51 protein-coding genes, 1 tRNA gene, 1 pseudogene and 2 riboswitches (1 of these 55 running past the window's edge) are annotated in these 57,671 nt (G+C 39.3%); of the genes and pseudogenes, 20 read left to right on the plus strand and 33 right to left on the minus strand.

What is annotated here, in order from left to right:
* Together ACFX4H_RS10895 and ACFX4H_RS10900 are read left to right on the plus strand one after the other, a co-directional pair.
* Positions 1–652, plus strand: partial view of a bile acid:sodium symporter family protein gene (locus tag ACFX4H_RS10895; RefSeq protein WP_377435303.1) — the 3' portion only. The gene continues 314 nt to the left of window position 1, outside the view; 652 of the gene's 966 nt are visible here — the last part of the coding sequence; the start codon falls outside the window, past its left edge; it ends in the stop codon at positions 650–652.
* 107 nt (positions 653–759) lie between these two features.
* Entirely contained in the window at positions 760–1,305 is a 546-nt protein-coding gene (locus ACFX4H_RS10900) for an NADPH-dependent FMN reductase (RefSeq protein ID WP_034315116.1), read from the plus strand.
* Positions 1,306–1,382: 77 nt separating this feature from the next.
* On the opposite strand, the gene ACFX4H_RS10905 is transcribed toward ACFX4H_RS10900, so the two are convergent.
* The 6 genes and pseudogenes from ACFX4H_RS10905 to ACFX4H_RS10930 all read right to left on the minus strand — a co-directional run bounded on the left by ACFX4H_RS10905 (position 1,383) and on the right by ACFX4H_RS10930 (position 6,823).
* Positions 1,383–2,168, minus strand: coding sequence for a glucose 1-dehydrogenase (locus tag ACFX4H_RS10905; RefSeq protein WP_048689825.1), 786 nt, complete (start codon positions 2,166–2,168; stop codon positions 1,383–1,385).
* Between the two features lie 15 nt (positions 2,169–2,183).
* Positions 2,184–3,038: a RhaT/GlcU family sugar-proton symporter gene (locus ACFX4H_RS10910; protein WP_034315121.1), complete on the minus strand. Its 855-nt coding sequence runs from the start codon at positions 3,036–3,038 to the stop codon at positions 2,184–2,186.
* 184 nt (positions 3,039–3,222) lie between these two features.
* Positions 3,223–3,798 carry a hypothetical protein gene (locus tag ACFX4H_RS10915; protein WP_323602147.1) on the minus strand — a complete coding sequence of 192 codons (576 nt, stop codon included), beginning with the start codon at positions 3,796–3,798 and terminating at the stop codon, positions 3,223–3,225.
* 112 nt (positions 3,799–3,910) lie between these two features.
* A complete protein-coding gene (locus tag ACFX4H_RS10920; protein ID WP_249599454.1) occupies positions 3,911–4,162 on the minus strand; it encodes a penicillin-binding transpeptidase domain-containing protein in 252 nt (83 codons plus the stop codon).
* 454 nt (positions 4,163–4,616) lie between these two features.
* Entirely contained in the window at positions 4,617–5,054 is a 438-nt protein-coding gene (locus tag ACFX4H_RS10925) for a hypothetical protein (protein WP_249596904.1), read from the minus strand.
* Positions 5,055–5,603: 549 nt separating this feature from the next.
* Positions 5,604–6,823 (minus strand): annotated as a pseudogene (locus tag ACFX4H_RS10930) (IS110 family RNA-guided transposase).
* 406 nt (positions 6,824–7,229) lie between these two features.
* Here ACFX4H_RS10930 and ACFX4H_RS10935 point away from each other — a divergent pair.
* Entirely contained in the window at positions 7,230–7,625 is a 396-nt protein-coding gene (locus ACFX4H_RS10935) for a VOC family protein (protein ID WP_249597106.1), read from the plus strand.
* A gap of 237 nt (positions 7,626–7,862) precedes the next feature.
* Here ACFX4H_RS10935 and ACFX4H_RS10940 read toward each other — a convergent pair whose 3' ends face one another.
* The 4 genes from ACFX4H_RS10940 to ACFX4H_RS10955 all read right to left on the minus strand — a co-directional run bounded on the left by ACFX4H_RS10940 (position 7,863) and on the right by ACFX4H_RS10955 (position 13,446).
* Entirely contained in the window at positions 7,863–9,689 is a 1,827-nt protein-coding gene (locus ACFX4H_RS10940) for an APC family permease (protein ID WP_249596903.1), read from the minus strand.
* 136 nt (positions 9,690–9,825) lie between these two features.
* A riboswitch (cyclic di-AMP (ydaO/yuaA leader) is annotated at positions 9,826–9,972 on the minus strand.
* Positions 9,973–10,322: 350 nt separating this feature from the next.
* Complete coding sequence (locus tag ACFX4H_RS10945) at positions 10,323–10,778, minus strand: GtrA family protein (protein ID WP_052137519.1); 456 nt, start codon at positions 10,776–10,778, stop codon at positions 10,323–10,325.
* On the minus strand, positions 10,738–11,760 hold the full coding sequence (locus ACFX4H_RS10950; protein ID WP_034315136.1) for a glycosyltransferase family 2 protein: 1,023 nt from the start codon (positions 11,758–11,760) through the stop codon (positions 10,738–10,740). The genes ACFX4H_RS10945 and ACFX4H_RS10950 overlap by 41 nt, the downstream gene beginning before the upstream one ends.
* A gap of 15 nt (positions 11,761–11,775) precedes the next feature.
* Positions 11,776–13,446: a DUF6044 family protein gene (locus tag ACFX4H_RS10955; protein ID WP_377435202.1), complete on the minus strand. Its 1,671-nt coding sequence runs from the start codon at positions 13,444–13,446 to the stop codon at positions 11,776–11,778.
* A 162-nt stretch (positions 13,447–13,608) separates the two neighbouring features.
* Here ACFX4H_RS10955 and galU point away from each other — a divergent pair, with 162 nt between their 5' ends.
* From galU to ACFX4H_RS11010, 11 genes are all read left to right on the plus strand, one after another.
* The gene (gene galU / locus ACFX4H_RS10960) at positions 13,609–14,469 is read left to right on the plus strand and encodes a UTP--glucose-1-phosphate uridylyltransferase GalU (RefSeq protein WP_034315138.1); all 861 of its coding nucleotides are present in this window, start codon (positions 13,609–13,611) and stop codon (positions 14,467–14,469) included.
* A 261-nt stretch (positions 14,470–14,730) separates the two neighbouring features.
* On the plus strand, positions 14,731–14,871 hold the full coding sequence (locus tag ACFX4H_RS10965; RefSeq protein WP_134402173.1) for a hypothetical protein: 141 nt from the start codon (positions 14,731–14,733) through the stop codon (positions 14,869–14,871).
* Positions 14,872–15,063: 192 nt separating this feature from the next.
* The gene (locus ACFX4H_RS10970) at positions 15,064–16,458 is read left to right on the plus strand and encodes a cytochrome P450 (RefSeq protein ID WP_377435203.1); all 1,395 of its coding nucleotides are present in this window, start codon (positions 15,064–15,066) and stop codon (positions 16,456–16,458) included.
* Between the two features lie 71 nt (positions 16,459–16,529).
* A complete protein-coding gene (locus ACFX4H_RS10975) occupies positions 16,530–16,700 on the plus strand; it encodes a hypothetical protein (RefSeq protein ID WP_174878759.1) in 171 nt (56 codons plus the stop codon).
* Positions 16,701–17,219: 519 nt separating this feature from the next.
* Positions 17,220–18,551: an amino acid permease gene (locus ACFX4H_RS10980; protein WP_377435205.1), complete on the plus strand. Its 1,332-nt coding sequence runs from the start codon at positions 17,220–17,222 to the stop codon at positions 18,549–18,551.
* A 375-nt stretch (positions 18,552–18,926) separates the two neighbouring features.
* Complete coding sequence (locus ACFX4H_RS10985) at positions 18,927–19,097, plus strand: hypothetical protein (protein WP_241636964.1); 171 nt, start codon at positions 18,927–18,929, stop codon at positions 19,095–19,097.
* Entirely contained in the window at positions 19,090–19,311 is a 222-nt protein-coding gene (locus ACFX4H_RS10990) for a hypothetical protein (RefSeq protein WP_377435206.1), read from the plus strand. Before ACFX4H_RS10985 ends, ACFX4H_RS10990 begins: the two co-directional genes overlap by 8 nt.
* Positions 19,304–19,525, plus strand: coding sequence for a hypothetical protein (locus ACFX4H_RS10995; RefSeq protein ID WP_377435206.1), 222 nt, complete (start codon positions 19,304–19,306; stop codon positions 19,523–19,525). The genes ACFX4H_RS10990 and ACFX4H_RS10995 overlap by 8 nt, the downstream gene beginning before the upstream one ends.
* On the plus strand, positions 19,518–19,700 hold the full coding sequence (locus ACFX4H_RS11000) for a hypothetical protein (protein ID WP_377435207.1): 183 nt from the start codon (positions 19,518–19,520) through the stop codon (positions 19,698–19,700). Before ACFX4H_RS10995 ends, ACFX4H_RS11000 begins: the two co-directional genes overlap by 8 nt.
* Positions 19,701–19,812: 112 nt before the next feature.
* Positions 19,813–20,490: a FadR/GntR family transcriptional regulator gene (locus tag ACFX4H_RS11005; RefSeq protein WP_328138455.1), complete on the plus strand. Its 678-nt coding sequence runs from the start codon at positions 19,813–19,815 to the stop codon at positions 20,488–20,490.
* A gap of 14 nt (positions 20,491–20,504) precedes the next feature.
* Positions 20,505–21,731: a CynX/NimT family MFS transporter gene (locus tag ACFX4H_RS11010; RefSeq protein WP_377435209.1), complete on the plus strand. Its 1,227-nt coding sequence runs from the start codon at positions 20,505–20,507 to the stop codon at positions 21,729–21,731.
* A 586-nt stretch (positions 21,732–22,317) separates the two neighbouring features.
* On the opposite strand, the gene yhbH is transcribed toward ACFX4H_RS11010, so the two are convergent.
* Positions 22,318–23,487 carry a sporulation protein YhbH gene (gene yhbH / locus ACFX4H_RS11015; RefSeq protein ID WP_063592001.1) on the minus strand — a complete coding sequence of 390 codons (1,170 nt, stop codon included), beginning with the start codon at positions 23,485–23,487 and terminating at the stop codon, positions 22,318–22,320.
* 468 nt (positions 23,488–23,955) lie between these two features.
* A complete protein-coding gene (locus ACFX4H_RS11020; RefSeq protein WP_034315155.1) occupies positions 23,956–24,135 on the minus strand; it encodes a hypothetical protein in 180 nt (59 codons plus the stop codon).
* Positions 24,136–24,253: 118 nt separating this feature from the next.
* On the opposite strand from ACFX4H_RS11020, the gene ACFX4H_RS11025 reads away from it, so the two are divergent.
* Positions 24,254–24,463, plus strand: coding sequence for a metal ABC transporter ATPase (locus ACFX4H_RS11025; RefSeq protein WP_034315156.1), 210 nt, complete (start codon positions 24,254–24,256; stop codon positions 24,461–24,463).
* Between the two features lie 210 nt (positions 24,464–24,673).
* Here the strand turns inward: ACFX4H_RS11025 and ACFX4H_RS11030 are convergent, their stop codons facing one another.
* The 3 genes from ACFX4H_RS11030 to ACFX4H_RS11040 all read right to left on the minus strand — a co-directional run bounded on the left by ACFX4H_RS11030 (position 24,674) and on the right by ACFX4H_RS11040 (position 29,898).
* Complete coding sequence (locus ACFX4H_RS11030; protein ID WP_034315159.1) at positions 24,674–26,569, minus strand: PrkA family serine protein kinase; 1,896 nt, start codon at positions 26,567–26,569, stop codon at positions 24,674–24,676.
* A 499-nt stretch (positions 26,570–27,068) separates the two neighbouring features.
* A complete protein-coding gene (locus tag ACFX4H_RS11035) occupies positions 27,069–28,703 on the minus strand; it encodes a glutamate/serine transporter AimA (RefSeq protein ID WP_053533903.1) in 1,635 nt (544 codons plus the stop codon).
* A 205-nt stretch (positions 28,704–28,908) separates the two neighbouring features.
* Positions 28,909–29,898, minus strand: a complete 990-nt coding sequence (locus tag ACFX4H_RS11040; RefSeq protein ID WP_134783190.1) for a glutaminase — start codon at positions 29,896–29,898, stop codon at positions 28,909–28,911.
* A 435-nt stretch (positions 29,899–30,333) separates the two neighbouring features.
* Here ACFX4H_RS11040 and ACFX4H_RS11045 point away from each other — a divergent pair, with 435 nt between their 5' ends.
* Both ACFX4H_RS11045 and ACFX4H_RS11050 read left to right on the plus strand, forming a co-directional pair.
* Entirely contained in the window at positions 30,334–31,596 is a 1,263-nt protein-coding gene (locus ACFX4H_RS11045; RefSeq protein WP_034315597.1) for a sensor histidine kinase, read from the plus strand.
* 4 nt (positions 31,597–31,600) lie between these two features.
* On the plus strand, positions 31,601–32,548 hold the full coding sequence (locus tag ACFX4H_RS11050) for a response regulator (protein ID WP_377435210.1): 948 nt from the start codon (positions 31,601–31,603) through the stop codon (positions 32,546–32,548).
* Positions 32,549–32,630: 82 nt separating this feature from the next.
* Here the strand turns inward: ACFX4H_RS11050 and ACFX4H_RS11055 are convergent, their stop codons facing one another.
* From ACFX4H_RS11055 to queG, 8 genes are all read right to left on the minus strand, one after another.
* A complete protein-coding gene (locus ACFX4H_RS11055) occupies positions 32,631–33,638 on the minus strand; it encodes a FecCD family ABC transporter permease (RefSeq protein ID WP_057275625.1) in 1,008 nt (335 codons plus the stop codon).
* Entirely contained in the window at positions 33,635–34,645 is a 1,011-nt protein-coding gene (locus tag ACFX4H_RS11060; protein ID WP_034315169.1) for a FecCD family ABC transporter permease, read from the minus strand. The genes ACFX4H_RS11055 and ACFX4H_RS11060 overlap by 4 nt, the downstream gene beginning before the upstream one ends.
* Before the next feature lie 67 nt (positions 34,646–34,712).
* Positions 34,713–35,633, minus strand: coding sequence for an iron-hydroxamate ABC transporter substrate-binding protein (locus ACFX4H_RS11065; RefSeq protein WP_323602152.1), 921 nt, complete (start codon positions 35,631–35,633; stop codon positions 34,713–34,715).
* Complete coding sequence (locus ACFX4H_RS11070) at positions 35,584–36,432, minus strand: ABC transporter ATP-binding protein (RefSeq protein ID WP_063592004.1); 849 nt, start codon at positions 36,430–36,432, stop codon at positions 35,584–35,586. Before ACFX4H_RS11070 ends, ACFX4H_RS11065 begins: the two co-directional genes overlap by 50 nt.
* A gap of 279 nt (positions 36,433–36,711) precedes the next feature.
* The gene (gene nfsA / locus ACFX4H_RS11075) at positions 36,712–37,461 is read right to left on the minus strand and encodes an oxygen-insensitive NADPH nitroreductase (RefSeq protein WP_328138459.1); all 750 of its coding nucleotides are present in this window, start codon (positions 37,459–37,461) and stop codon (positions 36,712–36,714) included.
* A gap of 76 nt (positions 37,462–37,537) precedes the next feature.
* Positions 37,538–38,026, minus strand: coding sequence for a tRNA (uridine(34)/cytosine(34)/5-carboxymethylaminomethyluridine(34)-2'-O)-methyltransferase TrmL (gene trmL / locus ACFX4H_RS11080; protein ID WP_034315177.1), 489 nt, complete (start codon positions 38,024–38,026; stop codon positions 37,538–37,540).
* Positions 38,027–38,093: 67 nt separating this feature from the next.
* Positions 38,094–38,951 (minus strand): amidase domain-containing protein, encoded by an 858-nt coding sequence (locus tag ACFX4H_RS11085; protein ID WP_328138460.1) that lies wholly within the window; start codon positions 38,949–38,951, stop codon positions 38,094–38,096.
* Positions 38,952–39,144: 193 nt separating this feature from the next.
* On the minus strand, positions 39,145–40,284 hold the full coding sequence (gene queG, locus ACFX4H_RS11090; RefSeq protein ID WP_377435212.1) for a tRNA epoxyqueuosine(34) reductase QueG: 1,140 nt from the start codon (positions 40,282–40,284) through the stop codon (positions 39,145–39,147).
* A gap of 105 nt (positions 40,285–40,389) precedes the next feature.
* Between queG and ACFX4H_RS11095 the strand changes: the two genes are divergently transcribed.
* Positions 40,390–41,058 (plus strand): B3/B4 domain-containing protein, encoded by a 669-nt coding sequence (locus ACFX4H_RS11095; RefSeq protein WP_241636974.1) that lies wholly within the window; start codon positions 40,390–40,392, stop codon positions 41,056–41,058.
* 94 nt (positions 41,059–41,152) lie between these two features.
* Here ACFX4H_RS11095 and ACFX4H_RS11100 read toward each other — a convergent pair whose 3' ends face one another.
* The 7 genes from ACFX4H_RS11100 to mgtE form a co-directional block, all read right to left on the minus strand.
* On the minus strand, positions 41,153–41,302 hold the full coding sequence (locus tag ACFX4H_RS11100) for a hypothetical protein (protein WP_377435214.1): 150 nt from the start codon (positions 41,300–41,302) through the stop codon (positions 41,153–41,155).
* 13 nt (positions 41,303–41,315) lie between these two features.
* Positions 41,316–41,516 carry a hypothetical protein gene (locus ACFX4H_RS11105; protein WP_377435216.1) on the minus strand — a complete coding sequence of 67 codons (201 nt, stop codon included), beginning with the start codon at positions 41,514–41,516 and terminating at the stop codon, positions 41,316–41,318.
* Between the two features lie 1,302 nt (positions 41,517–42,818).
* Positions 42,819–42,892 (minus strand) — tRNA-Gly (locus ACFX4H_RS11110).
* 191 nt (positions 42,893–43,083) lie between these two features.
* Entirely contained in the window at positions 43,084–43,497 is a 414-nt protein-coding gene (locus tag ACFX4H_RS11115) for a YbjN domain-containing protein (protein ID WP_034315193.1), read from the minus strand.
* 147 nt (positions 43,498–43,644) lie between these two features.
* On the minus strand, positions 43,645–43,779 hold the full coding sequence (locus ACFX4H_RS11120) for a hypothetical protein (protein ID WP_283249099.1): 135 nt from the start codon (positions 43,777–43,779) through the stop codon (positions 43,645–43,647).
* Between the two features lie 156 nt (positions 43,780–43,935).
* Positions 43,936–44,964, minus strand: coding sequence for an NADP-dependent oxidoreductase (locus tag ACFX4H_RS11125; RefSeq protein ID WP_034315195.1), 1,029 nt, complete (start codon positions 44,962–44,964; stop codon positions 43,936–43,938).
* 312 nt (positions 44,965–45,276) lie between these two features.
* Positions 45,277–46,635, minus strand: a complete 1,359-nt coding sequence (gene mgtE, locus ACFX4H_RS11130) for a magnesium transporter (protein ID WP_241636975.1) — start codon at positions 46,633–46,635, stop codon at positions 45,277–45,279.
* A gap of 268 nt (positions 46,636–46,903) precedes the next feature.
* A riboswitch (M-box (ykoK) riboswitch) is annotated at positions 46,904–47,069 on the minus strand.
* Positions 47,070–47,407: 338 nt separating this feature from the next.
* Between mgtE and ACFX4H_RS11135 the strand changes: the two genes are divergently transcribed.
* Together ACFX4H_RS11135 and ACFX4H_RS11140 are read left to right on the plus strand one after the other, a co-directional pair.
* On the plus strand, positions 47,408–48,739 hold the full coding sequence (locus ACFX4H_RS11135) for an alpha/beta hydrolase family protein (RefSeq protein ID WP_283867163.1): 1,332 nt from the start codon (positions 47,408–47,410) through the stop codon (positions 48,737–48,739).
* Positions 48,740–48,821: 82 nt separating this feature from the next.
* Positions 48,822–49,568: a 4'-phosphopantetheinyl transferase family protein gene (locus ACFX4H_RS11140; RefSeq protein ID WP_377435217.1), complete on the plus strand. Its 747-nt coding sequence runs from the start codon at positions 48,822–48,824 to the stop codon at positions 49,566–49,568.
* A gap of 407 nt (positions 49,569–49,975) precedes the next feature.
* Here ACFX4H_RS11140 and ACFX4H_RS11145 read toward each other — a convergent pair whose 3' ends face one another.
* From ACFX4H_RS11145 to ACFX4H_RS11155, 3 genes are all read right to left on the minus strand, one after another.
* Entirely contained in the window at positions 49,976–51,226 is a 1,251-nt protein-coding gene (locus ACFX4H_RS11145; protein ID WP_377435218.1) for an MFS transporter, read from the minus strand.
* Between the two features lie 24 nt (positions 51,227–51,250).
* Positions 51,251–55,354, minus strand: coding sequence for a non-ribosomal peptide synthetase family protein (locus tag ACFX4H_RS11150; RefSeq protein WP_377435219.1), 4,104 nt, complete (start codon positions 55,352–55,354; stop codon positions 51,251–51,253).
* Positions 55,355–55,480: 126 nt separating this feature from the next.
* Positions 55,481–56,509 carry a hypothetical protein gene (locus tag ACFX4H_RS11155; RefSeq protein WP_377435220.1) on the minus strand — a complete coding sequence of 343 codons (1,029 nt, stop codon included), beginning with the start codon at positions 56,507–56,509 and terminating at the stop codon, positions 55,481–55,483.
* Between the last annotated feature and the right edge of the window lie 1,162 nt (positions 56,510–57,671).

The following is a 57,671-nucleotide window of genomic DNA, read 5'->3' on the forward strand; positions in this document are numbered from 1 at the left end:
AGTGATTCCAACCGGTGTCACCAGTATGATCTGGGTATCCATTTATAAGGGTAATGCCATACTTGCCCTAACCATAATCTTAATCGACACCCTACTCTCGCCATTCATCGTCCCTTACAGCATTTCCCTTTTCGGAGGCGGTTCGATCGAAATGGATTTGGGGTCGATAGTGAAAGGGTTAATCGGAATGGTCGTTCTGCCCTCCATGCTTGCCATGTTCTTGAATCAGGCTACAAAAGGAAAGATACAATATTCACTATCTCCCCGATTAGCTCCATTCTCCAAGATAAGCGTTGGAATCGTAGTCATATTGAACAGTTCAAAAATAGCGCCTTTCTTAACCCATTTCGATAAGAAAATAATGATCATGGCCTTCTTGGTTTTGTTCATAGCCGCTTCAGGCTATGCCCTTTCTTGGATGGTCGGTGCATGTTTAAGATGGGAAAAGGCGGATATCATCACCTTGACATTTACAGGCGGTATGCGAAACATCAGTGCTGGAGCCGTTCTTGCAACCACCTATTTCCCTGCTGCCGTTGCGGTACCCGTTGTACTTGGCATGCTGTTTCAACAAATGCTTGCCTCCTTTTTTGGGTATGTCATGGAAAGACATTTTCATCGTGGTGTGATTGAAGGGCCATCCGCCGAATGATTATTTCCCAAGCATCCTTTTTCCCTTTCAATTACATTCCAATTATAATAGGTAAGTGGAACACATTTACATGATTATCCATTATAAAATCATTGGAGGTATTGGAGATGAAAGTTGTTGCCATAGTGGGAAGTATCCGTAAAGAGTCATACAACCTTAAGCTAGCCAAATATATTCAAACTAAATATCAAGATCGTTTTGATCTCGAAATCTTGAACATTCGGGATTTACCTTTTTATGATCAAGATATTGAAAATGATCCTCCATTGGTTGTAAAAGAATTTAAAAGCAAAGTGGCTGAAGCAGATGCAGTCTTGTGGGTAACACCTGAATACAACGGGACGATTCCAGGTGTATTGGGCAATGCAATTGATTGGTTATCACGTGTCGATAAAGTCTTGATCGGCAAACCATCATGGATCATGGGTGCGTCTATGGGGCAATTAGGGACGGTAAAAGCTCAATTGCATTTGCGTGAAATCTTATTCGCAATAGGCATCTCCTCCCCACTCCTTCCTGGGAATGAAGTATATGTTGGTGCAGTGCATGACAAAATCGATAACGAAGGCAGCCTTATACATGAGCCGACTGTCCAGTTTATCGATACGGTCATCGATAATTTCATTAGCTGGTATAATCATCATACTCGTTAATGCTTTACACAAGAATCCCAGCAGGCTTGATCCTGCTGGGACTCTTGTTGCATCATATAAGAGGAATTAATCAAAACTCATCCTCTACCCGCTTGGAATGAAGGGTATTTTGTCATTCCTCCGTCAGCGAATAGAGTGATGCCCGTTACATAGCTGGACTCTGAAGATGCCAGCCATGCAGCAACCGCGGCAATTTCTTCAGGCTTTCCGATATACCCCATCGGAATCATGCTTTCAAGGTCCTTTTTCTTTTCGGGATCTTCAAGCTTGTCGGCATTTATTGGCGTGGCGATGGCTCCGGGACCAATGCTGTTCACGCGGATCCCTTTTGGTGCATATTCAAGAGCCAGGGTTTCCGTAAGCAGCTTCACCCCGCCCTTGCTAGCTGCATAGTGAACGAATAAAGGCCAGGGAATCATCTCATGTACACTGGACATGTTAATTACATTCCCTTTAATATCGTTCTCGACAAAATACTTGATAGCTTCGCGGCAGCCTAAGAAATTCCCCGTTAAGTTAGTATCGATTACCCTATTCCAGTCGCTTAACGGCATCTCGTGAGATGGAACCGGATTTTCAATCCCTGCATTATTGATGAATATATCAAGTTTCCCGAAATTCTTTATCGCTGATTGAACAAGGTTAATAACATCTTCTTCAACGGTGACATCGCCTTTTACTGCAATGGCTTCCCCGCCATTTGTTTTGATTTCTTCCATTACACTATCCGCTTCCTCTGATTTAGTGCGATAATTAACCACGACCTTCGCTTTTTCCTTAGCAAAGCGAATGGCCATCGCTTTGCCTAAACCAGTGGATGATCCGGTTATGACCACGACCTTACCTTCTAAATCTGTATACATGTAATCACCCTCCAATTAACTTTTTGCCAATCCCAGCATAATCCCAGCTATGATGATCAAGATAATCCCAATTACGATTCCAATTAGTTGGCGCTTCGTTTTCTTTTCACGTAAAATGAAGATCCCGCCAAGGGTTGAGATGACTATGCCCATCTGCGAAAGTGAAAAACTAGTGGCCACTCCCACACGTGGCTGGGAAATGAATAAAAACATGTTCCCTGCAGCCCATATCAATCCCGGAATGATATTGCGAATCGTATATTTGTTAAACGGTTTATGCTTAAAAGTCAATAACAGACCGCCTATCACCATCCCAATCGCTTGAGGGAACAACGCTGACCACCCGTCAACATCAAAAAGACGGGCCACGACCACATAAACCAAATAACCGAATGTCGAGATGAGGAGAATAACAATTCCTTTCTTCAAGTTTCCCGACTTGCCCTCTTTCGATTCTTTATCTTCCAAGGAGGTCAAGATGATTCCTATAATAATGAAGATCAATGCCAAAACGCCTAAAATAATCGCCTTCATTGTAGACCATTCGTTAAAAACTATGACCCCGAATAAAGTGGTTGAAATGAGCTGCAATCCTGTTGAAATCGGCATTGTTTTAGAAACTCCCATTAAATCAATGCTCTTAAGCTGATTAGCTTGTCCAACGGCCCAAAACAATCCAGATACGACTCCGACTCCAAACACTAGAAGTGACAGCTTAATATCGGCAAAAATATAGACACCAATTGAAAAAATCAAGGCGCCAATCGTTGTACCTAGTGTTTGACTATAGGGTCCACCCCCGAGTTTCACATTAAATAAAACGATGCTTCCCCAGAATAATGCCGGCAAGAGAGCTAATAGTATATCCATTTTCAACCCCCATATATGTAAGTACAAAACTAAGCAGGATATTTCATTTTGTATTCTTTTAATATGTTCGCATTATTTGAAATGACCCTTGGTAATTTTATGAAGTGTTTCACTAAAAAATTGTTCAACACGAAAAGGGCTGCAGAAGCAGCCCTTATGGATGTTATTGATATTCTTGCAACAGCTACCCGCCATGTTGATGATGTTGCATGTCCATTTCCGAATCTCCACCAACCTTGAAATAATCACGTTCCCAAACAGCCGACGTTCCGATAATGATGATGGAGAACAAGAGGGTCAGAAAGAAAGGAGCAAACCCCCTCCCACTTTTTGTCTCTTTTACATCCTCTCTTTTTATATAAAAAGTCACAAAGAATATACTGCCTAGGTAAATCAGATCCATCGAAACGAGCATGTAAGTTTGTGAATCAAGAGGCAGCATGACCCCAAGCATGGCTCCCATCATTGCCCCCATCAGGGTTGTTGACAGGGACTCCATAACCGCTGTCAGACCGAATGGTTTTCCGATGATGAAGCCTGCCACTGCACATATTGCGATGGCTAGAACGGTTAAAACCGCCAGCTTGCCGGGCATCAGGAATGACAGCATTAAACTTAAGGTTAAACTTGTCGTCATGCTTAACATCATGACCATGCATTTACCAAGGCCAACACCAATATTCTCTTTTTTTCGATGGGCTATTTTAGAAAAGCAAATTGTATAAGCCACGACTATCATAAAACTTGTCAACAGCAGCATTCTATTCGTTTCCCCCTTTTTGAGCAATAGTTAGTGAAACGACTGATTTTAATGACAGGATGAATGACCGTCCATCTGGCAAGCTGAATTCTTTGTTTTTGATGGAGGCACGTCAAGAGCTGGATTCCGATTGACTTGGCCAAAAGCTGTTGATAAATTGATCACGTTTATATTTATAATTAATTGTACTGCCTACTTCATTGGGTAAATCAACATTAGTTTTTCGAGCCAATCCGAAAGCCTGAAGATATTGATAGTATTTGTCATCTGTTATTTTATTAGCTAATAAAGCAAATGCAACTTTTAACACCAATATTTTGGGTGGTGATTTCAGATTATCATTATCCTCTTCAAAAAATACCACCCCTTCAGAAATTTGAACTAAGAAGTGGTATTCCGTGTCTAAATTGGCTAAGGTTTATTACAATCCATTATTTGTGATTTAAAATAAAGTTCTACCGTTATAAAAAAGATTGATCAAAATATAGTCCCTTGTTTTTATTAGAACGTTGTAAAACAAGCATTATGAACATCTTGATCAAAATCAATTCTAAAAATGTGGTCTGAAACATCAAAGGATTTAAGGTCTTGATCAATCTCTTGTTTAAAATCAAAAATTATTTGTGTTGATATATCTTGAAAAAGATAGGTTTAAGATAAACAATGTGATCACTAATACCCGAATCCTAGAGCGAATTCGGGCAGAATCTTCAAACGAGAAATATTAGGCTAGCGCCTTACTACGAGTCTAGTTTTACTGCGCATTAAAATAAAACAAAAAAGCCTGGACATTGTAGTCTCAGGCTTTTTATGTTTTATCAATCCCAGTAAGTGTAATCACCAGTTATATAATTTAAAGTACTAGATTCAATATTAGAGGCACAAGTAACATAGAATTCTGCTCTATTGTTATCCCCATCTACATATTTGCCTAAATCTCGCCAAATTGCTGCTCCACTATTAGTAATATTTCTATAACCAGGAACATGCTCATCCGCATTATCACCTGGATCATATTCATGTAGGTACAATTTATATTCTGCTGCACGAGGAGAGTTAAATTTAACTTGAAAGTCTCCTCCCGTTGAATTAGCTGTATATGAACCCGGTCTTAATAATCCGTAATTCACACCACACTTACCGTCTAAATCTGTGAGAATCTTATTAAAATTACCGTCTCCAGAAGCAAAAGAAGATTTTGGATTTAATAAAATCATTAAAATCGCTGCCATAATAAAATAAATTTTCGTTTTCATTTTCTCTATCCCCTTTTTTAAATAAATACATTTTATTTTAAAATAATTTCAAAAAAGTTGTATTTATTAAAAACAATATAATTTCACAGGAAATTATTAGAGGATTTGGTGTATTATACGTTAATTGTAATAAAATATAACTATAAGAATATAATTTGTTGAATTTATTAGAAAACGAGAGTTAAATTATGAAAAACCTCTAATTTTGTCTAAATATGACTGATTTTAATTTGATAAGAAATATAATATGAACACTTTACCTTTACTGAAATTATATTGAGGTACACTATAATTGCTCAAATTCTTTAAAGAATTAAAATTAACGGTGGCGGTAACTGCAACGTTCAAGGATATGGCGGTTTCTGCTAAAAATAGTATATAAAAAAAGCCGACCTTTATTTTGGTGGGGCTTTTTTTATTTAATCTACCATGAAAATAGACTTCTGGAATTTTTGGGAAAAGGCAATACTTAAGAAGACGCAGCTCATTGTTTTTTTAAAAAGGGGAGAGCGCCTAATTTACTGATTTATTGTAGGTAAGTGGACTGGATTAAGATGCTTCAGGTTCTTGTAATGTAACTGTGTATCCTAAACTTTCAAGTTTTCTTAGTGAATGCCGAAAAATTGATTGTTGCCTCTGCTTATCAAAGTAGTCTTCGCCTAAGTCTACATACATTTCTTTTCGAGTTAAGAGATAATAGGAGATACGTAACATGGCATGAGCGACTACTATTCCTGCTCGTTTCTTACCTTTTCGTGATGCTGTACGCCTATACAGTGCTCCGAGATAGTTTTTAGATCCTCTTACAGAATGAGCTGCTTCTGTTAATGCTGATCTCAAATACTTGTTTCCTTTTTTTTTATTAGCCGATTTTCTTTTTCCCGCACTTTCGTTATGCCCAGGAACTAGTCCTGCCCAAGAACACATATGAGCTGCACTTGGAAACTGTTTCTTAATATCAGTCCCAATTTCAGATAAAATTTGCTCAGCTATTCTTGTAGCTATACCAGGAATAGAGTCTAATCGTTCCACATCTTCTTGATAGGAGCTTACTCTTTCCTCGACCTCTTGGTCGAGCATCTCGATTTGCTCTGTTAAAAAATCAATATGCTTTAAAATGGTTTTTAACATGAGGCGTTGATGCGAATTGATATAACCTTTAAGGGTGAGTTCTAGTTCATCTTTCTTCTTTTTCATTGTGCGTCGAGCAAAGTTTGCTAGTTTTTCAGGATCTTCTTCACCTTAATTGCGTTAAGCATGTCTCTAGCTGAAACACCCATAACGTCTGAAACGACAGAGCCTAGCTTAATATTTGCGCCCTCTAACACTTTTTTGATGCGATTATGTTTTCTAGCACGTTCTTCAATGATACTTCTACGGTACCGAACTAGTTCACGTAGTTCCCGTTGATTTCGATCTGGAATGTAACTAGCTTTTAGAAGTCCATGACGAAGAAGTTTGGCAATCCATTCTGCATCTTTAACATCTGTTTTACGCCCTGGCACTGCTTTCATATGTTGAGCATTCACAACTAAAAACTCAATCTCTTCAGCTTCTAATAAATTAACAATAGGTTTCCAATATACACTGGTACTCTCCATGGCAACATGAGTACAGTTATTCTGTTTAATCCAATCCATTAACTGTATTAGAAAAACAGTTTTTGTTGAAAACGTTTGAATCTCCTTTCCTTCTGGTGTCATAATACATGCAGTAATATTGTCCTTATGGACATCCATACCACATGCTCTTTCAATGACTACTTCCATTGAAAACATCCTTTCTACGGCTTTCAATATAATTGGAGGCTGATGCAAAAACCAGAATAGGATTAATCTACCATGTGTGCTTCCCGTAAGGGAGCGACAGTCATTGGTGCACCTTGGTCGTTGGAGTCAGACTAACGGATGGGCTCTAATGCACCATAGTTCATCGACCTTCCTCTCCCAGCCGTAGAATCAGTATTGACCGTTCTGAACCATTTTCATTCTCTGTGGTGAAGCGCTGATTTTTGCGCTTCATGGATGGCTAACGGGGCAGGATAGTTGCATATATAAAAGGCTAATTATGGATACTTAAAAGGAGAAAGATATATAAGTGGAGAATGAATTTATTCAAGTAATTAAAGGAGGCGAACAGGGTGAATAACAATTATTAAGGGTAGGAACTACTTATATCCCAGTTTCAAATGTAGAACTTTCTTCTGAATGGTATGTAAACAAATTGGGGGCAGAGTTAAGCTATAAAGACGAAGACAAAGCAATTCTTAATTTTGCGAACCAAAGTATTTTCCTTGTTAAATCTAAAGAAAATCAAAGCTCAAATTTCTATGATATTTACGGTGTTGAGCGTTTTTCTATAACTTTTGAAGTTAATGGAATAAATGCTTTAGAAGCTATACATAGAGATTTTAGCTATAAACAGATTAGAGTTGGTGTAATTGAAAATAGAGGACACTCAGGAAGGAATTTCGTTTTCTTTGATTTAGATGGTAATAAATTTGATGTATGGAGTGAATTTAGTCCAATTTTCAAAGAAAAATACCTAATCTCGCAACCTTCAACTCCTTAGGTATGGTTTCTAACTAAATGCTATAACAAAGTTGAGTGGAGCGGGTGTACGAGACTCCTGCGGGAAAAGCGCGTCTTGGGAGACCCCGCAGGCGCAAGCCGAGGAGGCTCGCCCACCGCCCGCGGATAGCGAGTTTCTTGAGCGGAAATCCACGTCCAAATTGTATAAGCCATAAAAAAATGTAGACAAACTCGAAAATCGAATTTGTCTACATTCTGCTCTCTTAAGATATGGAACTTACTTCTTTAAATGATATGGCACTGTCGTAACAACCACATTTCTTTTATAAAGTAAGTAAGCGCGAATCAGTAAACTTGATTGGTTATGAAGTATATTGTGCCAGCCCTTCTTCGGAATGAATTGGGGGATGATCACCGTAACTTTATAGTTGGATTCACTAGCCTTATGTTCTACTGTATCCACAAATTTAGTTAGTGGCTGAATGATACTTCTGTAATACGAATTCAGTGTAACAAGCCTTACATCCGGCTGCCATTTTTTCCATTTTTCTTCGAATTTCTTTTCATCTTCTCTTTCAAAAGCGACATAAACGGCAATGACCTGATGTGCAGATAGAGATTTTGCATAATTTAAAGAGTTCTCAACCACATGAGTTATACCCGCAACAGGTACAAGGATGATATTTCCTTCGATTGGTAAGATCGGCTCACATGTTGTAATCCTTAGTTGGTCTCCAACTGCTTCATAATGCTTTCTAATTCGATGAAAAATTAAAATGATGATAGGTAAAAAAATCAAAACAGGCCAAACCTGACTAAATTTGGTTAAAAAGAATATCATCGTGACGATAAAGCTAATTATGGCACCAATTGAATTAATGGTTAATTTCAACATCCAGCCTTTTGGCTTTTCGCGAATCCATTTAACAATCATCCCGGTCTGGGATAACGTAAATGGGATGAATACACCAACCGCATAAAGCGGGATGAGATTTTCCGTATGTCCTTCAAATGCGACTATCAAGATGATGGATGCAAGTCCAAGTATGATAATTCCATTGGAATACCCTAAACGGTCCCCTCTGATCGTAAACGCCCTTGGTATGAATTTATCCTTCGCCAGATTTACCGCAAGCAAAGGGAAAGCCGAATATCCAGTATTTGCCGCAAGTATCAAGATCAATGCAGTTGTACCTTGAATGAAGAAATACATGAAATTCCGTCCAAAGATCCCTTCAGCAATCTGGGAGACGACCGTTACCTCTGCGCTAGGAACAATGCTTAAATAATAGGCTAAGAATACGATTCCCGAAAACAAAACAGCTAGTAAGGAACCCATCGCTACTAATGTTTTCGCAGCATTATTCGGTGCTGGATCTTTAAAGTTCGGGATTGCATTGGAAATCGCTTCGACTCCTGTCAATGCGGAGCTTCCTGATGCAAATGCTCTTAGCAGTATAAATAAACTGATGCCGGCTACCGGAGTCCCGATTGACGCATGCAATTCCGGTGAGACTCCTCCCGTCAGAATCTTGTAAATCCCAACCCCAATCAAGATGAACAAGGCTAAAACAAATAGGTACACCGGATAGGCCAAGACAGATGCCGATTCCGTAACCCCCCTAAGGTTCAAGATAGTAAGTAGGATGACGAAAATAATGGCTATGAGGACATTATAATCATGCAGGCCGGGAAAAGCGGACGTGATGGCATCCGTACCAGCGGAAACACTTACCGCGACAGTTAATATATAATCGACCAATAAGGATCCTCCAGCTATCAACCCTGGATTGACACCTAAATTGTTTTTTGAAACCACATAGGCTCCCCCGCCATGTGGATAAGCGAAAATGATTTGTCTGTAGGACAAAATCAAAGCGGTTAACAGGATCAATACTCCAATCGCGATAGGGATTGAATACCAGAATGCCGCAGCACCGACCGTGATCAGGACAATCAATATTTGCTCCGGCCCATATGCAACCGAAGACAATGCATCTGAAGATAATATCGCCAACGCCTTTGTTTTGTTAAGCTTTTGTTCACCAAGTGCATTTGATTTTAAAGGTCTCCCGATCAAGAACCTCTTTATAGAAGATAACATCAAGAATTCACCACCATGTAATTTATAAGTTTATATTTCCCAGCTGTCGCAAAAAAAGAGACAGAACACAAAAATGCCTACAAGTCATAGCTAAATAGACCTGTAGACATCAATTTTTTTGTCTAACAAGCTCCACCTTCCTTCTCATATAACGCTTACGAGGTTAGCTGACGGATTCGGACCTAAGAGTAGCCCTACCTTTTAAAGGATTCACCCCTTGGATTGTTAAAGACAATCCCAATAACGGGTCCCCCGCACCATAAGGTTTAAGCGATTTAGAAATATGAAACTGTTGATTATCATACTCCCGTGAAATGGAAAAGTAAATGAAAATTTTGCACAGAAATAGAATTATTATTTATAAGCGAGGTTTTATTCTTGACTTATATAACAAAAGTCATACAAACACATGATTCGATGGTAGGAAAGGAGGAAAGTAAACGTCTAAAAGGAAGATATTCAAGAAGACAATGAACAAAAGATAGATTCCCCAAAAGGAAAAATGAAGTAACGTGATGGATTAAGTAAAACAGATCTGCCCCAGCTTGGATAGTCATAAAATCAGAATTCCGCTTTCCGATACCATTTTTAATTCCCGTCCAAACGGGGCATTATTCCACTGATCTACACCAATTAGTTCCTTCCTTCTTGAATTGGCCTCAAATTGCTTTTTTTAAAGACAAAGTATTTCTGGCCAAGATAGTTAAGCACTGTATAAAAGATTGTTCCTATCAGAACAGCCAAATTTTGTTGTATGGATAAATGAACGGTTCCTTCCAGTGATTCTGCAATGGCTTGGCCTATAGAATAAGCGGCGGAATAACAAATCAGGATGACGCAAAAGAAACGGGTGACTCCTCGACGCCATTCTATATCGCTTTTAAAAGTAAAAGTCCTGTTCAAAAGAAAACTCGTTACAGCTCCCGTACCATTGCCGATAAAGGTGGAGATCCAGTAAGATAATTCAAGAACATTCATGAGAAAAAGCATGATGGAAAGTCCAACCGCTGTATTGACTATTCCAACCAATAAAAAGCGGATAAAGGAGTTAGTTTGTTTTAGATAGTTTTTCAATACTGTTCCGTTCATTGTCTAGTTGCTCCCGTTTTTTTAAATCGAGCGGATTAAATAGATCAAGATCAACAATATATTTAGGCCGGCGTTTGGATTCATTATAGATTTTTCCGATATACTCCCCAATCAACCCGACAGCAATCAACTGTAGTCCACCGATCAACCATATGGAGGTGATCAATGAGGTCCAGCCAGTTTCGGTCTGCCCATAAAATTTCAACCATAAAAAGTAAGACCCAAAGAGTAAGCTAATGAAAAAGGAAAGACACCCTAGCCATAATACAAGCCGGATCGGTGTAACCGAAAAGGAAGTAATGCCATCAAGTGCAAAAGCAACCATCTTCTTAAATGGATATTTCGTTTCCCCGGCCAATCTTTCTTTACGGTCATAATAAACAGAGTCCGTCTTAAACCCAATGAGCGGTACAATCCCCCGTAAAAAAAGATTCGTTTCATCAAAGCGTTCCAACTCCATGATCGCCCTTTTGCTCATTAGCCGGAAATCGGCATGATTATAGACAAGGTTAACCCCCATCTTGTTCATCAATTTATAAAAACCTGTTGCAGATGTTCGTTTAAAGAATGAATCAAGGTCCCTTTTCTGGCGGACACCATATACGATTTCACATCCTTCATTGAATTTACGAATGAATTCCGGGATGACTTGAATATCATCCTGTAAATCTGCATCAATGGAAATCACACAATCTGAGGCTTCCTTGGCCGTAAACAACCCAGCCAGAAGTGCATTTTGATGTCCAGCATTCCGGGAAAGTTTTAGCCCGCGAACATATTCATTATTAATCGTTTCTTTGTAAATGATCTTCCAAGTTTGATCCTTGCTCCCATCATCGACAAACAAAATTTTACTTTGACCGGAAACGACGTTTTCATCGACCAACCCCCTCATCAATCCACAAAGCTGGGAAATGGTTTCCTGCAAAACGCTTTCTTCGTTATAACAAGGTACAACAATCGTTACAATCGGTGAATTCATTCTATTCCCCCCTTTTCACATGACTCTGTATAAATGAATTTTCCATACGCTTCCTTTTTTCGTGAAAACCCTGTCCAGCACCAATCCGTTTTCCTTCGCGTTGTTGATTGGGATGGCAGAAAATATATACGTGCCGCCTAATCCTTTAAACGCATCCATATTGAGGTCCAAATTTTTCAGCTCTTTTTTCGAGCCTTTCTTGAACATATAATGCTTCCCAAGCTCACCGGTAAACAGGTAACAACGTCCTCCCCATTCATCAAAATAGATTCTGATGTTTTTATTCTTAGCCAATTCGTTTTCAATTATTTGACGAAATTGATGTTTGTAAGAAAGCGGATAAAAATTGTTATAGCTATCGAGCGTGTAAAATCCATTATATTGAGCGATTGCGGGATGCAGCCCAATGCTGGCAACACGATATTCTTCTTGTGGACGGTCAATATGATCTTTTATTTCCTGAAAAAGGCTTTCTGAATAGAACTCTTTAAAAGTTGGCTTTTTATTGTGAGTGATTTCCTCATTGAAACCGATTAAAATCAGTATTTGAACGGCGATGAAAATAGAAAGGGTTTTCTTAGCATAGTTGCTGTATTCCCAAATGATTTTTATCGCAAGGGCAAACCCCAAGTAAATGATCATCGGCCTTAAAAAGTGAAATCTGGCAAAGTTAAAAGTATCCAGTGTGTGAAACCTTTCCGTTAAAGGAAGCCAGCCTTTATAAAACCAAAATGCGTACCACGCTGAGAGCATGAAATTCAAGGCGAATAAAAAAACATATACCTTTTCCTGTCTCCACAATTTTTTTGTCAGAATAATATAAAGGGCAAAGACTGTAATCGGCAGGATGATAAGCGCATGTAAAGTCATGACATGCGTATGTCCAAGAACGAAATTTTTGAAAGTAAGCTTAATGACCCAATCGAGCGGCAGCCTTGCGTGAAAATATTCATCTCTGCTGTTTGGCTCCGAATCAAAAATGAATGAAGCGACCAAACGATACTCCACCAAACCAAAAATGACGGTCATATAAACGATCGAAAGAAGAAACGTTATATTCCACCCTTTTCCCCTGATTACATCCGTTAGCCAAAGAAAGCCCATTGCAACAAGGAAAAAGAAAAAGCCAAGCACGATGCTTGAATAAAGCGGTAAAAGTGTAAGGACCAAATAATTCCTCCAAGAATGATCCTTGCTGCGGATATTAAAAAAAGCCCAAAGGGCTAAAGGCATCCCAAGTGTACTGAGCATTCCCGATGGCCAAAATGGGGTAAGGGCAAAGGCTAAGGATGTTCCAACCCTAATCCAACCTGATTGTCCTCCTGTAACCAAATGTTTCCTCAATAAGATATACATACCGAAGAATGCAATAAACCTTGTTAATGCCTGGCTTATTGCATAAGCAACCATTGTCGGAAAAAGAGCATGAAGCCACACGATAATACTGAACTCACTGCCAAAAGCATTACGGGGCAGCCCATTCATAATCTGCGGAATTCTGGCGTCAATTGCACCGAATAACTCACCGCTTTCTGAAAGGACTTTATACCAGGCAAGGTTGGAATCCAAATTATCATGTACGCGAATATGCGCATTTTCTCCAAGGATGATTAAGGGGGAAAGATATAAAACAATGATGAGTAAGGCAAAAAGGATTTGTTTTCTCTCTTGATTTTCAATTGGCAAAATATCCACCTCTTGATTAAATTCATATATCCATAATATTTGGCTTTGAAGGTAAATCTATTCTTTTTAAGGGATTTATTTTAACCTATTTTGATATAGGTCAACCAATGACCACATAAAATGCAATAAGCATATAAAAGAACCTTAAAAAGGGGCTGGGCTATGATAAGGAAAGCGGTGATTCCAGCAGCCGGTTTAGGAACACGATTTTTGCCTGCTACGAAAGCTCAACCAAAGGAAATGCTGCCGATTGTCGATAAGCCGACCATTCAATATATTATCGAAGAAGCGGTACAATCAGGGATTACGGATATTATCATCGTTACGGGTAAAAACAAACGTGCCATCGAAGATCATTTCGATAAATCGATTGAGCTTGAAATGCTTCTGCAAATGAAAGGTCAAAATGATCTGCTTAAGATCGTGGAGAACATTTCCAACATGGTCGATATCCACTATGTAAGGCAAAAGGAACCTTTAGGTCTGGGTCATGCAGTTTTATGTGCCAAAACCTTTATCGGAGACGAACCTTTTGCCGTCCTGTTAGGGGATGATATCGTGGATAGCCAGGTTCCAGCCTTGAAGCAGTTAATGGAACGGTATAACAAGGTTCGAGCGAGCATTATCGGATGTAAGGAAGTGTCACCAGCCGATGTCTCCAAGTATGGGATCGTAAACTTCCAAGAACGATATGAGGATTTATTTCTGGTAAGAAACTTGGTGGAAAAGCCAAAAGTGGAGGATGCACCATCAACACAGGCGATAATTGGCCGATATATTTTATCACCTGCGATTTTTGAAATCCTTGAAAACGTACAGCCTGATCGTAAGGGGGAGATCCAGCTTACCGAAGCTTTAGACCTTTTGTTAGAAAAGGAACCATTATATTCGTATATCATCGAGGGAAATCGTTATGACGTAGGAGATAAATTCGGCTTCCTTCAAGCTTCAATAGATTTCGCCATGAAACGACCTGAACTTCGTGATCAGCTAATAAAATATTTAAGGCAGTTGTTTCCTTAATGAAGTTAATATAGACCATGCCCAATTACCAAAAAGAGGTGATTGGGCCATTTCCACATCGGATTGACCCCTTTGGTTGTAACATGATCCACTTACCATAATCCTCTAAGTAAAATATAACTGTTTATTCTTCCGTAAAATGTTACAGCAGAAAAAGTTGAACAGAGAAAGAATAGTTTTCTATAAGTGAGGTTATGTTGATAACGTATCCTTCATGAATGTTCCCAAACACGATATCCAGAAAGGATTGTAGAGAAACACATGCACAATAAAGCCAATAACCCAATAATATCTGATGAATTTTTAGAACAAGTGGTTAAGGAAATCAATGCACAATTTGGCGGGCCCATCAATGAAAAAAATGATCGTTTCCAACATGGGGGCGATGATGAAAGAAATTGAATTGAATCCCCCTTCATTAATCTAAAGCTCTCATGAAAAACTCTGGCTATATTCATCCAGAGTTTTTTCGCTGTAACTTTATTTCTTCAATAGAATTATCCGCCCTTTCTTTTACGACTTGTCCAAACCGATTTAGCTTATCCTCATACAATGATTACATGTAAGTATTTTAAAGAAAGGGGAAAAACTTCATTGAGCCATGCTGATGATGTCTTCCGCACTTCTCCAAAGGTTCCAAAAGGAAGGCTGGTTTCCGGACATACAAAAGAGTTCCAAACAGATCCCATTGGGTTCCTGACCCGATTGTCCAAGGAATATGGGGAAGTCGCTAAATTCCGTTTAGGACCATTCCAAACTGTTTATCACGTTTTAAATCCTGATTTAATAAAACAAATACTCGTAACAAAACAACAATCTTTCGTCAAATCCAAGGACTTCAATCTTTTAAAACCGCTTATCGGTGAAGGCCTGCTTACAAGTGAAAAAGACTTTCATATGCGACAGAGAAGGCTTATCCAACCCTCTTTCAAAAAGACTCATATTAGCCAATACGCCAAGGATATGATTGATATCACAATGGATTATATATCAACTTGGCAACATGATGATGAACGGATTATAACGAAGGATATGATGGACATCACTCTCGGGATAATCAGCAAGACCATGTTCAGCATGGAATTCAAGGATGGATATGAAATCGTTGGGAAACCTCTGGAAACTGCATTGAGAATAACAGTCAAAAGGATGAGAAAGATTTTCCGTATGCCATTATGGGTACCGACTAAAATCAACCGTGAATATAAAAAGGCGATACAAAGGCTTGATAAAGTGATTTACGGCATTATTGAAAAACGGAAGAACGACACAGTAAAACATGAAGACATGCTAGGGATCTTGATGGACGCCCGTGATGCCGACGACGGGTTAGGCATGACAAGCCATCAGGTGCGTGATGAATTAATGACTATTTTTCTGGCCGGTCATGAAACGACAGCAAATGCTCTTTCCTGGGCACTGTATGCAATTTCGAAGCATCCGGAAATTCAAGCTAAGCTTTTCAATGAAGTCAATAGCATAATCGGTCAACGGACACCCAGGCCTGAAGATTTCATGAAATTACAATACACTCAAAATATCATTCATGAAACACTTCGCTTTTACCCGCCACTGTATATCTTATCCCGTGATGTGGCGGAGGATGTCACAATAGGAGGATATCGCTTTAAAAAAGGCGATATGATTCTAATAAGTTCTTATGTGATGCAGCATAACCCAGAGTATTTTGATCAACCGGAATCATTTATCCCTGAGCGATTTGAAAATAACTTTATGAAAAGCCTGCCTGCGTTCGCTTACTTTCCATTTGGCGGAGGGCCGCGGGTTTGTATTGGCAATCACTTTGCCATGATGGAAGCGGTGTTTGTCCTGGCCTGCATTGCAAAGCGGTATAGGATAAAGCTTGCACCTGACCACCATGAAGTGACCCCCCTTCCCTCCCTTACACTAAGACCCAAGAATGGACTGCGCATGGTGTTAGAAGAAAGAACTGCAGAAGCCTTTGAACCTGATGCATCCATTTTTTAGTAATAGGAGTCTTTTCCTAATAAATATCGTTGTACTAACTGGCCATCCTTTTAGAAAGGAGGGATGAAAAAATGTATTTGCTCCATTCACCACGGAAAGGAATCATCCACACTGAATTGCACTATGTAGGTATGGCATCGCAGGTATATACCGGTTATTTGCAATTTTTAAGCGAAATTGAACCGAAACAAGAAACCGAATACCTACAGGCGCCGCTCCCCTATTCATATGGGAACGGATAGTTTCCCGCTTCTTACCTTATATTAAAGAAAAACCGACCTTGAAAGGTCGGTTTTTTGTAATTCTGCAGTATGTTCCATAACCCTGGCCCCCGCAGCCCCCAAATGCTGGCTGTAACAATCCTGACAGGATAAACTAAGCGACCACGACTATTAAGGACTGAAACTGATTCAATCAACTTATATACTAAGAAACAAATGCCAGTAATAATGCAATTAAACAGAATTATATTTCTCTCTTTTCAATATGTATTTTAAAGAATGAAGAATTGCCAATTCATCCCTAAAAAATCACCTAGCAGTTTTTTTCTTTGAATCATTTCATAAAATCCAATATTTTTAGGTAACCTTCTTCGCCGGTTGGAAACCCATTCCCGTTTACCGGCCTAAATTGACTTTTTTCCGATTCATGATATATTAATATAGTACTTTAGTACGTGAAAGCGTTCAATAATAGAAGAAACTTTTAAGTTTTACTGATAGACTATTTTATTAAAATTGTGAAAGAAAGGCATGAATATAATGGAGAAGACTCATCAAGATCTAAAAAAGGGCCTATTGCCGAGGCATGTCCAGTTCATTGCTTTAGCCGGAATGATAGGAACGGGGATTTTTAAGGGGAGTTCCGATACATTAAATATGGCAGGCCCAAGTGTTGTGATAGCCTATTTAATAGGGGGGCTATTGTTATTCATTGTAATGGCCGCACTAGGGGAGATGGCAACCGCTTTTCCTAATATGAACGTCCAACATCTCATTAATAAAGCTTTTGGGTTTCAACTATCATTCATTGTCGGATGGCTCTATTGGTTCAATTGGATTATCGTAATCATTGTAGAAATAGTCGCAGCCGGCAGTTTTCTACAATATTGGTTTCCTACAGTACCATTATGGCTATTAAGCATACTTTGCGCTTCAGTAATAATAGGAATTAATTTGTTTCAAGTAAAATACTATGGAGAACTCGAATTTTGGTTCGCAGGAATTAAAATAATAACCTTAATTGCTTTTATCATTTTAGGAGCTTTGATCATGCTAGGACTTTTTCCTAGTTCGGCTTCATTTTCTAATTACACGGAACATGGCGGTTTTTTTCCTCAAGGAATTGACGGAATGTTAAGTGCACTTTTAGTGGTCATGTTTTCATACGGGGGTGCAGAATTAATTGGTGTAGCCGTCACGGAAACAAAAGATAGTCAGCGAGTCATACCAAAAATCATAAAAGGAACAGTATGGCGGGTGATTCTTTTCTATGTCTTGCCGATACTTATCATTTGTGGAGTAATACCTTGGAACCATGTAAGCAATGAAGTAAGTCCTTTCGTTCAGGTTTTCAGCTTATCGGGGCTTCCCGGAGCCGCCGATATCATGAATTTCGTTCTTTTAACCGCTGTCTTATCAGCTGCAAATTCAGGCATATACGCTACCTCAAGGACACTGTTCACTCTTTCCCAGAACGGGGAAGCGCCCAAGGCATTTTTAAAAACAACGAAAAAGGGTATTCCGCTTAATGGTATATTTTTAACTACATTATGCATATTGGCTGGTGTGTTTTTATCCTATTTGTATCCCGACCTGATTTTAAGCTACCTTATGGCCATTCCTGGATTCACGGTTTTATTATTGTGGATCAGTATTTGTTCCGCGCAATTGAAACTGCGTAAGCAATACACTAGCAAACCAGGATTCCGGGTAAAATGGTACCCATATACAACTATATTAGCCATCACGGCTTTAAGCATTATCTTTTTGGCATTTCTCTTTAATAAGCAAAACTTCATCGGGACTACAGTATGTCTTGTCACGTTAGTGATATTCATCCTTCTCTCATTTATTGTCAAACAAAAAAAATAGAAATTTTATCCCCCCTGTATTTTATTAGGGATTTCAGACTGAAAGCAAACTCGATGAAAGTCGGGTTTGCCTTCAGTCTTTTTAGTGTCAGTACAGATTGGACGTTGATTTCCACTCAAGAAACTCGCTTACCGCGGGCGGTCCGGAAGTCCCCTCGGCGCCTTTGCGCCTGCGGGGTCTCCCTTGTACTCGCTTTTCCCGCAGGAGTCTCGAACACCCGCTCCAATCAACTGGAATGTTGTTTTAAAACTATAGACCACCTGGCGTTTAGTTTAAATTTGTCTATAGTCTGAAGGTTGCATCAATAGATATGGTCTCACCCCTAACCATGATTTCAAAACAAACTTGGGTTACCCCTTTGAGGATGCCTTTGGATTGAAGAAATTTGCGACACCCCCGCCGAATAACTGGCTAGCCGAGACCCCGCAGGCGCTTGCGCCGTGGAGGCTTGGCAGACAGTCGGCGGAAAGGGAGCGGATTTCTGAAATCGACTGCAATTTTTTCAAAGAAAAACTGAGAGTTGGCCTCATCCCGAAGCATGTTTAAGATTAGTTTATCCTTCATGCTTTTTCCTGTAATCCTTATTGGATTGAAGAAATTTGCGACACTCCTGCCGAATAACTGGCTAGTCGAGACCCCGCAGGCGCTTGCGCCGAGGAGGCTTGGCAGACAGTCGGCGGAAAGGGAGCGGATTTCTGAAATCGACTGCAATTTTTTCAAAGAAAAACTGAGAGTTGGCCTCATCCCGAAGCATGTTTAAGATTAGTTTATCCTTCATGCTTTTTCCTGTAATCCTTATTGGATTGAAGAAATTTGCGACACTCCTGCCGAATAACTGGCTAGTCGAGACCCCGCAGGCGCTTGCGCCGAGGAGGCTTGGCAGACAGTCGGCGGAAAGGGAGCGGATTTCTGAAATCGACTGCAATTTTTTCAAAGAAAAACTGAGAGTTGGCCTCATCCCGAAGCATGTTTAAGATTAGTTTATCCTTCATGCTTTTTCCTGTAATCCTTATTGGATTGAAGAAATTTGCGACACTCCTGCCGAATAACTGGCTAGTCGAGACCCCGCAGGCGCTTGCGCTGAGGAGGCTTGGCAGACAGTCGGCGGAAAGGGAGCGGATTTCTGAAATCGACTGCAATTTTTTCTAAAGAATAAAAAGGAAACAAATTTGGATTTAAAATACTCCTTATACCCATTTTCAACATACATATGTTAAGATAACCAATGAACCAATCATCCTACAAATTAGAGGTGTATATCTTGACCATATCCAAAACAAATCGCTTATCACTTGTGGAGCAGGTGGTTTCCCAAATCGAATCGTTAATCGTATCAGGTGAATGGAAAATAGGAAATCAAATTCCCCCTGAAATGGATTTGATCCAACAGTTCGATGTAAGCAGAAATACATTAAGGGAAGCTGTACGATCACTTGTTTACGCAGGGCTTTTAGTAACGAAACAAGGAAAGGGGACATTCGTAAGGTCATCAAGTGCCCTGGGGGCAGCATTTGAAAGAAGGATCCAGCAGTCAAGTATATTAGAAACGTTAGAGGTCCGTCATGCCCTTGAAAGAGAAGGAGCTCAGTTGGCGGCATTAAGACGTAATCAAGAAGATATAGAACAATTGCGGTTTCATATATCAGCCTGCTGTAGAGCTGCCGAAGCAAAGGATATCAAGGCCTACGAAGAAGCGGATATACAGTTACATAAATCGATTATGGTTTCATCACATAATGATTTATTGATTGATTTGTACGAACATATGGAACACTCCCTGCATGAATCCATCCATCAGATAGTGGAGATGAGTTCTGATGTGAACTTTCATTTGAACATTCATTGCAAACTTGTGGATGCCATCATCGAACAAGATGTGAACCGGGCAATCGAAACAGTGAATGAATACATTGCACAATTCAAAAAATCTTTAGAGTAAGTAAGGAGGAGATTATGGGCATTCATCAAGCGGCAAATCAACTAGAACAAAGAAAAGTGGATATTAAACCCAGATTAGGACTGCTCATCATCGGAATCATTCTTCTTGGGGCAAATCTGAGGGCTCCCTTAACATCGGTTGGACCCCTTGTCACTTCGATCCGTGATAACTTGGGGATTTCCAATACATTATCAGGTTCATTAACGACATTGCCTTTGCTTTCCTTCGCTTTATTATCACCGTTTGCACCTAGGATAGCACGGCGTTTTGGAATGGAGCTTACACTTTTCCTTTCCTTGGTATTATTAACGATCGGAATTGGGATACGCTCAGTTGGCGGAGTGCCGACATTGTTCATAGGGACCATTTTAATCGGGTTAGCCATTGCAATAGGCAATGTTTTGTTACCCAGTCTGATTAAACATAACTTTGCCAGGAACATCGGTTTGATGACAGGAACCTATGCTGTTTCCATGAATTTATGCGGCGCAATAGGTTCTGGGATCAGCAATCCCCTTGCTTCTTCATCCGGATTGGGATGGGCTGGTGCCCTTGGATGTTGGGGGATTTTATCACTTATTACAGTTTTCTTATGGATGCCGCAATTAAGACGGCCATTCAACTCAGGTAAGGATGTACAAACGGCGCAAAAGGATAAAAAGATTAACTTATGGCGTTCTGGTTTAGCCTGGCAGATTACATTCTTCATGGGTTTGCAATCGTTTATTTTCTATACAGTAATTACCTGGATGCCTGAAATCCTGGAGCAAAAAGGCCTGAATGCTGATGAAGCTGGCTGGATGCTTTCCATCATGCAGCTTGCAGTCATTCCCATAACATTCCTTGTGCCAATTTTAGCTGGACGCTTACAAAGTCAGCGTCTGTTAGTGGTCCCGCCTGTCATCTTCCTTATATCAGGGATATTCGGAATATTATCCGGAAGCACTCTCTTCATCCCAGTATGCATGATATTGATTGGGATTGGAGTCGGAACCATATTCAGTTTATCGATGATGTTCTTTAGTCTTCGAACACAAAGCACCCATGAAGCGACGGAATTATCAGGAATGGCACAATCATTCGGGTACCTTTTAGCTGCCATTGGACCGGTATTATTCGGATTGCTTCATGACATTACACACAGCTGGACTCTTCCCTTACTGATGTTGGCCGCTATATCGGCACTTATTTTCATTGTTGGAATGCGTGCAGGAAATAATGAATATGTAACGACTCAATAAAGCCAGTAAAGGTATAAAAGGTTCTAAACGGCAATGGCCCCGGTATTGTACCGGGGCCATTTACATACCAGCCACTAATAACGGTACGACATGTTCCCATTCCGTGATTTTAATTTCGAATAAGTAGAGAGTGGTCTTTGGTTTAAAGTCTTTGGTTTAAATAGAGAAGGAATATATGGCGTTCTCGCTTCTCGCTTAGGTCATTTCGCGGCTCCCTTATCTTTAGTAAAAATTATCAACCTCAAACTCTGTCAGATAAGAAAGTTTCACCTTCTCCATTTGGAGAAAAAGAAATGACCTAGGCTTAGAAGAGGTAAGTTTATTTGCTGCATATTACGGATCATTATCATTGGGGTAAAGTACAAAGTGATTCCGATAACTCATTTACATTCTTTGACCCTCGCTCAATATCCGAATGATGTGCATGCGAAAAAGCCATTGCTTAATGTTGAGCAATGGCCTTTGTGTATTTCCTTAACACGAGATAAAACTGAATATTCCGAAAAAGTAGTCCGATGTGAACCGTACGCCTTTTTACCTTCAACTATATTGAATTGAAAAAAAATTACTCTCCACTCTTCCTATTTTAAGCATACTTCTTACTTTCCTCATCTTTAAAAAAGCTCTTCATTGCATGGAAAACATCAGCCTTTTGCTTAAGGATATAGTACCTGAATTTTTCATTATCGATGTTCTTATAAGCTGTCATCAATGTCGAATGGCGATTGTATTGATTGACTTCCCCGTATCCGAACATATTGGAAACCTTCATGAGTTCTTCAACAAGCTTAACGCATCGGACGTTATCGGATGTTAGGTTATCACCATCGGAAAAGTGAAACGGATAGATATTAAACTTCGCAGGGTCATATTTATGATCAATAAGTTCTAATGCTTTTCGGTATACGGACGAACAAATCGTACCGCCGCTTTCCCCTTTTGAAAAGAAATCCTCTTCCGGAACGACTTTCGCTTCTGTATGATGGGCAATGAACTCGATTTCCACGGTCTCATATTTTGTCCGCAAGAAACGGTTCATCCAAAAGAAAAAGCTTCGAGCCATATATTTTTCCCATAACCCCATACTTCCGGAAGTATCCATCATTGCCAGTACAACTGCTTTGGAATCAGGTTTCTGAACCTCATTCCAGGTTTTGAATTTAAAGTCTTCCTTATAAATAGGGTGAAAACCGGGGTGCCCCCTTAAGGCGTTCCGTTTGAAAGCGGATATCATCGTTTTCTTTTTATCGATATTTCCCATTAGGCCTGTCTTGCGAATGTCGTTGAATTCAATATGTTCAAGAGTGTGCTCCGCATGTTCTTTCTTCTGAAGATTAGGGAGTTCCAGTTGACTGAACAGGGCCTCCTCCAATTCCATCATCGACACTTCGGCTTCATAATAATCCTCGCCGGCCTTGTCACCTGCACCTTGGCCCTTACCGGCTCCGGCATCGGACGGTGAGCCATCCCTTGCGACTACATCCCCCACTTTACTGTCTCCATCGCCTTGCCCTACATGTTTGTTCTTATCATAGTTATAACGAATTTTGTATTCATCCAAGGAGCGAATGGGGATCTTGATGACATCCCGGCCATTGGACATTACGATGCTTTCTTCTGAAATTAGATCAGGCAAATTATTCTTGATCGCTTCCTGCACCTTTTCCTGATGGCGTTGTTGATCATCATAGCCTTTCCGATGGAGGGTCCAATTTTCCTGTGAGATTACATACTGTTGATTACTCTCTTCCGACATTCTCTTCCCCCCTTAAAAATGTTTGCACGCTTTTCATCATTCCTTCATATAATAAGTTAGTGTGGGAATGCCCACATCATTCCGGTTTTCCATTGAAAAATACAGTGCGAAAAAACGGATGAAAAGAAAAGTATTACTCTATCTTATGCAGCGACGCAGGATAATTTACAACAAAATTAATAATGGATGTTTGCCCATGAACTAGACAAGTCCTGACAGGGCCGTTAAAGCCCTTTAAGGTTATTTCTAAATAAGGAATATAACAAAACGAACAGACCTGATGATTTTCAGGTCTGTTCGTTTTTTCATTCATCGGTAATAGGATCGCTTTAAGCCAGAAGTAATGGAGCAGCAAAAGACTCCCAGGACATTTTAAAGAAAGCAATGGAACACAACAAAAAGGGTGTCCCAGCAGTTTTTCTGGACACCCCTTTTACACAGATAGAATGATTCTGGTTGTGGTATTCGTCAATCCTTCTCTTCCTCTATTTCATGTTGAACTGTACCTGGGCGTTTATCCCACTCTTTCAATTCTTCATTCGTCCTTTGATTTTCCATCTGCTTTCCAAGTTCTTTCATCTCTTCATAATCCTTAGCCATGGAGCTATTTTCCGGTACATGTTCTTTTTTCAGTTCCTCTTTGCTCATTTGCCATCACCTCTACTTATAGATACCCAATATTACCAAATCCGAAACGTAACATATCTAATGGAAATATGGGGTATAGATAAAACATTATGAGCAAATGTAAGGAGGTGCAAGATCTATGCAAACAACTACCCTTTATGTAAAGGAAGCAACGTCAGAAGGCCCTATTTTAAATCTGGAGTCCATACTTTTGAAAACGGAAGGAGTGGAACGTGCGATCATCGATGTTGATGATGGGGAAATTAAAATTGACCATAGCGAAGAAAAACTATCACCGAATCAACTTATTACACTTATTGAACAGTATGGCTTGAATGTAACTAAATAGAAATCAATAGCACCGGGTTTCCTTCATTCAGAAGGGCCTGGTGCTTTGTTGGGTTATAATCTCCCATGCCTACTATAATCAACGTTTTAAAAAGATTCATGATTTCAATAGAAGTCCTGGATTTCCTCTAATCCACCTTTCATTCATCCAACCTTCCGTAAACGGTAATAAACCCCTGCCCGATAGGGGGCAGGAGCAAAAAATTATGGATTACCGATTTAACAAGCTGCCCACATAGCGCAGCAAATCATTGGCTGAAGTCGAATTATATCCGTGCTCGTCTATAAGTCTCGTGATGACCTCGTTCACTTTCTTCAGTTGCCTTTCGTCTGGTGTCTTCGTTGAAGTGGTGATCTTAACGACATCCTTCAAATCAGCGAATAGTTTTTTCTGGATCGCTTCCCGTAAACGATCGTGGGAATTATAATCAAATCGCTTCCCTTTACGGGCATATGCTGAAATTCGAATCAATATTTCTTCGCGGAATGCTTTTTTTGCATTCTCGGAAATTCCAATTTGCTCTTCTATCGAGCGCATCAATTTTTCATCTGGGTTGATTTCTTCTCCAGTCAATGGATCGCGCAGCCTTGATTTATTGCAGTATGCTTCGACATTATCCAGATAATTATCCATGAGGATTTTCGCCGACTCTTCATATGAATATACAAAAGCTTTTTGCACTTCATTTTTTGCAATGGCATCGTATTCTTTACGTGCCAGTGAAATGAAATTTAAATACCGCTCCCGGAGTTCGTTCGTAATGGACGGATGCTGGTCAAGACCTGCTTTTAATGACATAAGTACATCCAATGCATTAATGGACGGATTCTCCTTACGTATGATCGTAGAGGAAATCCGGTTAATTACGTAACGCGGGTCGATTCCGCTCATGCCTTCGTCCTGATATTCTTTTTTCAATTCATTGATGTCTGCGGAATTAAATCCTTCAACATTTTCCCCATCATAAAGCCTCATCTTTTTCACTAAATCGATATCGCCCTTTTTGGGATCTTTCAGGCGGGTCATGATGCTGAAGATTGCCGCCACCCTTAATGTATGCGGGGCTATATGAACATCCGAGACATCACTTTCACGAATCATTTTTTCATAAATCTTCTCTTCCTCGGTAACCTTCAAGTTATATGGAATAGGCATGACAATGATACGGGAATGCAATGCTTCATTTTTCTTGTTGGAAATGAACGCTTTATACTCCGTTTCATTCGTATGAGCCACAATGAGTTCATCTGCACTGATCAATGCAAAACGGCCAGCTTTAAAATTCCCCTCTTGTGTCAATGATAGCAAATGCCATAAGAATTTCTCATCACATTTCAGCATCTCCTGGAACTCCATCATCCCGCGGTTCGCCTTGTTCAGCTCGCCATCAAAGCGATAGGCACGCGGATCTGATTCAGAACCGTATTCGGCAATGGTCGAAAAATCGATGCTGCCCGTCAAATCAGCAATATCCTGTGACTTAGGATCAGAAGGACTGAATGTTCCAATTCCAACACGCTTATCCTCCGAAAGGAAAATACGTTCGACCATAACATCTTCAATCCTGCTTCCATACTCCTGTTCTAACCTCATTACATTCAGCGGCGAAAGATTTCCTTCAATCCTGATGCCATATTCTTCAAAGAAATCATCCCGTAAATACTGCGGAATGAGATGCAGTGGATCTTCATGCATCGGGCATCCTTTTATTGCATAAATCGCACCAGAGTCTTTTAACGAATAATTTTCAAGTCCACGCTTCAGTAAAGAAACGAGTGTGGACTTCCCACCTGACACCGGACCCATGAGAAGCAATATCCGCTTACGGACATCCAGCCGCTTTGCTGCCGGATGGAAATATTCCTCGATGAGCCTTTCCAGTGAATCTTCTAGGCCAAATAACTGACCGCTGAAAAAATTGTATTTCTTTGTCCCATTTACTTCTTCTATCCCTGCATCTCTGATCATGTTGTATACACGTGAATGAGCAGATTGAGCAACTAAAGGCGTTTCTTTCAATATTTCTAAGTACTCTGCGAAGGTGCCTTCCCACTTCAGCTTCTGTTCATCTTCTCTAAATTTTTCGATTTTCTTTAAAATATCCATTAAGGAACCTCCCCCTGTCACTTTCAGAGAATACTTAAATCTATGCTCCAAGTCTGACAAACATGTCAGACTTTAAAAAGTGGACGGACATTGTTTCGAATCCCCCTTGACTCTCCATGTATCGAAAAGGGCTTAATCATTGAGAATTGATGACAAATATGCTGACAAGAAAATTTGTGTGCACTCCTGCTAAAAATTAGGGTATACTAAGCCTATACTTAAGTGGGACAATATGGGTAAAGGGAGGTCACAACATGGGCACAGTTATTATCGTTGGAGTTGCTGTAACATTTTTAGCCGCTATCTTCACTGCCGGATATGACGATAAACCAGGTGTGAAATAAAAAATAACAGCCTTTTCTAAAACTCCAAAAAAAGGGACAGCAAATTAAATTTGCCGTCCCCTTTTTGAATCCTCATCTATATATAAATATAGAAGCACTTTCGAAGTCATTCACGAATGGCTTATTGAGCATGCCAATCGAATAGGCTTCATCATTTATACAGCGTTCTTTTTATCAGTTTGAGCTGCAACGTTGTTCTCCATCGATCTCAAGTCATCATTTACTTTTTGTCCTTGTTCCAAATATTCCGTTTGGAAACCACTCTTTATTGCCCAACTATAAAACATTAGTGATAAACATGTAATGATGACCATATCCAAACCAAATGGGATTATGTTTAGTCCACCAAACCTTTCACTGCCTAAGTATGAAATGGTCATCATACAGAGTAAGTAAACAACCATCCAAAGCCCTGCTGAAAAGTTTTGGCGGAATCCCTTCCATTTTATTTTTGATTGATAATAGAAATAAACGGGAAGACCAGCCATAATGATAAATAATACTTGACCTGTCAGCGGCCATCTTGCCCAATATAGAACCAAAGAAGCAAAAACAAAGCCCAGTGGTGCAATGATGCTTAATCCTTTTAGACGTAATGGTCTGTACAAGTTCTGACCTGTGCGTCTTAATGTCATAACAGTAACTGGACCTGTAATATAAGAGACTAACGTTGCAACTGAAATAACCTCTGCCAATACGCCCCAGCCTCTAAACATGAATAAAAATAAGAAAGATACGCCTAGATTAAAAAACATGGCTTGACGCGGGATACCATAAAGAGGATGCAGTTTTCCAAACACGCTTGGTAAATATTTATTCTTTTCCATTCCATAAAGCATTCGTGACGTTGTCGCCGTGTATGTTATTCCTGTCCCCGAAGGAGAAATAAAAGCATCTACGTATAGTAAAATAACCAACCAGTTTATGCCTAAAACAATTGCTAAGTCAGCAAACGGTGAATTGAAATTCAAATGTTGCCATCCATTCACAATCATGGACGGGTCAACGGCTCCAATAAACGCAACCTGTAATAATACGTAGATGACCGTTGCAATTAAAATGGAGCCAATTACTGCAATTGGTATCGAACGTCCAGGATTTTTTGCCTCACCAGCCATGTTAATTGGACTTTGAAAACCGTTAAATGCAAAGATGATACCAGAAGTTGCTACAGCAGTAAGTACACTTGCCCAACCATTAGGAGCGATACTTCCTGCAGATGTAAAATTGGATGCATGAAACCCGGCAAATAAAAGTGAGCCAATCGTAAGTCCTGGAATAATAATCTTAAAGACTGTAATGAATGAATTAGCTTTCGAAAACAAACTGACTGTCCAGTAATTTAATAAAAAGTAGACGATCAGCAATACAGAGGCAATTGCCAAGCCTCCCCCAGTAAGACTTCCATTTTCTACTAAACCGTGTGTCCAGCGTGCCCATTCCCATGGCCATGAGCTCATATATTGAACAGAAGCAATCGCTTCAACTGGAATTACGGAAACGATTGCAATCCAGTTTGCCCAGCCTGCAATAAACCCTAAAAAAGACCCATGAGAGTACTGCGTGTATTTTACCATTCCCCCAGCTTCAGGAAACATAGACCCTAATTCACTGTAAGATAGTGCGATAAATAAAATAACAACCATCCCGATAATCCAAGAGATAATGGCAGCGGGTCCTGCAATCTGTGCCGCTCTCCAAGCTCCGAATAACCAACCTGAGCCAATAATTGACCCGAGTCCTACCATCATTAACGAAAATGTCCCCATCTTTCGCTGCATATTATTCATACATTTTTCACCATGCTTTCCAAAATTATTCTTTACATTTAAAAGTAACTGGATTAATGATTTGTGCTAGTGCGTCCAATTACATCTTAAAGTAATTGCTGCATTTACATCACCTCTTGTAAAAGTTTGAAAATGGATGAGGAAATCTTAAGGATGTCCCCTTATTGCTTCTATTAATTACACCGGAACCAAATTTTTCCGCATTTCAGAAAATACTTAAATCCCATTCTTGTGCCATTTGTTTCAATAACAAACTGCCTGCTACGCTATTCCCATATTCATCGATGGCTGGTCCATAAATACCAATGCCGCATCCATCTTGAAAAGGCATTTCGCTTCTGGCACTTGGAGGAACTAGTGCCATAATCCCGCCAGATACTCCACTTTTGGCCGGCACCCCAATAAATGCCGCAAATTTCCCCGAAGCATTGTACATACCGCAAGTAAGCATCAATGCTTTGGCCAGCTTAGCCACTTTTTTAGGGATTACTTGTTCTTTACGAACGGGATGGTAACCATCTTGAGCGAGAATCAGTCCAAGCAGGGCTATGTCTTCTGTGGTCACTTCTATGGAACATTGCATGAGGTAAACCTCTAAAGCTTCCTCTACTTCCGATTCCAAATAATTAGTCTCTTTCAAATAGTGAGCCAAAGCTCTATTTCTATGAGAGGTTTGCCACTCAGATTGATACACTTCCTCATTGATGGTCGGGCGCTTCCCTAACAAATTTTCAAATAGCTCATAGAGAAATTCCAATTTCTTATGTGAAGAATCCCCTGGGAGAAGCGAAGCTACGGTAATCGCCCCGGCATTTATCATAGGATTGAACGGCTTTCCCGGCTTATGCATTTCTAAACGAATAATTGAATTGAAAGCATCTCCTGTCGGTTCCACATCGACCCTATCTAACACATAAGAAATGCCGCGACCCAGACATGCGGCAATAAAGCTAAGCACTTTTGAAATACTTTGCAGCGTGAAAGGAACATCCCAATCCCCTGACTTGATCATTGTTCCACCCGGCTCCAGTATGGTAATGCCCAATTGCGATAAATGTGCATTTCTCAATGCCGGTATATAATTAGCGGTTTGTCCTTCAATGGCAAAGGATCTGTAATGTGCTACCCATTCATCTAAGTCGGATTTTCTTTGACTATTAACGTGAATGTCATACTCTTTTGACAATTCTTCAATCACATTCTTCCACCTCTTCAGTTGTTGTATCATTATATTTTCTATATGAACGTTTTACCGAATGCCATCAAGCTTACATGTAATAGATTCGATGAAAAAATAATGAATATTCTAAAAATTGTTAAGCGCTTTCAAAAATTTCTTTCTGCCATTAATTTTAAATTGGGAACTACATAATCATACGAAAACCTACAAAATCTAAAAAATAAAAATCCACTAAAAAACGTGATCATCTCACATGTCCCGTTACCATTTTTTGTGGATAGAAAAAAAAATTGGTTTCGCCATAATTGATTATAAGCCGTTCTATTCAGGAACAAAGTAAGCGTTGTATTGAAGCCGATGAAACTGTATACTGATTTTTTAAACAAATTAGGAGGTGATGACTTGTATCTCAGTTCATTAATGAAAAAAGAGGTCTATGTCCTTGCTTTGATGTTGTTAACAGTGCCATTAGCAGGCGAATTGAGTTTTTATCCTTTCAATGAGACGTTTCGGGTAAGTTTTGGTGTGCCTGCATTTTTCTTCTTTTTACTATTATTACAAAAAACGCCTGCCATATTTTCGGGCATCTTGACAGGAACAATGGTTGTGATATTTCGCATTCTAATCGACTTTTTCATGCAGGATAATTTCTCCTGGATTTCCGCTTTTCACGCTCATTATCCTAGTTTTTTCTTTTATTTTACCTATTCCGTTCTATTCTATTTTGCGAAAATCAACCGCTTTCAAAGCCGAACTTTGATTATTGGATTTATTGGTCTCATTATCGAAATATTGTCCGACTCCGTAGAATTAATCTTTCAATATATTGTGTTGGAAACAACGATTACGTTTGGTTCACTAAATGAGATGATCGTGATCGCATTCGGCCACAGTTTTATCGTTTTGAGCTTTTTTAATATGATGAAACTTTATGAAGCACAATCAAGGGAGAGGCAAATCAGAAAACAAAATGAACATATGCTGATGCTCATTTCCAATTTATACGAGGAAACGATTCATTTAAAAAAAACATTAAAAAATGCTGAGAATATTACAAAGAAATCATATGATTTGTATCGCGAATTAAAAGCATTGGAAAAAAGGGAAAAGCAACTTCATGATCTTACAGAGCCATATAGTCAAAAAGCATTACGCATCGCGGGTGAAATGCATGAAGTCAAGAAAGATAATCAAAGGATTTTTGCTGGTCTCTCCAAATTGATCTCCAATGAGAGTTTTAAAGATTATATGAATGCTGCTGAACTTTTTTATTTAATTATCCGAATTAATGAAAAATATGCCTTATCATTAGGAAAAGACATTCAATTTGAATACTCATTGGAAGGAAAAAACGATTCACCTTATCATGTATATACCGTGTTATCTCTTTTCAATAATTTAGTCGCCAATGCAGTGGAAGCAATTAAAGAAAAGGGAATCGTCCGTTTAAGTTTGTTTGAAATTAGTGACAATGTAGAATTTAAAGTTGCTGATACCGGACCTGGAATTCCTCAAAAATATCAGACTGTCATATTCAAACCTGGTTTCACATCAAAGTATGATCAGTTCGGGACACCTTCAACAGGGATTGGACTCTCATATGTTAAAGAAGTCGTGAAAGAACTGGGAGGGGATATCCTATTTGAGAATAGTTTTAATGGCGCTGTTTTTTCAATAAAGTTACCAATCCAGAAGTTGATTCAGAAAGGGTGATTCCATGCGTTTTTTTATAACAGATGATGATTGTGCCATACGTTCAAACCTAAGCCAAATTATAGAAAACGAAGATTTAGGTGAAGTGGTGGAGGAAGCGGAAGATGGCAGTCTATTAGAAGGACATATTTTGAATTTAAAACAAATTGATATATTATTTATTGATTTATTAATGCCCATCCGGGATGGCATTGAGACACTTCGCCATATAAAAAGTACATTTAACGGGAAAATAATAATGATTTCGCAGGTTGAATCCAAAGAGTTGATTGGCGAGGCATACTCACTTGGAATCGATTATTATATTACTAAACCAATCAATCGGATTGAGATATTGACAGTCATTCGAAAAGTTATGGAACGCATCCATTTAGAAAGATCGATCACTAATATCCAAGCCTCTTTAAATAGTGTATTGAGCTTTGAACAGCCAAAAGTTGATAATTCCAATAGCTTTAATGAAAAAAGTATAAGGGAGGTGGGTGAATTCCTTTTATCGGAATTAGGGGTCGTTGGAGAAAATGGCTCAAAAGATTTAATGGAAATGCTTCAGTATTTATTTATGTATGAACGGACTTTTACATTTGGAAAGCAATTCCCCACCCTTAAAGAAATCTTTGTAGAAATCACCAAAAAAAAGCTCGGAACAGCAGCTCTGCCGGTTGATATCAATCGGGAAATAAAAGCTGCCGAACAGAGAATACGCAGAACGATTAACCATTCGTTAAATCATTTCGCTTCGCTAGGTTTAACGGATTTTTCGAATCCGAAGTTTGAAAATTACGCTTCCAAATTTTTCGATTTCACAGTCGTTCGCCAAAAGATGAAAGAACTGCAAAATGATTCAAAAATAGTTCTTACACCTACCCGGGTAAATACAAAAAAGTTTATTCAAGTATTTTATTTCGAAGCGAAACGATTGAATCCTGATGAAATAAATAGATATAGATAATACATGATTAAATACGAAAAATTACGGAAGAACCAAAAAACATAAAATCCCCTGAATGATTTCAAGGGATTTTAACAATATCTTATTTTTTCAACAATAAATACATGAAATAAGGTGCACCGATCAATGCAACCATGATACCTGCGGGAATCCCCTCGGGTTCAATTATATTTCGGCCTATCGTATCGGCAAGCAGCAATAGCCACCCACCGATTAAAATGGCAACCGGAATGAATAGTTGATTTCGAGGTCCTACCAAGGATTTTGCTATATGCGGGGACATAAGTCCAATGAATGCAATTCCGCCTGTAACAGAAACGGCAGCCGCTGCCAGTGCCACAGCCGTGATCAGCAGTACGATCCGCTCCTTTTCAATCGATACACCGACCCCAATTGCGACCGGTTCACTTAAACCAAGCAGATTCAAACGATTTGCTTTATATAAGGTGAATGGAATGAGGATGACTAACCATGGAATGATTGCCCAAATGAAAGGCCAATCCGTGCCCCATATATTTCCTGCCAACCATTTTGCGATGAAATCGACCTTCGCTCGTTCCGCTGACGAAATGAGGACAATCATCAGGCCTGAAAGCGCCATTGAAAAACCTACGCCGATCAACACTAACCGGACGGGTTCAAGTCCACTCTTCCTCTTGTATGAGAGGATATATATTAAACAGGCCGTCAGTAACGCTCCGATAAAACCAACAAGCGGAACCATATAAACAAAAGAACCAGCGTCAAGCGGGAAAAACAAAAAGAATGCGGCAATGGCAACACCTGCTCCTGAGTTGATCCCGATGATTCCGGGATCGGCTAAATCATTACGTGTGATCCCTTGTAGAATGGCTCCCGACAGTGCAAGGGCCATGCCTGCTAAAAGGGTGATGATGATACGCGGTAAGCGGACGGAAAATAATATGAATTCCTCTTTAAACGTCCCTTGCCCGAAGAGCGTTGGAAACAGTCGTCCTATAGAAAGATTGGAATACCCCGAACACGTCCCTATAATGATCGTAATGATGATGAGTGCACTCAATGCACCTATTATCCAACGCTGTTTTTTGACTAAAGCTGACTGTATCATGAAAATGCTTTACCTCCTTTACGCACGATTAGGAGGAAGAAAGGTAAACCTATCATCGCAACAACCGCTACCACAGGTGTTTCATATGGAGAATTGATCGTACGGCCGATCGTATCGGCAAGCAGCATGAAAGTGGCTCCCAAAATCGCAGACATAGGGAGGATGAATCGATAATCCGTACCCACGATAGCCCGAACGATATGTGGGACCATTAACCCGATGAACACCATATTTCCGACAAGCGCAACGGCAGCCCCTGCCAGGAGAATGATGACCACGAAGAGAACCGCCTTTATCTGTGTTGTCTTTTGCCCTAAGCCTACGGCCACTTCTTCACTTAAACTAAGTATGGTGAGCTGTCTGGAAAAGATAAGGGAGATGAGGATGCCCATTAAAATGAACGGAACGATTACACGAAGCTGCTCCCATGAAGTTCCGATATTCCCGCCAGCCGTCCACATCGATACATCTTTTGATACCTTGAAATATATGCCGACCCCTTGCGAAACGGCAAATAGGAATGCAGAGACTGCAGCACCAGCCAAAACGATCCGCAAAGGTGAAAATCCTCCCTTTTTCATCGTACCGATTCCGAAAACCATGGTTGCCCCGACAGCGGAACCTATAAAACACGCAATCATGATCCCTAAATTATTAGCATTTGGAATGAATGCCAAAGTGATGGCGAGACCTGCATTGGCTCCAGCCGTCAATCCAAGCAATCCGGGATCGGCAAGTGGATTTCTTGTCATTCCCTGCATGATGGCCCCAGAAACGGCAAGGGCTGCACCCACAAAGATTGCCCCCACTTCACGAGGGAAGCGGATTTCCCGAATGATTGAAATCTTTTCACCGACAGCATTTGATGTCAGTGCTTGCCAGACGTCTTTAACGGTAACATCAGCCGCACCAAATGCCATTGAAATAATGAACATGCCTATAAAGGCGACGATCGCTATGATCAGTTTACTTATAAATGGGATGAAACGTTGATTTTCATTAGTCATCTGTCTCTCTCATTTCTTTTTTTATAGAATAAAAGGAGAGGAATTGGAATCCCTCTCCCTCGCTGTATTATTTTCCAAGAAAACTTTTGGAAAAGAAGTCTAATTGGTAATCTAATGTGATTGGATCATTGAAGTAGAATTTTTTTGCATCAGCTTCATACAGTTTATTGTTTTTAACGGCAGGTATGCTTTTAAACGTGTCAGTTTGTTGGAATGAATCGTCCTGATCTTTGTTATTGCTCAAAATCACATAATCACCTGCATAGTCTTTAAGGACTTCTAATGATAAGGCAAAGTAACCATCTTTCAGCGCCACTTCTTTTACCTTTTCAGGCATACCCAATTTCATTTCTTGATAAAGGATTTCCGTTCCACGTCCCCAATTATCACCGTATACATAGAACTGTTTGTCAAACTTTTCGAAAACGGAAACGGTAGCATCTTCTCCAATTTTGGCTTTAATTTCATCACCGGTTGTTTTTGCCCGTTTTTTGAAATCATCCACCCATGCTTGAGCTTCTTTTTCTTTATTCAAAAGTTTACCGATTTCTACATGTTGTGTTAAATAGTCAACTTTTCCGTATGTATAAGTTACGGTTGGAGCAATTTCCTTTAATTTATCGACATTTTTAATCGTCGATAAACCAATGATTAAATCCGGATTCAACTCGATGATCTTTTCCAGGTTTTCGTCCGTCACTTCTTCCACATCTTTTAACTCTTTAAAATTCGGGTTCATTTTAGACCAGGAATCAACCCCTACAAGGTTAACATCCAAAGCCATTACGTTACCTGCGAAAGATGATAGTACTAAAACACGCTGAGGATCTGCGGGAACTTCAACAGGACCATTTTCAGATTGATACGTGATGGTACCTGATTTTTCTTTTTTGGAAGCGGAGCTTTTTTCTTTTTCGGCTGACTCGTTACCACAAGCGCTAATAATTAACACTAAGAGCAGTATAAACGGAAACATTATCTTTTTCATTTGTTGTCAAATCTCCTTTTAGTAAGTTGTATGTGCTGCACATTGGTTTGTTCGTTCGTTGATCTCGTCCGATTACCGCATCAATATGGAATACTTCCTTAAGAACATCATGAGTGATGACTTCTTCACAATCTCCTGCTTTGACTATTTCCCCGTCCTTTAAGGCAATGATATAGTCGGCAAAGCGAGCAGCTTGGTTTAAATCATGAAGAACCATGACAATTGTACGTCCCTGTTCTACATTCAGCCTCTGTAATAATTCCAGAACCTCCAGCTGATGGGCCATATCCAAATAGGTGGTCGGCTCATCAAGGAAGATGATTTCCGTTTCCTGGGCAAGGGCCATCGCAATCCAAACACGCTGGCGCTGACCTCCTGACAGAGCATCCACGGGACGGAACTTGAAGTCTTTCGTGCCGGTCACTTCAAGTGCCCAATCAATCACATCATAGTCTTTCTGGGTCAGGCGCCCAAAACCTTTTTGATAGGGAAAGCGCCCATATGATACGAGCTCCCCAACCGTCAATCCGCTTGCACTCTCGGGTGTCTGCGGAAGTATGGCCATTTTTCTTGCAAGGATCTTAGTGCTTTCTTTTGAGATATTAACCCCATCTAAAACAACCGTACCTGATTGATTTGGAATGATTCTGGTGATCGCTTTCAATAGTGTCGATTTCCCACATCCATTTGAACCGATGATCGTTGTGATTTTTTTATCTGGAATTTCCACACTGAGATCTTTTACAATTAAACGTTCACCATAACCAATATTCAAATTCTCTGTATATAGGCGAACCATTTTTTAACCTCCATTTACTGAAAAAAATAGATAAGTAAAAACTCAAATGAAAATGATTATCATTATCCACTACTTAATTACTATAATTCTATCTAAATATATTGTCAATGGTAATTTCATGGTCATATAAGAAGAATTTCTGACAGGATTCTTGGGGCCGGTCCGTATTACCGACTGACAATGAAAACAAAGATCCCGGAGACGTTCCCGGGATCTTTACTGTTTGGCTCATACTCAGCACTTTGTCAAAAACCTTCCTATATAGGCCATTTTCATTAATCAATGTTTCTTAAATCCTTGCTTCTCAACATAATCTTTCATGTACAGCCTGCTTTTCTTTCCAAGCATTCCTGCCATTTGCCCGGTCCAGGTGTCTTTTCGTTTACCTTTAGTCCGAAGCTCATAATAACTGGAAATCGTTTCATTATACTCTTCAAGTTGTCCGATGAACTCTTGCTTATCCCCCTGATATCCATTTTCATGATAAATATTGGCCAACGGCAAACGCGGCTTTTTATCCGAACGGTTTTTCGGATATCCGACCGCTAGAGCGAATAATGGTATAACACGATGCGGTATATTCAAAATCGCTGACACTTCCGGGAGATTATTGCGGATCCCGCCTATATAGCAAATGCCAAGATCCATCGATTCTGCCGCCAATGCTGCATTTTGGGCCGCAAGAGCCGCGTCAATACAGGCAACCATGAATTTCTCGGTACTTTCAATCGATTCGGACAGGTCCGTGTTTTCCATTTCGGAAACCATATCCTGACGATATAAATCGGCGCAAAAGACGAATAGATGTCCATTCTTCTCTACATATGACTGTGGTCCGGCAAGTTCGGCAAGCTTGGCTTTCTTTTCCGGGTCGGTTACCCCTATGATTGAATACGCTTGAATATAACTTGAAGTCGATGCAGCTTGGGCACATTCCACAATCGTATTGATTTGCTCCCTAGACAATAACTTGTCCTCAAAAGAACGAATGGAACGGTGATCTAAAATCTTCTCAATAATGTTATTCAATGCTCCCACCCCTAAAGAATATGTAAAGTATCCATCATCGGGGCTGAAATGCCCCCGATGACAGTATTGATGAAACTCAACCTTTTGTTTTCAAATCCAATTCACGGTAATTTTGCTGTCTAAGTGCTTCATAAACCAAGATGGCTGCCGTGTTCGACAGATTAAGGGAACGTACTTTATCCGTCATTGGAATCCGCAGGCACCGATCCATATTTTCTTGGATCAGATCTTTCGGGAGACCCGTCGTTTCACGGCCAAAAATGAAGAATATCTCACTTTCTTGATCACTATAATCAAAGCTGGAATGCGGCTGCTCCCCAAATTTCGTCAAGTAATAAAATTCACCGCCGGCGTTTCTTTCAAAAAACTCTTCTAACGAATCATAATAATGGATCTTTACATTCTCCCAGTAATCGAGCCCGGCCCGTTTGAGTTGTTTGTCATCCGTCGAGAAACCGAGCGGGCGAATGAGATGTAAAGACGTATCCGTCCCTGCACATGTTCTTGCGATATTTCCTGTATTTGCTGGAATCTGTGGTTGATATAAAACTACATGTATTGACACTTCATTTTCACCTCTAGTTTGAACTTCACCTTAATTATAGCATTAAACAAAAAAGACTAAAAACCTATCACCCTCCATCCAAAATCACAAAGAATTTATAAACGATGTTCGGTGTATATCTGGTTGAATCCTCATACGTCCAATATCGGTGACGGCTGTTCATCGTATGTGCATTCACAAGCGGCATCCCATTCTGATCCTTCGCCGTTACAATCAAGTTATGGTCAAACCGTCCGTCCCCTTCGAAATCTATGCAGAGGATATCCCCCAAATTCAATTCCTTGGCCGACTCCACCTGCTTTGTCCTGATGGCATTCCCGGCTTTAAGCAGATGATATAAAGAATGGGCTGTCGTCCATGTATAACTCCAGCTTTTCCCCCTTATCCACCAGCCCTTACTTTTATTTGGCGCCCCCCACATCGGTATTCCCCCTGCATGTAAACATTGTGAAATGTAATTCGTACAATCATCGGTGAATTTATAATAAGCCGGATTGAATTCATTCCACCAACGCTCGGCATATTGAACGGCCTTCATTCGATCATACCTATATGCGAGACGATCTGCGCCTGGATCACATTTTGGCGGTGCCTCTTCAGTTTCAAAGCTGGGAATCAACTCATTTTCATCCACTATATACCCATTTCGAAACCGTGCCTCCCTTTCTTCCATTTCTTCTTCTATATAAAATGAATCTTCCTGTTTCAATAAATATTGTAGATGGACATGATAGGTCAGGACTGTATCCCTGTCTTCCTTTCTCTTCGAGTGTACCTTGCCTGCCGCATTTACCCGAACAATTTCGGCGGCGCGGTTCCTCAACATTTTCTTCTTCAAATGTAACTTCCTTTCACCCCGTTCCAGATCATCTTTAGTATAAAACTCCACTCTTTCTTGTAAAAGGCGTTGCAATTGTTCCCTCAAGTTCATGCCCTCCTTCTTACCATCTATGCTAATGTGTATGTACGAGGGCATGGACAAAAACACAACTTCATAAATGTGGGAGTTTCAATCCTCCATAATGAAACTTTTTATAAAGATTTTCCTTGAAGCACCCGAAATATCTTAAGCAAATAAGCCGCCCCGTTATATTTACGAGGCGGCTGCATTTTACATATTATTTTGTTTCCAAGGTAAACTGCAGTCCTTTCTCAATTTCCGCCAATACCTCTTCATCCTTTTCCTTCATTCGTGCTTCTTCCAATGCGGAAACAGCCTGCTCCCGGCCAATTTTCCCAACTGCCCAGGCCGCCGTCCCCCTGATGACGGGTCGCGGATCATTCTTCATGACCTGTATCAATAGAGGCAATGCCGTTTCATCTTTGAAATGGGCCAATGCTAAAATGGCATTTCGTTGGATTGGTTTTTTACCGCGCCAAGAGCCAGATACATGGCCGTATGTCTCTTTGAAGTCCCGATTTGAAATCGTAAGCAGGGGTTTTAACAGCGGTTTCGCCAGCTCGGGATCGGGTTCCATCTCTTCATGAAAATGAAAATCCATTCCTTTGTTTTTCGGACAAACGGTCTGGCATGTATCACATCCATACAAACGATTGCCTATTTTCGTCCTGAACTCATCCGGAAGGAAACCTTTTGTCTGTGTCAAGAACGCAATGCAACGCTTGGAATTTAGCTGCCCGCCCTGAACGAGCGCTCCAGTCGGGCAAACATCGACACATTTATTGCATGTCCCGCATTGATCTTCCATCGGTTGATCCGGTTCAAACGGCAGGTTGGTGATCATATCTCCCAAGTATACATAAGACCCGAACTCCGGTGTGATGATCATACTGTTTTTTGCACTCCAGCCAATACCTGCACGCTCAGCCACTGCCCTATCTGATAACTCACCCGTATCAACCATGGACTTCATCATTGCCCCTGGCACTTTATCTTTAATGAAATTCTCAAGTAACTGCAATTTATTACGGAGAACGGTATGATAATCCGTTCCCCAAGACGCCCGGCAAAAGATCCCGCGGCGTTCACCTTTTGTACTTTGCGGAGCATCCTTCAATTTCGAAGGATAAGCAAGCGCAATCGAAATGATGGATTGCGGTTTATCGAATATCAATTCAGGCCTTACCCTTTTTTCTATATCGGCTTCTTCAAACCCTGACTGGTAATCCAGTTCCTGTTGACGTATCAGCCGACCTTTCAGTTCGGTGAAAGCCGTAGCCGAAGTAAAGCCGATTTTATCGATGCCGATTTCCTTACTATATAAAATCACTTCTTGCTTGAATGCGTTCATATCCATATTAATCACCTACGTTCATTCAGTATTCCCATTGAAGCTTGAATCCATTTCAAACCATTGCTATCTATGATAAACTAATTGCAATCATTTTTGGAGGTGAAACGGTTGGAAATTACCGTATCAGCTAATCTTAGCAGTAAAATCCCTGAATTCAAAGTCGGGGTCATTACATATGAAAACATCGAAGTCGGTCCCTCCCCGCAAATGGTGAAAGGAAGACTTCAACTATTTCAGGAAGCTCTATTCTTCGACCTTGAAGAAAAGGAATTGACCGACTTTTCCGGCATTAAAGTGTGGCGAGAAATTTTCAAGGCTACAGGAACAAACCCGTCACGGTATCGTCCCTCCGTGGAAGCCCTATACCGCCGCGTGAAAAAACAGAATTACTTGACACCCATCCATTCGGCCATCGATTTGAATAACTTCTTCTCACTGTTATATGAAGTTCCGATCGGCATTTATGATGCTGAAAAATTAACGGGAGACATCTCGATTAAGATTGGCGAGGGGGCAGATGGGTATGACGGTTTGAACGGCCGCTTCAATTCCATGGAAAATATGATTACCTCAGCCGATCATGCTGGCGCATTCGGAAGTCCCTACGTTGATTCAGAACGCACGAAAGTCACTGAGGAAACGAAAAAAGCCATCCAAATCATTTATTTACAACCCAATACTTCAACCACGGAAGCAAATCAGCTAACTAAATCCTTGATGGACATGTTCCTTGAAATCCACGGTGGTGAAGGGACTTACTCGGTTATGGAAGGATAATTACGGAAATAAACCCTTTCCACAATCGGAAGGGGTTTTTTCATTATTGTTCCACTTAATAAAACCAGTGAAAAAGGTTCTTAAAATTTTCTTTTCAGTCGATTCCAGAAATCCGCTCCCTTTCCGCCGACTGTCTGCCAAGCCTCATCAAAGCGAGCGCCTGCGGGGTCTCGGCTAGCCAGTTACTCGGAAGGAGTATCCCATATTTCTTCCATCCTTTAAGGATTAATGTAAAAAACCTCAAGGATCACCTCGTCTTAAACTTGGTTCGTGATGTCCAGCCTACGGTTTTTTCTTAATATTTCATTCCAGTCGATTCCAGAAATCCGCTCCCTTTCCGCCGACTGTCTGCCAAGCCTCCTCGACGTAAACGTCTCCGGGGTCTCGACTAGCCAGTTACTCGGCAGGAGTGTCGCATATTTCTTCCATCTTTTAAGGATTAATGTAAAAAACCTCAAGGATCACCCCGTCTTAAACTTGGTTCGGGAAAAGTCCAGCCTACAGGTATTCTTAAATCACATTTCGGTCAATTTCTAGTAATCCGCTCCCTTTCCGCCGACTGTCTGCCAAGCCTCCTCGACGTAAACGTCTCCGGGGCCTCGGCTAGCCAGTTATTCGGTAGGAGTGTCCCATATTTCTTCCATCCAATGTGGATTATAGGTAAAAAAAACTTAAAGGATAAACTAGTCTCAAACATAATTCGGTGTGAGATCAGCCTACAGTTTGTTCTAGAAAACATTCCAGCTGATTTCAGAAATCCGCTCCCTTTCCGCCCACTGCCTGCCAAGCCGCATCAAAGCGAGCGCCTGCGGGGTCTCGGCTAGCCAGTTTTCGGCAGGAGTGTCGCAACTTTCTTCCATCCAATTAAGGAGTTCTGGAAAAAAATACGAAAGATAAATTAGTCTTAAACATGGTTCGTGATGAAACCGGCCTGCAGTTTTTTCTTTTAAAACACAAAGTTGATTGGAACGTAAGGTACGAGACTCCTGCGGGAAAAGCGTGGCATGTGAGACCCCGCAGGCGCGCCGAGGAGGCTCCCGCCCGCCCGCGGAAAGCGAGTGCCTGAAGTGGAAATCAACGTTCCCATTTTACAAACCCACAAAAAAAAAGACTGTCGGCAAACAACTATTATCTAGTTTGTAGACAAAAGGGTTCTATCAAAATAAAACAAAGTTAATTGGAACGTAAGGTACGAGACTCCTGCGGGGAAAGCGTGGCCAAGGGAGACACCGAAGGCGAGAGCCAAGGGCGGACCGCCCGCGGAAAGCGAGTGCCTGTAGTGGAAATCAACGATCAGATTTGATAACCCTCAAAAACACTTTCCGTTTCACCCCAGAAATTCATTCCCTTCCCTCCGACTGTCTGCGAAGCCTCATCAAAGCAAACGTCTCCGAGGTCCCGGCTAGCCGATTTGCAATGGTTACTTTCTGCCTTTTGATTGATAATCAACGATGATACATAAGCCTGGCACGCCTCTCTCTTCCCCATTAGCAAAAAAAGCACAAACTTATTCAAACTGATTCTACTAAAATAGTTAACCATATTGACTAAGTTTGTGCTGCATCGAAATCCCCACACTCCCGGATGAAGGATTAATCAAAAATTTTTTGGGCATGACATACTGTATTACCGCTTCGATGAAATGCAGGCAATTTGGACAATAAAAAAAATCCCACTGTAAACAGTAGAATTCTTGTAATAATATTTAAACGCAAAGCTTCGTTCTCCAGGTAACGAAACCCTACGTTATGAGTATGTATTGGAGCGGGTGAAGGGAATCGAACCCTCATCATCAGCTTGGAAGGCTGAGGTTTTACCACTAAACTACACCCGCATATTCTTGTAGAAGTTTGTCGAATTACCAATCAACAAAATTAATTATATAGTTTAATGTGAAAAAATGCAATAGTTTTTTAAAAAAAAATTAATAATTAGCGTATTGTAACGTTAATATATTCATTCACTCTAGTAAGTATGTTAAAAAGTCCTCTGATTCAGAGAACTTTTTTCATCCTATATGATGATTTAAGACCAAATGACTTCCATTAAACGCGGATAAACCTGCTGTGCCGTTTCAAGCAGCATGATTAACTTCCTGAACGCCAGATCCGGTACGATATCCCCCTCGATGGAGAATGAATAACGAATCGAAATGGTCCCATTTTCTTCATAAAGCTTGGAATACCTGAAATTAGCATTAAATTCATTTAACAGTGTATGTACATCCTGCTTCTTTTCAGGGTTCTTCAACTCGGCGACATTAAAGCAAAATAAGTCCGCCACATTTTCATCTTGATTGAAAGCAAATACTAAAAGGACCTTCCACCCGTCCTTTAACTTTTGCTCGGCTCTAAAAAAGGTGGTGCCATCTTCATTCAACTCATTCATATAGATTTTCTCACTAGTTAAAAAATCACGAAATTTAGCAACGTTTGACATGGTTCATCACCTTTCTGTTCATAAGTCCATTTTATAATGAAAACAAGCATTTTTACAGACTTTTCTATTATCCTGCCAATTTCCCCCTATTAACAGGGGCGACCTTAAAAGGAAGGGTTTCATATATGAACTCCCTTCCTGGATTGATTATCCAGTTGCTTCTCCGCAAAACTGAAGCGCTACTTGCAGGTCCAAAATTCCCTGGCGGATTTTTGAGTATCGTTCCATTTCAGGAACTTCTTTATTCGTAAGTGGTCGACCTTTATCTGCCGCTATCGTCATGGTTTATCCTTCAAATGGTTTAAGAGATACCACTAATATATATTTACTTGAAAGGAAAACGGCCTTTTCCCGATTGAATATCGAAAAAGGCCGCTTTTGTTATAGCTGCTTAAAAATCACAACGAAGAACCTTCCTCAGCTTTATTTCCATAAAACTTATAGTTGAGCGAATTCGGGTTCCGCAACTTTTACAAGCTGTTTTCCGAGGTTCGTTCCTTTAAACAGACCTAAAAATGCATCCGGTGTGTTTTCGAACCCTTCAATAATCGTTTCTTCATACTTAAGCTTTCCTTCTTGAAGCCACTTACCTAATTCCGTAGCACCCTCCTGGAATCTAGCAGCATAATTTCCAACTGTGAAACCTTTCATTAGTGCACTGGTTTTGATCATTGCCGATTGCAGACGCGGCCCTAGATCTTTTCCTTCCGCGTTATATGAGGAAATCGCCCCGCATAATGGAATTCGGGCATTCGCATTCAAAAGTGTAAAAACAGCATCGGACACCTCGCCGCCAACATTATCGAAATAAACATCGACTCCATCAGGAACAGCATTGGCTAAATCTGTCGCAAAACTATCACTTTTATAATTTACGGCTCCATCAAACCCGAGCTCTTTCGTTAAGTACTCAAGTTTTTCATCCGAACCAGCGATGCCAACAACCTTCGCACCTTTAATCTTAGCAATTTGTCCGACTACTGAACCAACTGCTCCAGCCGCTCCTGAAACGACTACCGTTTCACCTTCTTGAGGTTTACCAATATCAAGCAAACCAAAATAAGCAGTTAAACCTGTCATTCCAAGAATCCCTAAATGAGTTGTGACCGGAGCCACCTTGGGATCAATCACACGGATTTCCTTTTCAGTGACAACTGTGTATTCTGCCCAGTCGATATTCCCAACAACGACATCCCCTTGTTTGAAGGAACTCGATTTCGACTCAACAACTTCAGCAACAACGCCCCCCGTGATGACCTTATTCAATTCAAATGGAGCTATATATGATTTGGTATCTTGCATTCTGCCACGCATGTATGGATCGACAGATAAATATAGTGTACGTACTAAAATCTCATTATCCTTCGGTGTAGGAACTGCACTCTCAACAAAGTTAAAATCCCCTTTCGAAGGCATACCTTTCGGACGATTTGCCAGGGTGATTATTTGTTGTTTGGTTTGTGTCATGATTGTTCCTCCTTGGTTTGAATACGTAATTTCGAAAAGAAGCGTATCACTGATGAAGTTCATAGGTCAAAGAAAATGATTGGCTATTGCTTCCATAACACTATTTATGTATCCTTTCCTGAAAACCTCAAACTTGCTACAGCCTATTATGTCCCATGTTTTTCATTTTAATAAACGTTTCGCTCACCAGAAAAATTTAACGGCCTTTCCCCGATTGGATACCGGAAAAAGGCCGCAGCTTGAAATACTCTTTTTTTATTTTCCGTTACAGGGCTACTGCCCCTTCTTCTTATGAACTAATTCATGGATAGTCTACATCAATTTTGAAATGAACATCGTTGCAATTCCAAAGTAAATTAGTAACGAGAGTATATCATTCAGTGTTGTAATTAGCGGACCAGACGCAACTGCGGGATCGATGTTGAATTTATATAATATCAAAGGAATAATGGTCCCAGCTAAAGTCCCGATAATCAAGGTCATCACCAATGAACTTCCCACCACTAATCCCAAAACGGGATTTCCCTGCCAAACATAAGCTATGATGGAAATTAATATTCCGCAGGTGATGCCTATTATCAAGCCAACTTTCAGTTCCCGTATAATGAGCCTGGTCACGACTCCTTTATCCGTATCACTAGTGATTAGGCCTCTTACAACAACAGCTAAAGATTGAGTGCCTGTATTTCCAGTCATCCCTGCGATCATCGGCATAAAGAAGGCAAGTGCAACAACTTTGGACAAGGTTTCTTCAAAACCGCTTATAATGGTTCCGGACACTAATCCGATGAATAAAAGTAAAATAAGCCAGGGCAGCCGACGATATGCGGCCACATGCGCCTTCGTGTCAAAGTCTATAGCTTTACCGGATGCCGATAATTTTTCAATATCTTCATTCGCTTCCTTAATGACAACATCAATAATATCATCGACGGTTACAATTCCTAATAACTCATTATTTTTTTCAACTACTGGAATTGCTAAAAAATCATATCGCTCGATAACACGAGCCACCTCTTCTTGGTCTTCATCTGCAGATACGGAGATAACCCGGCTGTACATAATATCTTGAATTTTTTCAGATTCATCATTTATTATTAAATCCCGATACGAGACAACACCTACTAATTTTTTACCATTATCTATTACATAAAGATAGTTGATCGTTTCCGAAAACTCCGCAAAGATTTTCAGTTTTTCAACTGATTCACGCACCGAATAATGTTGGGGGATCCATACAAAACGGTTTGTCATGATTCTCCCTGCCGTTTCAGGGGGATAATTCATGATATTTTGAACGATTTTTGATTCTTCTTGTTTCATGCCAGAAAGAAGTTCTTCGATTTTTCCAGGGGATAGGTCCTCTAACAATGAAGCTAGATCATCATTATCCATTAAATCCATTACATGTCCGGATTTTTCTATTCCCAATTTACTAAGAATTTTTAATTGATGGACTTTCTCAACTTCTTGAATCAGTTCAGCGATTTGTTCTGAATCGAGTAACAACAAGAAGCGTGTATGATGTTTTTCTGGGAGCCCCTCAAAAATACGCGCAATGTCATATGGTTGGAGTTCATCCAATATCGCTTGAAATTCTTTCTTTTTTCCTTCTTTTAATACCTTTATGATCTGTAAAGTCATTTGATCTTCCGTCAGGACTTTTATCATCTTGTCTCTCACTCCTTTTTAGGGGAGCCAAAAAATATTTCCCTTAAATATTAAAAGTAAAAAAAATATTATTATTCCCCTTCCAAAATCTTGTTTCCATTCACGAGTATGTCTTCGTGAATCGTTATCCAAATCCCTCACCTCCAGGAAAAAAATAAAAACACCTCCATTACAAATGAAGGTGTTAAATACGGTATATATGCGTACATTGTCTGGATGACAAATACAAACAGCCGTATATGACTGAATGACAAATACAAGCATAAATCCAGTTCCTCCATTCGTAGAGCTTTAGCACTGTGTGGCATAGGACAAAGCCAGCTACATTAAAAACCACCTTATGTCGATGGTTTCTGTTGACCCATTGGCGTCTTTCGACATTTTTGGGCAGTAGCGTATCTCCTACACAGGAGCCTCACCTAACGAGGATATTTAATTTACACATCCACTCTAAAAGAGTTTCATTTAGATGTCAATGGTTAATTCAAATAATTCTAATTTTGACCAGATATCCATCCCCCAAAAAGTTACCTGAAAAAAAAAACACCGACTTTTGCTCTCCCGGTTATTATGTCTGATTGAATGTCCCTTCAATATTTTTTAAGAAATTCCCTCTTAACAGCCACAATTGCCACCCTTTTTAAAAGGATACAACGGAGAAATACATGCAACTACAAGGGAAAATGTTGGAATTATATATTGAAACTTACTTATAATGAAGACGGATATCCAATGACTGAGTCTAATTATTTCAAGAAAGGAACTGGCTCAAATGAAAAAAATTTTGTCGATTATATGTATTATCGTAAGTGCTGCTTTATTAATGGCAGGTTGCAGAACCAAGGACGAGGTACAGGTGGAAGAGAAATCGAAGGAAGTGAGCTCATTGAATGCTATTGAAGGCAGATGGGAAGGAGATATTAAGATCCCAAATCAACCGCTTCCAATCATTGTTCATTTTACGAAGAAAGATGGAACGATAAGTATTCCTGTTCAAGGGTTGAACGAATTCCCCTTAACAAGTGTAAGGTTAAGTGAATCAGACTTGTTTTTTGATATGAAAATCCAAAATCAGCAAATTACGTTTGATGGGAAAGTAAATCAGGATAAGATTTCAGGAACATTTGTTCAAAAAGGGCAAGCCTTCCCTTTTGAATTGCTCAAGAAATCCGATCAGGCAGTTGAAGAAAAAGAATCAGGTGAAATCGTGCAGGCCGACTTAAAGAACGGAACCATTAAAGGCCTTTTAGAAACACCAACACATGAAGGGCCTTTTCCTGTGATGATTATAATTGCGGGTTCCGGGCCGACCGATAAAGATGGTAACACCATTGCAAATCCCGGGAAAAATAATAGTTTGAAAATGTTAGCCGAAAGTCTTGCTGAAAAAGGGATTGCAAGCATCAGGTATGATAAGCGAGGAATTGGTGAAAATATGCAATTGGCAGGAAAAGAAGAGGACCTGAGATTTGAACAGTATATTGATGATGCAGCTGCCTGGGTCCAATTTGCCAAAAAGGATGGCCGTTTTTCAAAAGTCGGCATCATCGGCCATAGCGAAGGCTCGTTAATTGGAATGGCAGCCGCAAAGAAAACAGAAACAGACATATTCATTTCATTGGCGGGTGCAGGCGAACCTATTGACCAAGTTCTCATCAAACAGCTTGAAGAGCAGCTTACACCGGCGTTATTAACGGAATCCAAAGTTATACTGGCAAAGCTAAAACAAGGAAAACAAGTCGAGACCGTCAGCGCTGATCTGCAAAGTGTATTCCGCCCCTCTGTTCAGCCTTACATGATTTCTTGGATTCAATATAACCCGCTAGAATCAGTAAAGGAACTGAATATCCCTGTTCTAATCGTAAACGGCAATAGAGACATTCAAGTACCGGCAACTAATGCAAAAGCGTTACATGAGGAAAAAAGCGATTCAGAATTACTTATAATCGAAAAGATGAATCATGTATTGAAAGAAGCCCCTGAAGATCGAGCAGGAAATTTAGCAACCTATACAAATCCTGAACTGCCATTATCCTCTGGATTGGTGAGTGGAATCATTGAATTTTTAAACAAAAATGACATCACCAGTAAAAATACCAATTGAGAATTGTGTCTCCCCCGGGTTTGCAAAGATCACTCAAATGATTCTTGTACCTACAATATTAAGGTAAATAAGGAGATCAAAATTGAAGATTATCGCTTTAAAATTACCAATTGATTTGAATGAAAATACTTATGAAGAAATGCTCAATTTGTGTTCTAGACAAAGACAATTGAGCATACACAAATTACAAAAGATAAAGGATAAATACCGTTCTTTATTTGGGGAGCTATTAGCTAAGTGGTTCATAAGTGACAGTTTAAAAGATCCATTTCAAAATATCCAATTTGTCTTAGGGGAAAATGGGAAACCCCATCTAGCAGGAGGAAGAATTCACTTTAATATTTCCCATTCAGGTGATTGGGTTGTTGTTGGCATTCATAATGATTCCATAGGCGTTGATATAGAAGAGGTCAAAGATTTCAACATCTATGAAATTGCCAAAAGTACTTTTAGCAGTGAAGAACTAATGTATTTAATTAAATCACCCAAAGCTAATCAAATCGAAATTTTCTTTAAAATGTGGACGCTGAAGGAAAGCTGGTTAAAATGTATAGGTTCAGGTTTTTTGGTTCCCCCAAATACTTTTTCAATCTTGAATAGAAGGAATCGTTATAGTTTAGAAATACCAACTGAGGAATTTTCAAAAATAAAATCACTAGGCTTAAAAATTGGAAATACGTCTGACTATCGTTTTAAGTTGTATCATCTTGGACCTGGGTATCCCATAAGTATTTGTACTAATAAAGGAAATGAAAATCATTTCGAATTCCCTGATAATATCGATATTATAGAATTGAATAGTTTGATGAATGAGTTGAAAACACTTTAAATAACTTTATATTACTATATAGAAGTTTTAAAGCGTCGTTCATGATTTTCCCTGAAGCTGAGAAATGGGGCACACTATCATGGAAACCATTGCCTAAGAACAAACAGCCCTATTTGTTTTCAACTTCTTCAATTTTTTTACGCCTCGCTGAATGGAATCATATTAATAAAGCATCGTCATCACCTCAAGCTTTATTCATTCTATTTAAAAAAAATGAAGACTTTAGGCAATTCTATCTAAATGGCAAAACAATGTTGAGTGGAACGTAAGGTGCGAGACGCCTGCGGGAAAAGCGAGTGCCTGGAGTGGAAATCAATGTTCAAAATGTACAACCGAAAAAAATGTAGACAAACTCAAATTTCATCGAGTTTGTCTACATTCCGAAGGCAGAATATTTCTGCCTTTTTTTATATTTTCTCCGATATACTCTGTCCAACTTTTGAATTATAAGCTAATATACTTTTTTGAAAGAGCATGAAAAATAGGAAAGCGCTTATTAAGGAAGAAAAAGCAGCGACCAGAAAAGCTCCCTCATGCCGAATTAATGGTACAAATGCTAGTAACTGTGGAGCAAATATTCGACTTATTGAATAGCGTATATTTGCCGCAGCAAAGTACTGTGCTTTTTGGTTAGCAGGCGCAATGCCAGCAATGTAAGAGTCCTGTGTACTAACAACAAGTAATTCAGCTACTGTAAGGATTAAGACTCCTATAAAAAAACCTATATAGTTTTGAGAAAAACCAAAAATAACCATGGAGAAAGCATACAAAATACTGGAACCTACAAACCCAAAACGGGTGCTATACTTTGAAGAAAGTCTAGCCGCCATGCTGCCTAAAATAATTACCAAAATCCCATTCGTCATTAACAAGGAAGCATAGTTTTGAGAAGCATTAATTGTAAAACCGAATATTGATGTACTTTCAGATAATCGATCTAGTAAAGTTGACGGAAGCAATATTTCTAACTGCATGAAAGCTTGAGCTGCAAATACACTGGCAACAACAAAAATTAAAAGACGTTTATCTTTTCCTATAAGCACTACTGCTTTTGTAAACTTACCATTTGCATTCATTCTTTCTTCATTACCTAATTTTCTATTATCCTGAAATTCCGGAGTTTTCCATAGTGATATATATACTAAAGTCAGTACAGATACCAAGGATGTCCCGATAAACCAAATAGGCATGGAATCAAATATGAAACTTCCTATAAGTGGACCAAGCGTCACCGCAACATTAAATATCTGGTAGGTGAATACATAAGCTTTTTTTTGTTCCTTTTCATCGAGCCAATCAGATATATAAGCTCTTCCTGCAGGTATATATGAAGAATAAGCTATACTCATTAAACCGAAGCTGCCAAACACCATTATATTGCTTCCAGCTATTCTTCCAATGATAAATAATATAGTCGCAACCAGAAAACCTATACTTGAAGATATCATCATAGGTTTTCTTCCTATCCTATCTGCAAAGATCCCACCCCAAATACCTGATATTACACCCAATACTGAAATTATGGCTAAAGCAAAAGATGCTAGGTAAGGGTTCCAGGCATCGTTTAAATATAAAACAATAAATGGAAATAGCATATAAAATAAAGTGTTTTGAATACCCTCAGCAAAAAATCTCCAACGCATATGATTTTTTTTCATACTAAAAACCCTTTTTCCTTAGATTTATACATACCTTATAGATGCAACTTGCTCCATAATAATCTTAGCAACATTTTCAGCATTTGGAGATTTATAGATCGTAAAATGTTGAGCTGGAACTGAACGCACTGTTAGTTCCCCAGCCAAGTAATTTTCCCAACCCACAGTAGTATCCTGCTCATTTTCTTCAGCTCGTATAAACAGAACTTTTCCATAAAAAGCTCCTGATATATTGTAACGATGAATAGCGACATTATTTGCTTCCCAAATTCCCAAGCCGCTCTTAACGTCCTCAACTTCTGCGTCCATATGGAGATGACCGCCATCTTTTCCTAAGTTTAAAAGGAATTCCAATAGTTCCCCTTTGTCCATATGGGTTAACTCATCCGGATTAAACTTATCATTAGCTCCATTTGTAAACTTTAATGCATATGATTTAACAAACTCCATTTTGTCGAAATCACGAGCTGTACTGAAATGACAGTCTAATAATGTTAATAAACCAACGTCTCTTCCTTCAGCCTCAAAGGAACGAGCTATTTCATAAGCCACATTACCACCGAACGAATAGCCCGTAATATAATATGGCCCTTCATGTTGAACAGATAGAATATAAGAAGCATATCGTTTAGCCATATTTAATAAATCATCTTCATATTTATCACTTTCAGGAATCTCCGCACTTTCAATTCCCCAGACGTCAAACATTTCATTTAATTCCGCAGCCATTTCTTTATAACACCAAAGTGCTCCGCCAGCAGGGTGAATAAACCATATTTTTTGACGATTCTCAGCTGGTGAGACGTGTACTACGCCATTAGGTTTAATGGAGTTTGTTATAACATGAGCTATTCCTTGTATAGTGGGATAATCAAATACAATTGATACTGGCAAAGTTAGCTCGAATTGCTTATTTAGTAGAGCAATAAATTTCATGGCCAATAACGAATGGCCACCTATTTCAAAAAAGTTACTATTTATATTGACGTCTGAGTTTCTGAAGATATCCTTCCATATGTTTTGAACTTTCATTAATGTTTCTTTATCCGCATGATAGTTTTTGTCATTTTTCAATATTGTAGCTTCAATACTATTTTCCTTGATTTCAAATTTAGTGGTTTCATCAGCTATTCTTTGCATTTGAGAGATCCATTCTTGCTTCACTTCCGAGATTACATGATCCGTAAACAAATCGTTACAGTATTCTATTGTGAATGTTGAATTCTCTCCATCATGCTCTATGATGAAACTAAGATCGCATTTGGAAGTATCACTTAAAACCGATTCCATTTTAAATTGAGTATAGGGTTGTTTTTTCAAAAATCTATTGTATACAAACATAACTTGAAATAGTGGCCGATAGTCACTATTTCTACTCTTCAGAACAGCAGGAATAATTTTTTCAATGGGAATATGCTCGTACTTTATTATCTCGGCATAATCCTGTGCAATCTTTTCGGAAATACTTTTTAATGTAGCATCCTCAGTAAAGTTTATTCTAAACGGAACAACATTAACATAATTCCCAATTGCTTCAAAATCCTGTTCGTAGGTTCTATTTGCTACTGGTACCCCCATGCAAATATCCCGTTGACCACTCATTCTGGCAAGGACATAAGCTGCCATTGCTAGATGAATGGAGAATTCTGTAATTGATGTATTCTGACAAAAAGAAAGTATCTTTTGCTCTAGTTCTTTTGGTAGCGAAAACTTTATATGATTACCATTTATTGTTTGGGTACTCCCTTTCATCATACTTGTTGAGAATCTTGATTGATTTGGAATCTGATCTAGATACTCCTTCCAAAATTCAAGACCCTCACTAAAATCCATTGAGTTTTGATGATGGGCAAATTGGAAGAATGCAGCATTCATTTCCGTATTTTCCACTAGATCGGTTCCAATAAGTTCATGCAACTCATCTACAAATAACTGAGATGACCAACCATCAACTATTAGATGATGGAAAGTTAATAATAAATATTCCGCCTTGTCAGTACTAAATAATGAGGCACGAAATCCTCCCTTATTTAATTCAAACTTCCTTTCTGCTTCAGTTTGAATTTCTTCTCTTAAGCCCGTTTCCTCAACTGAACGTTCACTTATTTCGGAATTCAGCGTACTGTCATATTTCTGTATATATTCACCATTGGTAGTTAATATAATTCGTGATGATAAAATCGGATGTCTTCTTCGTAAATAGGAAATTGCTTTTTTTATTTTTGTAGTTTTACTTTTTTCAAAGTTTAACAGAAACGCTATATGATATTGAGATGCTCCTTTTTCTTGTTCAAAGAATAGTATCCCCTGTTGTCCCAACGATAATGGAGCTTCAAGATTAGCATCAATTTTTTGGTTTATCTTTTCCAATTTCTTAGGTTCTACAGTATTCTTGCCATTCTTTGAAATATTCTTTTTCAGATAATCTGCTTGTTTTCGAATTGTTGGATACAAGAAGACAAATCCATGTGTTAACGAAAGTTGAAACTCCGCGGAAAGAAGGTTTGCGAGTCGAATTGCCAGTAAAGAATGCCCTCCTGCCGAGGCAAATGCAGTTGTAGCAGAATGAACTTTTTCTCCTAAGACATCTTCCCAAATATTCGCAATGACTTGCTCCCATTTATCATGAATTCCGCCAAAATCATTATTACTTCTAAAAGGTATTAAAGATAATTGCCGTCGATTCATTTTCCCATTCTCTAAATAAGGGAAACGATCCATCTGGACAAAAAAATTAGGAATCATATAGGAAGGCAAACGTTTTTCAATATAGCTTCTCAACCCAATCTCATCCCAAGACTCAGTATCACAACGTATATAAGCTACAAGCCATTGTTCTTCGACTTCTTCACGAACCTCTACAACTATGTCTTTAACGAAAGATACTTCCCGTATGGTTTCTTCAATTTCACCAAGTTCAATACGAAGTCCTCTTAACTTTATTTGTAAATCTTTACGACCTCGAAATTCGTAATGACCATCTTCTCTAATATGAACAAGATCTCCAGAGAGGTAAGACAATTGACCTGTAGAAGGACATATAACAAACTTTTCTTTTGTAGCATCGGGAAGACCAAAATAACCCAAGGCTAGACCCTCACCGGAAATCAGTAGTTCCCCTTCGCAACCAGTACCTAATAAATTCAACTCTTCATCCACAACATGTACTGAAGCATTATCGATTGGCTGTCCCAAATCGATTTCTCTAAAAAGGTGATTTTCACCTGGCAAACAAACTCTATAAGTAGTATCAATAGCTGCTTCAGTAGGACCATATAGATTTATAATCGGTATTGGTAAATTCTTTTGGATTTTATTTACTAATGATGTTTGCAATGACTCACCACCGCAAAACAAAAGGCGCAAGGATGTAAAATTGGATAATAATTCTTGTTCTGACAATAATTTAAGTACAGTTGGTACAAACTGTACAACTGTTACTTTATGCCTTTTGATATCAGTTGCAATATCAAATGGGTTGGATGAACCGATAACCATAGTACCACCAGACGATAGTGGTGCAAATATCTCCCAAACAGAAGCATCGAATCCCGATGCAGTTTTTTGTAAAAATACATCATTTTCAGTCCAAGAAAATTCTTTTTGCATCCATTGCATATGATTGACAATGGCACGATGCGGAATAACTACACCTTTTGGTCGTCCTGTAGAGCCCGATGTGAAAATGATATAGGCAGGTGTTTCATTATTAATCAGAACCATTGGAGGATCTTCCGCCCTAATTTTAGAATGCTCTCTTAAATCTATTGAATTCCGATTAAAGGCTAAATCCTTAACGGAACCGTCAGTCATTAATACATTGACTTCTGCTTTTTCAATACAATATCTCAGTCTGTCTAATGGATAAGAAGGGTCAAGTGGTACGTAAGCAGCACCCGCTTTTAGCGTTGCAAGCATGGCAGCTATTAATGAAATGGATCTTTCTGCTGCAATGGCCACCCGGTCTCCTTCGTTAATACCCTTCTTTACAAGCAAATGGGCGAGAGCATTTGCCCAACTATCCAATTCCTTATATGTTATAACCATATCTTTATCTTTTATTGCAATGTTATTGGGATATATAGTTACCATAAGTTCAAAAGCATTTTGAAGAAACCTATTATTCATAATAATTTAGCGTATTGGAAAATCAATAACGCTGTCCTCCTTTGGGCAACTTAGTATGTATTATAAAATTCAAAGCTATTAGAGGAAACAAACCTGTCGGGAGCTAACTCCCGACAGATTTATTATTTATCCGTTTACAATGCAATCTGTACCATCTACATAATGCTCTTTATGTTCTTCTAAACTCCACAAATTAACGGTTTTCATTATCCAACGAGTCCTTTGCTTTTCCACATCCGTGATTTCTTCAACATCCTTACCATGAATAGAATGATTGTTTGACAAGGAAATGAATTCACCCGCTTTTAGTAGGTGCGGAGCCTTTAATTCATGTAGTAAAACTTTTATTTTATCTACAACTCCCTGGGCTTCTTCCGTAAGACCCACTGTCCGATTTTCAAAATATGCAATATCAAATTCTTCTTCATTCAATAGGATGGCGTGATTTTTTGCACGCCCTAATTCAGTACGATTACCATATGTCGATAAATCATCAAAAGGTGTATAGAAGAGTTCTTGACGCATCAAATTTAAATCAGAAGGATCAAGTTTCTGAATTAAATCAATATTTTTGACGAATGTTGTAAAGATTTGGTTTCCTTCATAGGCCCTCATTGATAACATATTCACAAAATCAGGCCGAACGAAATGATTTGCTAAATCTTTATGGAAGCCTAAAGCCACCAGTGCTTTTTGTGATTGTGTTTCTGATAAAGATTTCATGGGATAGATATCTTGAAAGACATCGCCATCATTTACATTTATATATCCAATAGCTGGAATTTCCATGACTTTCGCATAGAATTGAAGAAAACCTTCCCCAACATATGTTTTTTTAAGCTCTCTTTTTGATTGAACTGGTGATTCATGGTCAAAAATAGGAACATCTTTATCTATAGGGCAGTTTTGTAGGTATAAGTAAGGTTCTTCCTTCCAAATCCTATTACCGGCAGCTTTTATTTTTTCCACAATATCTTTTATTTCAACATCGTTTTCGACAATGTTTTCGATTTCTGAACGAAAGGAAGTGTAATCTTCATAAGGATTACATTTCAATTCCAAAAATTTATTTGTAAGAAGTTGATTCTCTGCATCTGTAAACACATAATCAACTTTTAATTTATTCTTCGTACTTGCATTAGTATCTACACCCATTAACTTAGCTCCAATCTATTGATTTTATTTTTACGCAGTAAATCACTAAAGTCTAGATGTGAAAAAATCTAGCAATCTTCTGAATAATAGGGCCCTATTAATATGTAAATACGTAATATGATTGCTGGTGCTACCAAATTTTAACACGATAGTTTTCAGAATTCAACGAATGTTAAAAAAATACAACTTCTTGCTCATTACCACTCACATTAGAGCTTTCATTCTTAAAATGGCAATGTCAGGATTCGTCATTTTCTGAACACCTGGCATGGCAGTGTTACATGAGATCAAAAGGAGGATTTTGGTGTTTTATAACCTGATTTATGGTGATGGACTGCCTGGTTGATAACAGTTGAGAAATACAAGAAAATGCCTGAGCTTATATGTCATTAAGTCAGGGCATCTAAATCAACCGGGCATCGAATTTTTCTACATTTTTTGAATATATGTAAGTAATGAAGAGTAAGTAGCATTCCTCTATTGACCTGATCGAGTAATGATCATAAAACCCTGAGATCAGAAAAGCAACGTTGCGACTTTCTACCTAATTTAATCACCGTAAATGGAACAGGAACTTATGGACTGTAATTTTGAGTGGATAAAAGTAATCACCTATGTCATATTCCGTACTTAGGGTTAAAGAATGATGCCCATTACCAAAATAGCAAGTGTTTATTGAGCCACGTAAAATAGCCTCCTCCATATACATGGCATCAGTTGGCCATGGTGAACGATCCTGTTTCAACAAAATCGCACATCCAGAAAAACAATGGCAGGTAATCTAACAAAGAGGAAGATTTTGTATAAATTCATTAGTATAATTGATGAAATTACAATAAGAAAGGAAAGATCACTCATGCATGCTTTAAAAAAGAATGCCACATGTATCCTTGAAATCAGTTATCTGTATATACTGTTCTTTTTTTCAGAGCTACAAACTACTACTGCAAGCTTTTTAAAGAATTATGTAATTAAAACCTCTTGAATGAACTATGTTAAAAGATCCTACGAACATTCCCTTACGATTATTTTATCTTCATTATTAGCACTTTCAACCGTCATAACAGCCAATTTGTACGCCTTGTCTGTGCAAGATCCCTCAAAGGCGAATGGCAATTCCCCTTACTGGTTCCAGATTGATAACCTGGATGCCCGACAAGCG

It is taken from the genome of Peribacillus sp. YIM B13477, from assembly GCF_042787955.1.
GTDB lineage: Bacteria > Bacillota > Bacilli > Bacillales > DSM-1321 > Peribacillus > Peribacillus frigoritolerans.

Bases quoted from the DNA above. Each gene is read 5' to 3' on its own strand.
- ACFX4H_RS10900 (WP_034315116.1), top strand. From the start codon at position 760: ATGAAAGTTGTTGCCATAGTGGGAAGTATCCGTAAAGAGTCATACAAC.
- ACFX4H_RS10905 (WP_048689825.1), bottom strand. From the start codon at position 2,168: ATGTATACAGATTTAGAAGGTAAGGTCGTGGTCATAACCGGATCATCC.
- ACFX4H_RS10910 (WP_034315121.1), bottom strand. From the start codon at position 3,038: ATGGATATACTATTAGCTCTCTTGCCGGCATTATTCTGGGGAAGCATC.
- ACFX4H_RS10915 (WP_323602147.1), bottom strand. From the start codon at position 3,798: ATGCTGCTGTTGACAAGTTTTATGATAGTCGTGGCTTATACAATTTGC.
- ACFX4H_RS10925 (WP_249596904.1), bottom strand. From the start codon at position 5,054: ATGAAAACGAAAATTTATTTTATTATGGCAGCGATTTTAATGATTTTA.
- ACFX4H_RS10940 (WP_249596903.1), bottom strand. From the start codon at position 9,689: ATGTTATCTTCTATAAAGAGGTTCTTGATCGGGAGACCTTTAAAATCA.
- ACFX4H_RS10945 (WP_052137519.1), bottom strand. From the start codon at position 10,778: ATGAACGGAACAGTATTGAAAAACTATCTAAAACAAACTAACTCCTTT.
- ACFX4H_RS10950 (WP_034315136.1), bottom strand. From the start codon at position 11,760: ATGAATTCACCGATTGTAACGATTGTTGTACCTTGTTATAACGAAGAA.
- galU (WP_034315138.1), top strand. From the start codon at position 13,609: ATGATAAGGAAAGCGGTGATTCCAGCAGCCGGTTTAGGAACACGATTT.
- ACFX4H_RS10965 (WP_134402173.1), top strand. From the start codon at position 14,731: ATGCACAATAAAGCCAATAACCCAATAATATCTGATGAATTTTTAGAA.
- ACFX4H_RS10975 (WP_174878759.1), top strand. From the start codon at position 16,530: ATGTATTTGCTCCATTCACCACGGAAAGGAATCATCCACACTGAATTG.
- ACFX4H_RS10980 (WP_377435205.1), top strand. From the start codon at position 17,220: ATGGAGAAGACTCATCAAGATCTAAAAAAGGGCCTATTGCCGAGGCAT.
- ACFX4H_RS10990 (WP_377435206.1), top strand. From the start codon at position 19,090: ATGTTTAAGATTAGTTTATCCTTCATGCTTTTTCCTGTAATCCTTATT.
- ACFX4H_RS10995 (WP_377435206.1), top strand. From the start codon at position 19,304: ATGTTTAAGATTAGTTTATCCTTCATGCTTTTTCCTGTAATCCTTATT.
- ACFX4H_RS11000 (WP_377435207.1), top strand. From the start codon at position 19,518: ATGTTTAAGATTAGTTTATCCTTCATGCTTTTTCCTGTAATCCTTATT.
- ACFX4H_RS11010 (WP_377435209.1), top strand. From the start codon at position 20,505: ATGGGCATTCATCAAGCGGCAAATCAACTAGAACAAAGAAAAGTGGAT.
- yhbH (WP_063592001.1), bottom strand. From the start codon at position 23,487: ATGTCGGAAGAGAGTAATCAACAGTATGTAATCTCACAGGAAAATTGG.
- ACFX4H_RS11020 (WP_034315155.1), bottom strand. From the start codon at position 24,135: ATGAGCAAAGAGGAACTGAAAAAAGAACATGTACCGGAAAATAGCTCC.
- ACFX4H_RS11025 (WP_034315156.1), top strand. From the start codon at position 24,254: ATGCAAACAACTACCCTTTATGTAAAGGAAGCAACGTCAGAAGGCCCT.
- ACFX4H_RS11030 (WP_034315159.1), bottom strand. From the start codon at position 26,569: ATGGATATTTTAAAGAAAATCGAAAAATTTAGAGAAGATGAACAGAAG.
- ACFX4H_RS11035 (WP_053533903.1), bottom strand. From the start codon at position 28,703: ATGAATAATATGCAGCGAAAGATGGGGACATTTTCGTTAATGATGGTA.
- ACFX4H_RS11045 (WP_034315597.1), top strand. From the start codon at position 30,334: ATGTTGTTAACAGTGCCATTAGCAGGCGAATTGAGTTTTTATCCTTTC.
- ACFX4H_RS11050 (WP_377435210.1), top strand. From the start codon at position 31,601: ATGCGTTTTTTTATAACAGATGATGATTGTGCCATACGTTCAAACCTA.
- ACFX4H_RS11055 (WP_057275625.1), bottom strand. From the start codon at position 33,638: ATGATACAGTCAGCTTTAGTCAAAAAACAGCGTTGGATAATAGGTGCA.
- ACFX4H_RS11060 (WP_034315169.1), bottom strand. From the start codon at position 34,645: ATGACTAATGAAAATCAACGTTTCATCCCATTTATAAGTAAACTGATC.
- ACFX4H_RS11065 (WP_323602152.1), bottom strand. From the start codon at position 35,633: ATGAAAAAGATAATGTTTCCGTTTATACTGCTCTTAGTGTTAATTATT.
- ACFX4H_RS11070 (WP_063592004.1), bottom strand. From the start codon at position 36,432: ATGGTTCGCCTATATACAGAGAATTTGAATATTGGTTATGGTGAACGT.
- queG (WP_377435212.1), bottom strand. From the start codon at position 40,284: ATGGATATGAACGCATTCAAGCAAGAAGTGATTTTATATAGTAAGGAA.
- ACFX4H_RS11115 (WP_034315193.1), bottom strand. From the start codon at position 43,497: ATGTCAAACGTTGCTAAATTTCGTGATTTTTTAACTAGTGAGAAAATC.
- ACFX4H_RS11120 (WP_283249099.1), bottom strand. From the start codon at position 43,779: ATGACGATAGCGGCAGATAAAGGTCGACCACTTACGAATAAAGAAGTT.
- ACFX4H_RS11125 (WP_034315195.1), bottom strand. From the start codon at position 44,964: ATGACACAAACCAAACAACAAATAATCACCCTGGCAAATCGTCCGAAA.
- mgtE (WP_241636975.1), bottom strand. From the start codon at position 46,635: ATGATAAAAGTCCTGACGGAAGATCAAATGACTTTACAGATCATAAAG.
- ACFX4H_RS11135 (WP_283867163.1), top strand. From the start codon at position 47,408: ATGAAAAAAATTTTGTCGATTATATGTATTATCGTAAGTGCTGCTTTA.
- ACFX4H_RS11145 (WP_377435218.1), bottom strand. From the start codon at position 51,226: ATGAAAAAAAATCATATGCGTTGGAGATTTTTTGCTGAGGGTATTCAA.
- ACFX4H_RS11150 (WP_377435219.1), bottom strand. From the start codon at position 55,354: ATGAATAATAGGTTTCTTCAAAATGCTTTTGAACTTATGGTAACTATA.
- ACFX4H_RS11155 (WP_377435220.1), bottom strand. From the start codon at position 56,509: ATGGGTGTAGATACTAATGCAAGTACGAAGAATAAATTAAAAGTTGAT.